The 56674-nt window shown below is 41.3% G+C and carries 56 protein-coding genes and 1 riboswitch; of the genes, 12 read left to right on the top strand and 44 right to left on the bottom strand.

Annotated features, from left to right (window positions below):
- Positions 1 to 387 (top strand): transposase (locus JOC28_RS03500; protein WP_205009262.1); only part of this gene is annotated, 387 nt, incomplete at its 5' end.
- On the opposite strand, the gene JOC28_RS03495 is transcribed toward JOC28_RS03500, so the two are convergent.
- Entirely contained in the window at positions 376 to 2019 is a 1644-nt protein-coding gene (locus tag JOC28_RS03495) for a putative polysaccharide biosynthesis protein (RefSeq protein ID WP_205009261.1), read from the bottom strand. The genes JOC28_RS03500 and JOC28_RS03495 overlap by 12 nt on opposite strands.
- Before the next feature lie 479 nt (positions 2020 to 2498).
- Here JOC28_RS03495 and JOC28_RS03490 point away from each other — a divergent pair, with 479 nt between their 5' ends.
- Positions 2499 to 3944 (top strand): UDP-N-acetylmuramoyl-L-alanyl-D-glutamate--L-lysine ligase, encoded by a 1446-nt coding sequence (locus JOC28_RS03490; protein WP_205009260.1) that lies wholly within the window; start codon positions 2499 to 2501, stop codon positions 3942 to 3944.
- 289 nt (positions 3945 to 4233) lie between these two features.
- On the opposite strand, the gene JOC28_RS03485 is transcribed toward JOC28_RS03490, so the two are convergent.
- The gene (locus JOC28_RS03485) at positions 4234 to 5007 is read right to left on the bottom strand and encodes a formate/nitrite transporter family protein (protein WP_205009259.1); all 774 of its coding nucleotides are present in this window, start codon (positions 5005 to 5007) and stop codon (positions 4234 to 4236) included.
- 337 nt (positions 5008 to 5344) lie between these two features.
- Here JOC28_RS03485 and JOC28_RS03480 point away from each other — a divergent pair, with 337 nt between their 5' ends.
- From JOC28_RS03480 to JOC28_RS03465, 4 genes are read left to right on the top strand one after another with little or no spacing between them, the layout of a single operon-like run.
- Positions 5345 to 6130 (top strand): ABC transporter ATP-binding protein, encoded by a 786-nt coding sequence (locus JOC28_RS03480; protein ID WP_205009258.1) that lies wholly within the window; start codon positions 5345 to 5347, stop codon positions 6128 to 6130.
- Positions 6131 to 6150: 20 nt separating this feature from the next.
- Positions 6151 to 7089 carry an ABC transporter substrate-binding protein gene (locus JOC28_RS03475; RefSeq protein WP_205009257.1) on the top strand — a complete coding sequence of 313 codons (939 nt, stop codon included), beginning with the start codon at positions 6151 to 6153 and terminating at the stop codon, positions 7087 to 7089.
- Positions 7090 to 7106: 17 nt separating this feature from the next.
- Positions 7107 to 8126, top strand: coding sequence for a FecCD family ABC transporter permease (locus tag JOC28_RS03470; protein WP_205009256.1), 1020 nt, complete (start codon positions 7107 to 7109; stop codon positions 8124 to 8126).
- Positions 8123 to 9127 (top strand): FecCD family ABC transporter permease, encoded by a 1005-nt coding sequence (locus JOC28_RS03465; protein ID WP_205009255.1) that lies wholly within the window; start codon positions 8123 to 8125, stop codon positions 9125 to 9127. The genes JOC28_RS03470 and JOC28_RS03465 overlap by 4 nt, the downstream gene beginning before the upstream one ends.
- A 39-nt stretch (positions 9128 to 9166) precedes the next feature.
- On the opposite strand, the gene JOC28_RS03460 is transcribed toward JOC28_RS03465, so the two are convergent.
- The 15 genes from JOC28_RS03460 to proB form a co-directional block, all read right to left on the bottom strand.
- The gene (locus JOC28_RS03460) at positions 9167 to 9817 is read right to left on the bottom strand and encodes a DUF1803 domain-containing protein (protein WP_205009254.1); all 651 of its coding nucleotides are present in this window, start codon (positions 9815 to 9817) and stop codon (positions 9167 to 9169) included.
- Between the two features lie 133 nt (positions 9818 to 9950).
- Positions 9951 to 12233, bottom strand: a complete 2283-nt coding sequence (locus tag JOC28_RS03455) for a collagen binding domain-containing protein (RefSeq protein ID WP_205009253.1) — start codon at positions 12231 to 12233, stop codon at positions 9951 to 9953.
- A gap of 223 nt (positions 12234 to 12456) precedes the next feature.
- The gene (locus JOC28_RS03450) at positions 12457 to 13392 is read right to left on the bottom strand and encodes a manganese-dependent inorganic pyrophosphatase (RefSeq protein WP_205009252.1); all 936 of its coding nucleotides are present in this window, start codon (positions 13390 to 13392) and stop codon (positions 12457 to 12459) included.
- A 124-nt stretch (positions 13393 to 13516) separates the two neighbouring features.
- On the bottom strand, positions 13517 to 14431 hold the full coding sequence (gene trxB, locus JOC28_RS03445; RefSeq protein WP_205009251.1) for a thioredoxin-disulfide reductase: 915 nt from the start codon (positions 14429 to 14431) through the stop codon (positions 13517 to 13519).
- A 76-nt stretch (positions 14432 to 14507) separates the two neighbouring features.
- A complete protein-coding gene (locus tag JOC28_RS03440) occupies positions 14508 to 14735 on the bottom strand; it encodes a DUF4059 family protein (RefSeq protein ID WP_205009250.1) in 228 nt (75 codons plus the stop codon).
- A gap of 240 nt (positions 14736 to 14975) precedes the next feature.
- The gene (locus JOC28_RS03435; RefSeq protein WP_205009249.1) at positions 14976 to 15719 is read right to left on the bottom strand and encodes an amino acid ABC transporter ATP-binding protein; all 744 of its coding nucleotides are present in this window, start codon (positions 15717 to 15719) and stop codon (positions 14976 to 14978) included.
- On the bottom strand, positions 15719 to 16519 hold the full coding sequence (locus JOC28_RS03430) for an amino acid ABC transporter permease (protein ID WP_205009248.1): 801 nt from the start codon (positions 16517 to 16519) through the stop codon (positions 15719 to 15721). The genes JOC28_RS03435 and JOC28_RS03430 overlap by 1 nt, the downstream gene beginning before the upstream one ends.
- Before the next feature lie 133 nt (positions 16520 to 16652).
- Complete coding sequence (locus JOC28_RS03425; RefSeq protein ID WP_205009247.1) at positions 16653 to 17480, bottom strand: transporter substrate-binding domain-containing protein; 828 nt, start codon at positions 17478 to 17480, stop codon at positions 16653 to 16655.
- Between the two features lie 144 nt (positions 17481 to 17624).
- Positions 17625 to 18968 carry a DEAD/DEAH box helicase gene (locus JOC28_RS03420; protein WP_205009246.1) on the bottom strand — a complete coding sequence of 448 codons (1344 nt, stop codon included), beginning with the start codon at positions 18966 to 18968 and terminating at the stop codon, positions 17625 to 17627.
- Positions 18969 to 19098: 130 nt separating this feature from the next.
- Complete coding sequence (gene mraY / locus JOC28_RS03415) at positions 19099 to 20100, bottom strand: phospho-N-acetylmuramoyl-pentapeptide-transferase (protein WP_205009245.1); 1002 nt, start codon at positions 20098 to 20100, stop codon at positions 19099 to 19101.
- Position 20101: 1 nt separating this feature from the next.
- Positions 20102 to 22366 (bottom strand): penicillin-binding protein PBP2X, encoded by a 2265-nt coding sequence (gene pbp2x / locus JOC28_RS03410; RefSeq protein ID WP_239548842.1) that lies wholly within the window; start codon positions 22364 to 22366, stop codon positions 20102 to 20104.
- Entirely contained in the window at positions 22363 to 22692 is a 330-nt protein-coding gene (ftsL, locus tag JOC28_RS03405; protein ID WP_205009244.1) for a cell division protein FtsL, read from the bottom strand. Before ftsL ends, pbp2x begins: the two co-directional genes overlap by 4 nt.
- An 11-nt stretch (positions 22693 to 22703) precedes the next feature.
- Positions 22704 to 23654 carry a 16S rRNA (cytosine(1402)-N(4))-methyltransferase RsmH gene (gene rsmH, locus JOC28_RS03400; protein ID WP_205009243.1) on the bottom strand — a complete coding sequence of 317 codons (951 nt, stop codon included), beginning with the start codon at positions 23652 to 23654 and terminating at the stop codon, positions 22704 to 22706.
- A 90-nt stretch (positions 23655 to 23744) separates the two neighbouring features.
- The gene (locus JOC28_RS03395) at positions 23745 to 24992 is read right to left on the bottom strand and encodes a glutamate-5-semialdehyde dehydrogenase (protein ID WP_205009242.1); all 1248 of its coding nucleotides are present in this window, start codon (positions 24990 to 24992) and stop codon (positions 23745 to 23747) included.
- A gap of 9 nt (positions 24993 to 25001) precedes the next feature.
- Positions 25002 to 25802: a glutamate 5-kinase gene (gene proB, locus JOC28_RS03390; protein WP_205009241.1), complete on the bottom strand. Its 801-nt coding sequence runs from the start codon at positions 25800 to 25802 to the stop codon at positions 25002 to 25004.
- Positions 25803 to 26021: 219 nt separating this feature from the next.
- Between proB and JOC28_RS03385 the strand changes: the two genes are divergently transcribed.
- Complete coding sequence (locus JOC28_RS03385) at positions 26022 to 27716, top strand: Mbeg1-like protein (protein ID WP_205009240.1); 1695 nt, start codon at positions 26022 to 26024, stop codon at positions 27714 to 27716.
- An 89-nt stretch (positions 27717 to 27805) separates the two neighbouring features.
- Here the strand turns inward: JOC28_RS03385 and tkt are convergent, their stop codons facing one another.
- From tkt to JOC28_RS03365, 4 genes are all read right to left on the bottom strand, one after another.
- Positions 27806 to 29791, bottom strand: coding sequence for a transketolase (gene tkt, locus JOC28_RS03380; RefSeq protein ID WP_205009239.1), 1986 nt, complete (start codon positions 29789 to 29791; stop codon positions 27806 to 27808).
- Between the two features lie 170 nt (positions 29792 to 29961).
- Entirely contained in the window at positions 29962 to 30576 is a 615-nt protein-coding gene (locus JOC28_RS03375) for a hypothetical protein (RefSeq protein ID WP_205009238.1), read from the bottom strand.
- Between the two features lie 112 nt (positions 30577 to 30688).
- A complete protein-coding gene (gene pflA / locus JOC28_RS03370) occupies positions 30689 to 31480 on the bottom strand; it encodes a pyruvate formate-lyase-activating protein (RefSeq protein WP_205009237.1) in 792 nt (263 codons plus the stop codon).
- 168 nt (positions 31481 to 31648) lie between these two features.
- Positions 31649 to 32980 (bottom strand): hemolysin family protein, encoded by a 1332-nt coding sequence (locus tag JOC28_RS03365; RefSeq protein ID WP_205009236.1) that lies wholly within the window; start codon positions 32978 to 32980, stop codon positions 31649 to 31651.
- 144 nt (positions 32981 to 33124) lie between these two features.
- On the opposite strand from JOC28_RS03365, the gene JOC28_RS03360 reads away from it, so the two are divergent.
- Positions 33125 to 33910: an ABC transporter ATP-binding protein gene (locus tag JOC28_RS03360; protein WP_205009235.1), complete on the top strand. Its 786-nt coding sequence runs from the start codon at positions 33125 to 33127 to the stop codon at positions 33908 to 33910.
- 45 nt (positions 33911 to 33955) lie between these two features.
- Here the strand turns inward: JOC28_RS03360 and mnmM are convergent, their stop codons facing one another.
- The 8 genes from mnmM to trmL all read right to left on the bottom strand — a co-directional run bounded on the left by mnmM (position 33956) and on the right by trmL (position 40211).
- Positions 33956 to 34504 carry a tRNA 5-(aminomethyl)-2-thiouridylate-methyltransferase MnmM gene (gene mnmM, locus JOC28_RS03355; protein ID WP_205009234.1) on the bottom strand — a complete coding sequence of 183 codons (549 nt, stop codon included), beginning with the start codon at positions 34502 to 34504 and terminating at the stop codon, positions 33956 to 33958.
- Positions 34501 to 35433, bottom strand: a complete 933-nt coding sequence (gene mnmL / locus JOC28_RS03350) for a tRNA modification radical SAM protein MnmL/YtqA (protein WP_205009233.1) — start codon at positions 35431 to 35433, stop codon at positions 34501 to 34503. Before mnmL ends, mnmM begins: the two co-directional genes overlap by 4 nt.
- Positions 35434 to 35486: 53 nt before the next feature.
- Complete coding sequence (locus JOC28_RS03345; protein ID WP_205009232.1) at positions 35487 to 36446, bottom strand: S66 family peptidase; 960 nt, start codon at positions 36444 to 36446, stop codon at positions 35487 to 35489.
- 343 nt (positions 36447 to 36789) lie between these two features.
- On the bottom strand, positions 36790 to 37320 hold the full coding sequence (locus JOC28_RS03335) for a biotin transporter BioY (protein WP_205009230.1): 531 nt from the start codon (positions 37318 to 37320) through the stop codon (positions 36790 to 36792).
- A 95-nt stretch (positions 37321 to 37415) separates the two neighbouring features.
- Positions 37416 to 37961 (bottom strand): phosphatase PAP2 family protein, encoded by a 546-nt coding sequence (locus tag JOC28_RS03330; RefSeq protein ID WP_338058054.1) that lies wholly within the window; start codon positions 37959 to 37961, stop codon positions 37416 to 37418.
- A gap of 94 nt (positions 37962 to 38055) precedes the next feature.
- On the bottom strand, positions 38056 to 38625 hold the full coding sequence (locus JOC28_RS03325) for an ECF transporter S component (RefSeq protein WP_205009228.1): 570 nt from the start codon (positions 38623 to 38625) through the stop codon (positions 38056 to 38058).
- Positions 38626 to 38701: 76 nt separating this feature from the next.
- Positions 38702 to 38922, bottom strand: a riboswitch (FMN riboswitch).
- A 135-nt stretch (positions 38923 to 39057) separates the two neighbouring features.
- On the bottom strand, positions 39058 to 39705 hold the full coding sequence (locus JOC28_RS03320) for an HD domain-containing protein (RefSeq protein WP_205009264.1): 648 nt from the start codon (positions 39703 to 39705) through the stop codon (positions 39058 to 39060).
- The gene (gene trmL / locus JOC28_RS03315; protein WP_205009227.1) at positions 39705 to 40211 is read right to left on the bottom strand and encodes a tRNA (uridine(34)/cytosine(34)/5-carboxymethylaminomethyluridine(34)-2'-O)-methyltransferase TrmL; all 507 of its coding nucleotides are present in this window, start codon (positions 40209 to 40211) and stop codon (positions 39705 to 39707) included. The genes JOC28_RS03320 and trmL overlap by 1 nt, the downstream gene beginning before the upstream one ends.
- Before the next feature lie 361 nt (positions 40212 to 40572).
- Here trmL and trkA point away from each other — a divergent pair, with 361 nt between their 5' ends.
- Together trkA and JOC28_RS03305 are read left to right on the top strand one after the other, a co-directional pair.
- A complete protein-coding gene (gene trkA / locus JOC28_RS03310) occupies positions 40573 to 41922 on the top strand; it encodes a Trk system potassium transporter TrkA (RefSeq protein WP_205009226.1) in 1350 nt (449 codons plus the stop codon).
- Positions 41923 to 41928: 6 nt separating this feature from the next.
- Entirely contained in the window at positions 41929 to 43371 is a 1443-nt protein-coding gene (locus JOC28_RS03305; RefSeq protein ID WP_205009225.1) for a TrkH family potassium uptake protein, read from the top strand.
- 25 nt (positions 43372 to 43396) lie between these two features.
- Here the strand turns inward: JOC28_RS03305 and yidD are convergent, their stop codons facing one another.
- The 15 genes from yidD to JOC28_RS03230 form a co-directional block, all read right to left on the bottom strand.
- Positions 43397 to 43633, bottom strand: coding sequence for a membrane protein insertion efficiency factor YidD (gene yidD, locus JOC28_RS03300; protein ID WP_205009224.1), 237 nt, complete (start codon positions 43631 to 43633; stop codon positions 43397 to 43399).
- The gene (locus JOC28_RS03295) at positions 43630 to 44358 is read right to left on the bottom strand and encodes a pseudouridine synthase (RefSeq protein ID WP_205009223.1); all 729 of its coding nucleotides are present in this window, start codon (positions 44356 to 44358) and stop codon (positions 43630 to 43632) included. The genes yidD and JOC28_RS03295 overlap by 4 nt, the downstream gene beginning before the upstream one ends.
- Before the next feature lie 111 nt (positions 44359 to 44469).
- Positions 44470 to 45030, bottom strand: a complete 561-nt coding sequence (scpB, locus tag JOC28_RS03290) for an SMC-Scp complex subunit ScpB (protein WP_205009222.1) — start codon at positions 45028 to 45030, stop codon at positions 44470 to 44472.
- Positions 45027 to 45734 carry a segregation/condensation protein A gene (locus tag JOC28_RS03285; protein WP_205009221.1) on the bottom strand — a complete coding sequence of 236 codons (708 nt, stop codon included), beginning with the start codon at positions 45732 to 45734 and terminating at the stop codon, positions 45027 to 45029. Before JOC28_RS03285 ends, scpB begins: the two co-directional genes overlap by 4 nt.
- On the bottom strand, positions 45734 to 46495 hold the full coding sequence (gene xerD, locus JOC28_RS03280) for a site-specific tyrosine recombinase XerD (RefSeq protein WP_205009220.1): 762 nt from the start codon (positions 46493 to 46495) through the stop codon (positions 45734 to 45736). The genes JOC28_RS03285 and xerD overlap by 1 nt, the downstream gene beginning before the upstream one ends.
- Entirely contained in the window at positions 46455 to 46937 is a 483-nt protein-coding gene (gene cbpB, locus JOC28_RS03275; protein WP_205009219.1) for a cyclic-di-AMP-binding protein CbpB, read from the bottom strand. Before cbpB ends, xerD begins: the two co-directional genes overlap by 41 nt.
- The gene (locus JOC28_RS03270) at positions 46934 to 47455 is read right to left on the bottom strand and encodes a metallophosphoesterase (RefSeq protein WP_205009218.1); all 522 of its coding nucleotides are present in this window, start codon (positions 47453 to 47455) and stop codon (positions 46934 to 46936) included. Before JOC28_RS03270 ends, cbpB begins: the two co-directional genes overlap by 4 nt.
- Positions 47437 to 48411: a nucleoside-triphosphate diphosphatase gene (locus JOC28_RS03265; protein ID WP_205009217.1), complete on the bottom strand. Its 975-nt coding sequence runs from the start codon at positions 48409 to 48411 to the stop codon at positions 47437 to 47439. The genes JOC28_RS03270 and JOC28_RS03265 overlap by 19 nt, the downstream gene beginning before the upstream one ends.
- Positions 48401 to 49216, bottom strand: coding sequence for a glutamate racemase (racE, locus tag JOC28_RS03260; protein ID WP_205009216.1), 816 nt, complete (start codon positions 49214 to 49216; stop codon positions 48401 to 48403). The genes JOC28_RS03265 and racE overlap by 11 nt, the downstream gene beginning before the upstream one ends.
- Before the next feature lie 228 nt (positions 49217 to 49444).
- Complete coding sequence (locus tag JOC28_RS03255) at positions 49445 to 49687, bottom strand: YneF family protein (protein ID WP_205009263.1); 243 nt, start codon at positions 49685 to 49687, stop codon at positions 49445 to 49447.
- A gap of 76 nt (positions 49688 to 49763) precedes the next feature.
- Positions 49764 to 51095, bottom strand: a complete 1332-nt coding sequence (locus JOC28_RS03250; RefSeq protein ID WP_205009215.1) for an MATE family efflux transporter — start codon at positions 51093 to 51095, stop codon at positions 49764 to 49766.
- 71 nt (positions 51096 to 51166) lie between these two features.
- Entirely contained in the window at positions 51167 to 52420 is a 1254-nt protein-coding gene (locus tag JOC28_RS03245; protein WP_205009214.1) for a diaminopimelate decarboxylase, read from the bottom strand.
- A gap of 109 nt (positions 52421 to 52529) precedes the next feature.
- Positions 52530 to 53222 carry a Bax inhibitor-1/YccA family protein gene (locus JOC28_RS03240; protein WP_205009213.1) on the bottom strand — a complete coding sequence of 231 codons (693 nt, stop codon included), beginning with the start codon at positions 53220 to 53222 and terminating at the stop codon, positions 52530 to 52532.
- 557 nt (positions 53223 to 53779) lie between these two features.
- The gene (locus JOC28_RS03235) at positions 53780 to 54271 is read right to left on the bottom strand and encodes an HD domain-containing protein (RefSeq protein WP_205009212.1); all 492 of its coding nucleotides are present in this window, start codon (positions 54269 to 54271) and stop codon (positions 53780 to 53782) included.
- A gap of 54 nt (positions 54272 to 54325) precedes the next feature.
- The gene (locus JOC28_RS03230) at positions 54326 to 55066 is read right to left on the bottom strand and encodes a TrmH family RNA methyltransferase (RefSeq protein WP_205009211.1); all 741 of its coding nucleotides are present in this window, start codon (positions 55064 to 55066) and stop codon (positions 54326 to 54328) included.
- Between the two features lie 52 nt (positions 55067 to 55118).
- Here JOC28_RS03230 and JOC28_RS03225 point away from each other — a divergent pair, with 52 nt between their 5' ends.
- Together JOC28_RS03225 and yidC are read left to right on the top strand one after the other, a co-directional pair.
- Positions 55119 to 55397, top strand: a complete 279-nt coding sequence (locus JOC28_RS03225; RefSeq protein ID WP_205009210.1) for an acylphosphatase — start codon at positions 55119 to 55121, stop codon at positions 55395 to 55397.
- 165 nt (positions 55398 to 55562) lie between these two features.
- Positions 55563 to 56480 carry a membrane protein insertase YidC gene (yidC, locus tag JOC28_RS03220; RefSeq protein WP_205009209.1) on the top strand — a complete coding sequence of 306 codons (918 nt, stop codon included), beginning with the start codon at positions 55563 to 55565 and terminating at the stop codon, positions 56478 to 56480.
- Positions 56481 to 56674: the final 194 nt, after the last annotated feature.

The following is a 56674-nucleotide window of genomic DNA, read 5'->3' as shown; positions in this document are numbered from 1 at the left end:
TACAATCCCACTTGGAATTATTTTAAGGAACTCGTCAAAGAAGAATTACATAGCCAAGAAGGCTCTCGTATCTACGCCAAACGGAAAATCGATGTTGAACCCGTTTTTGGTAGGTTAAAGAGCGTTTTTGGCGTTCGCAGAGTTCACGTTAGAGGAAATCAAGCAGTCCAAACGGAGCTTGGCTTCCTCTTTATGAGCATGAATCTTACAAAATTGGCTAAGAATCTAGCCTTAAAAACGTCACATACTCAAAAACCACCCAGTGATTCTTTCGTCTTGATTGTTTTCGAGACAGAAATCACTGGGTGGTTTTATGTTGAAGCTCGTTTTTGCCCAGCCTCTTCAAGAACAGATACAAAAGTTAGTGTACCTTATTTATTTGAGTGATTTAATTTTAAAACGTCTTCTGAGACCTTCTGCACGCGCACCCAGCAAATCATCTGCAGTCTTGGTCATCAATGAAAGACTACCATAGACTGCCACACCGATCGCACCAACTAGCACCAGATAAATAACACTTGTCACACGTGTTGTAGGTGACATAAAGAGCGATAAGAGACCTGTTACCACGGCTACAACAATTCCCATAACAAGTGCCATAAGCACATAGAGTAGGGTTGATTTGAAGATCTTTTGACGGTTAAATCGAGTTACCTTCTGAATTTGATTGAACATGAGGACAATCGGTACTGCCAAACCAATAGCCGTTGTGAGGAGCGGACCGTAGGCATGGAAGAAATAGATGAAAGGAACTTGAAGAACAACCTTAATCACCAAACCATAGACAAAGTAGGTAATAGCTTTGCGATTTTCAAAAAGAGCCTGAAGCATTGGTGCCAAAATACTGTAGTAGGCTAGGAAGAGTACCTGAAGGAGGGCACCGACAAAGAGCCAAAGTGCCTGTGAGCTTGGCGCTCCGTAGAAGATGGTATAGAGCGGTGCTGCTAGAATCAATGAGCCAGTCAAGGCTGGGAGCAAGACGAGATTGAGCATATTAAGATTATTGATGACAAGTCGTGCTGCCGCTTTTTGATCCTTATTGACAAAGTTTTCTGTCAGGAGCGGAATACCTGCTCCACCGATAGCTGTCGCCAGAGAAATCAAAATCATGGTTACCTTGTTTGGATTACTTGAGAAATAGGCATAGACAATCTTAAGCTCTTGGTTAGACTGACTTGTAAAGTATTCCATCACATTGATAAATGAAAATTGGTCAACAATTTGGAAGAGCTGAATGGCTGAACCTGTGATAATGAAAGGAATAGCCTCACGGACTGTTTCAATAATGATTGATTTAGTGTCAACAGTAACAGATTCTGGCTTCTTACCAAAGACCTTAAAGAGCATGCCTTCTCTCCATAAAAAGAAGAAAAGAACTGCTAGACTGGCAAGCATCCCAATAAAGGCTGCGAAGGTTGACTGGACAACAGCCTCAGCATAATTTCCTGAACCAAGCTTCATAATCATAAAGGCTGTCATCAGCATCCAAATGACACGGATAACCTGCTCTGCAATTTGACTCATGGCATAAGGTTTAAGATTATTAAAACCTTGGAAAAAGCCGCGCATGACAGACATGGCTGGGAAGATAAAGACAGCCCAAGATAGACTCTTCATAACAGGAACTAGCTCTGCTCCACCACCACTCATGCTAGCTAGCAAAGGAGAGCCCAGATACATGATAAGAGCGAAAATAAAGCCTAGAATCATCATAAAACTGAGAATTTTTCTCAGTAGATAGTAGTTTGTCTCTTCTTGGCCTAAGGTATTATACTTAGAAACTTGCTTGGCAATAGCAACAGGAATACCTGCTGTTGAAATCAATAGGAAGATGGCGTAGATATTATAACCCATCCCGAAGAGGGCATTAGCCTCCTCACCATGAGATCCCATCCAACTATACCAAGGGATAATGTAAAAGGCACCCAGAAGGCGACTGATAAAGTTAGAAGCTGTTAGCCAGGCACTCCCTCTGACCATCTGCTCCTGCTGAGACAGTTTGTTTTCTTTTTCTGACATGTTTATTCTTTCTGTAGTAAGCATCAAAAGACACTTTCATTGCTATGTCACGGAGTTTCTTAGTTCCCTGGCATAGCTTAAGGAAAGTATCAAAAGACTTTTATTTTATACTATTTGTTCAGAAATCATTTTCTTTTTTAATAAAATACTTTTCGCTCTACTATCTTACTTATTTTCGAAAGCAGCTTAGTATCAAAATAGTAATTCCTACTGCAACGAGCTAAGCGAGTTCTAAACGATAACTTTCGCCGTGGTGTTAAGAGCGACGAAGTCGCTCGGGGGAAAGAAAAAGACTTGAGGCTTTTTCTTTAGTAATGAAACCAAAGGTTTGCTTACGACCCCACCACCTAAGAAAGTTATCAAAAGACAAGATAGTTCTGAACGATACTAAAAAACTAATCTGTGATTTCTAAATAAATCCATTATAAACTTTTGCTTGTCACTTGTAAAACACTAGCATAAAGTCTAAAATAGTAAGCATGATAAGTATTGAACAAACATTAAGCATTTTAAAAAATGACCACAATTTTCGTGAGATTATCAAGGATGGAGACTATGTCTATGATATGTCTGGACTGACCTTCCAAAAAATCTCCTATGATAGCCGACAAGTCGATGGAGAGACTCTCTTTTTTGCCAAGGGTGCAGCCTTTAAACGTGATTACCTTCTTTCTGCAATTGAGGCAGGACTGACTTTCTATGTTTCAGAAGTCGATTACGAAGTTGATATTCCTCTTATTTTGGTTTCCAATATTAAACAGGCTATGAGTTTGATTGCTATGGCTTTCTATAAGAATCCTCAGGAAAAGCTCAAACTTCTAGCCTTTACAGGAACTAAGGGAAAAACCACTGCTGCCTACTTTGCTTACAAGATTCTCAGTCAACATCACAAACCCGCTATGCTATCAACCATGAACACAACTCTTGATGGCAAGACTTTCTTCAAGTCTAAGCTCACAACACCTGAGAGTCTGGACCTCTTCGCTATGATGGCGGAGGCTGTTGACAACGGTATGACCCACCTCATCATGGAGGTTTCCAGCCAGGCTTACCTGACCCAGCGTGTCTATGGTTTGACCTTTGATGTCGGCGTTTTCCTCAACATCAGTCCTGACCATATCGGACCGATTGAGCATCCGACCTTCGAGGACTACTTCTACCACAAGCGTCTTTTGATGGAAAATAGCAGAGCAGTCATTGTAAACAGTGATATGGACCATTTCCAAGTTCTCAAAGAGCAGGTGAGAGACCAAGAACATGACTTTTACGGTAGCCAGTCTCAAAATACTATCAGTCAATCCCAAGCCTTCTCATTTGATCTTGAAGGTAAACTAGCTGGTCATTACGATATTCAATTGATTGGTCACTTCAATCAGGAAAATGCTATCGCAGCTGGTCTAGCCTGTCTTCGATTGGGAGCTAGCCTATCTGACATTCAAAAAGGAATTGCAGAAACATCAGTTCCTGGACGTATGGAAGTCCTCACTCAAGCCAATGGTGCCAAAATCTTTGTTGACTACGCCCATAATGGAGACAGTCTTGAAAAACTGCTCGATGTCGTTGCCCAACACCAAAAAGGCCAATTGATTTTGATTCTAGGAGCTCCCGGAAATAAAGGAGAAAGCCGTCGTGCTGACTTTGGTCGTGTTATCAATAGCTACCCAGATCTCGATATTATCCTAACAGCAGATGACCCTAACTTCGAAGATCCAGCAGACATCTGCCAAGAGATTGCCAGTCACATCAAGCGTCCTGTTTCAATTATTGTGGACCGTGAAGAGGCAATCCAAAAGGCCAGTCAATTAACGTCAAGCGAGTTGGATGCCATTATTATCGCAGGAAAAGGTGCCGACGCCTTCCAAATCGTCAAAGGTGAACGCGCAGCCTATCCTGGTGACCTAGAAATCGCTAAAAAATATCTATAATAAAAAGGTTGGACAACACATCCAACCTTTTGAAATAGCTAAAATAGTTAATTTCCTCAAGACTTGTTCCTTGCTAAATCAACTCATCGCTTCAAGCTAGTAAGCATCGTAAATTAGCACTTTTTGCTGACCAGTTAAGAGGCTGGGCAAAAAGTCTTTAAATATAGAAAATAGCTTAGAACTATGTTGTCAGAAACATTGATTCTAAGCTATTTTTTTATATTCAAATTTTAATTGCAATGCTAAAATTTTAGTTTTTGCCCAGCCTCATCTTTTTTGAAGGAATAACTTAGGCTGATTTTTTCCTAAATCCAATTTTATAGGCTGTAAAGTAACCACCTGCCAGAAGCCCAGCTCCTCCCAAAAGATTTCCAAACCAAACAATAACAAGATTATTAAAAATTTGATCCAGACTGATACCACCAGCCAAGTAGCCGGCAAATAGAAAAAACATATTAGCAACCACGTGCTGGTAACCTACAATAATAAAACTCACTGCAATCAACGAGGCAGTGACAACCTTACCTGTTACATCCTTTGCTGCCATGGCCATGTAAATACCAGAGCTCACTAGAAGATTACAAGCTACCGCTGAAAAGAAAGTTGGTAGTGGCTGTCCCAGCCTTCCCTGTGCAATAGCTAGTGTTTTAGGAGCATAATCTCCTGTTAAGGTTGCAGACAAGTATCCAAAAAAGTAAGCTACCAAGACAGCTCCAACTAAATTGGCAAGACTAACTATTAATAGATTAATTCCCCATTGCTTTAGACTAATTTTTCGATCAAAAAGAGCCATTGACAAACAGAACATATTCCCTGTTACTAACTCTCCTCCTAAAATAATTAAGGCCACTAAACCAAATGGAAAGGCCAATCCTCCTATGAAGCTTGATAAACTTCCAAATTCTTTAGGAAGTAGTGCCATAACTCTAATGACAGCAACACCCGCTAACGCTATAAAACCACTAGCAAAAATACCTAATATAAAGGTTGTTAAGTAACTATTATTAGCCTTTGCCTGTCCTGATTGGATTGCTTGTTCAACAAGTTCTTTTGGTGTAAACATGTTTATCTCCTTTGCATTACTAATGATGAGCCTAGATACAATCTCAAAACTCTCTTAGGTTAATAAATTGGGTAACTATACCAACTATTCTAACAAAGCGCCTTCTCTCTGCATAATCACTTTTTCTTATTACTAGCCATAAGAGAAATTTATAGAGATTATTTTAGTTTTTATAACAATTATCATTACTATTTTTAATGATTATCAATAAAAAAACTTTCCTTAAAAGCCTTTATCGAGGCTTTTTTCTATGTTAAAATAAAAAAATATAATGTTTCAATCTGTTTTTAATAAATTGAAACCATTCTTTGTATCATATTCTAGAAAGGAGATTTTTATGTCAGACATTCGTGCCCAAGAGATTGCGGTTGCTTATGACAAACGTTTGATTATCGATGATTTGACAGTGGAGATTCCTAGTCAGAAGGTGACAACCATCATCGGTGCTAATGGTTGTGGAAAATCAACTCTCTTAAAGGCTCTGACACGTATTCAAGCACTTAAAGAAGGGCAGATCTATATTGATGGCGAGGCTATTGCCAAACTACCAACCAAAGAGATTGCTAAACGCATCGCCCTTCTGCCACAGGTTCTTGAAGCTACTGAAGGCATTACCGTCTATGAGCTAGTATCTTATGGACGTTTTCCTCATCAGCGCTACTTGGGTACTCTCAACCAAGAAGATCGTGATAAAATCCACTGGGCAATGGAAGTGACCAAGGTCACTGAATTTGCTAACAGCGAAGTCGATTCCCTGTCAGGTGGCCAGCGCCAGCGTGTTTGGATTGCTATGGCACTTGCTCAGGATACGGACACCATTTTCCTAGATGAGCCAACCACTTATCTGGATATGAACCATCAACTTGAGGTTTTGGAGTTACTCCAAAGACTGAATCGCGAATCTGGAAAAACCATCATCATGGTCCTCCACGATCTTAACCTATCAGCTCGTTTTTCGGATCATCTGATTGCTATGAAATCAGGCAGCATCCGTTATCAGGGTTCTGTAGAAGAGGTCATGACAGCTGAAGTCATCAGAGACATCTTTAAAATTGATGCTCAGATTACCACAGACCCTATCCATAAGAGACCTATTTTGCTGACTTATCAGCTTATATCATAAATTTTTAGGAGATATTGACTATGAAAAAGTTTTTAACAGCACTTCTTGCTATCTTTGCAGTTGTCACTCTTGCTGCATGTAGCAATTCATCTACAAGTTCTTCATCAGAAGAGACAACCCTATCAAGCAAGCCAAAAATCGAAGGCTTCAGCTACTCAGGTGATATTCCTGAAAATCCTAAAAAAGTAGTTAACTTCGCTTATTCTTACACAGGCTACCTCCTCCAACTCGGCATCAACGTTTCAAGCTACTCACTTGACCTTGAAAAAGATAGCCCTGCCTTTGGCGACAAATTAGCTGACGCTAAAAAATTGACTTCAAGCGACACTGAAACTATCGCTGCAGAAGAACCAGACCTTATCATCGCTTTCTCAACTGACGAAAACATTGATAAATTGAAAGAAATCGCTCCAGTCCTTGAAATCACTTACGGAACAAACGACTACCTTGAAATGATGACCAACCTTGGTAAAGTCTTTGGTAAAGAAGACGAAGCTGAAGAATGGCTTTCAAACTGGAAAGATAAAGTTGCTGACGCTAAAGAAGAACTCAGCTCAATCCTCCCTACATCAACTACCTTCACCGTTATGGACCTTTACGACAAGAACATCTACCTCTACGGTAACAACTGGGGTCGTGGTGGTGAGTTGATCTACGATGCACTCGGTTACTCAGCACCTGCTAAGGTTCAAAGCGATGTTTTCCCAACAGGTTACTTCGGCGTTTCTCAAGAAGCAATTGCTGACTACGTTGGTGACTACGCTCTCCTTAATGTCAACGATTCTACTAAAGAAGCTGCCGCTTCACTGACTGAAAGTGATGTTTGGAAAAATATGACTGCTGTTAAAGAAGGACATATCATTGAAAGCGACTACAACCTCTTCTACTTCTCAGATCCAATGTCACTTGACAAACAATTGGATGCCTTCGTCTCAGCTGTCAAAAAAGCAAACAGCTAATCATAGAAAGTAAACACATGAACAAGAATTCTCTTGGTCAGAAGAATAAGCCAAATCATATTTGGCTTGTTTTTTTCATTATTCTGGCTTTATTTATCAGCGGTTGGTATGTCGGTCTTCGATTTGGAGCTATCGCTTATAGCAACGCTCAAGTCTGGCAGGTCATTCAAAATCCACTGACCAACTCTAAAATTCAAGATGTCATCTTCGACCTACGCCTCCCACGTATCATAGCAACCCTCTTAGTTGGTGCCGCCATGGCACAGGCTGGTTCAATCATGCAAGGTGTCACCCGCAACCCTATCGCTGACCCTGGTCTTTTGGGAATCAATGCTGGCGCTGGTCTTGCCTTGATTATCGGCTATGCTATTTTCGGTAGTATGCATTATAGCCTTATTCTCTTTGTCTGTCTCCTAGGGTCGCTATTGGCAGCTCTACTCGTTTTTGGTCTGTCTTATCAGTCTAAAAAGGGATACAATCAGCTGCGCCTCATTCTTGCTGGTGCTATGATTTCTACACTTTTCTCTGCTATCGGTCAGGCAATTACACTTTACTTTGACCTGTCAAAAACCGTTATCGGTTGGCAGGCTGGTGGCTTTGTTGAAATCAATTGGAAAATGATTGGTATCATTGCTCCCTTTATCATTCTTGGTCTTCTCCTAGCTCAGCTATTTGCCCATCAATTAACCATTCTCAGTCTCAACGAGACCGTCGCAAAAGCGCTGGGACAGAAGACTTTTCTCACAACAATCGCTCTGCTTGCCATCGTTTTGGTTCTATCTGCCTCATCTGTTGCCCTGGTCGGGTCTATCTCCTTTATCGGTCTTATTATCCCTCATTTTATCCGCATGTTTGTATCCAAGGACTACCGCATCCTTCTACCTATGACAGCCTTTGCTGGAGCTACTTTCATGCTCTGGGTGGATATTATCTGCCGTACCATCAATCCTCCAAAAGAAACACCAATCAGTGCTGTTATTGCCATTGTTGGACTCCCTTGCTTCCTTTGGTTGGTTAGAAGGGGGAAAAATCTATGATGACCAAAAAGAAACTTCTTATCAGTTTCGGACTCTTGATTGCAGTCCTATTGCTAATCTTCCTGACCTCTCTATCCATCGGCTATGCTAATGCTTCCTTTAGTGATACTTTGTCTGTCTTTTTTGGAAATGGTAGCCAGGCTATGAATCTGATTATCTTTAAAATCAGACTTCCTCGCATCCTAGCAGCTATCTTAGGCGGTGCTTCTCTTGCCTTGTCAGGAATGCTCCTTCAGACCCTAACCAAAAATCCTCTAGCTGACTCGGGAATTCTAGGAATCAATACGGGAGCAGGGCTAGTCATTGCTATCATGGTTGCCTTCTTAGATAGCTCAAGTGTCAATATCATCTCACTTATGCCCTTCATGGCCATGCTGGGTGGTATCTTGACTATCATGATTGTCTATCTTATTTCTCGAAAGAAAAATCATGGTATCAGCCCAACAAGGCTGATCATCACAGGTGTCGGTGTCTCAACCATGCTATCAGGTGTTATGGTCTCTGTTATCAGCAAACTCAATGATAATAAAACCGACTACATCGTCTCTTGGCTGAGTGGTAAGATTACTGGAGACAATTGGACAGTGCTTGCAATCTTCACACCAATTCTCATCATTCTCTGGCTCTTAACTTACACGCGCAGCCAATCTCTCAATATCATGAATCTTAATGAGCAGACTGCTCTCGCTCTTGGACTCAACCTCCAAAAAGAACGATTGATTTCGCTGGTACTCTCGACAGCCCTCGCATCCCTATCAGTTGTTCTGGTCGGAAATATCACCTTTGTCGGGCTAGTTGCAGGTCACGTTAGCCGACGTTTGATGGGAAGCGACCATCGCATCAGCCTACCAGCAAGTATGCTGATGGGAATGATACTCCTCCTCATCGCAGATACCATTGGTCGTGTCCTACTCATTGGAACAGGCATCCCGACAGGACTCATCGTCTCCATCATCGGTGCCCCTTACTTCCTCTACCTCATGACAAAGGTCGAAAGTTAATCTCCAACAATGAAAAAAACTTCCAATCGGAAGTTTTTTCTATGCTCTAAATGTCAATCTGTCTTGGTCAAAGTCCATGCGAAGCTCATACTTGTCATCTGCATTTTTCTCAATATAGCCTAGAATTTCAAGACTCTTGACAAAAATATCTGGTCGCTTCTGCATAAGGGCATCCTTTCGACCATACTTAAGAAGAAAGGTCGTCATATACTTGAGGGCATACTCAGGATTGACATCACCTAGAACGTGATAGAGTTTGTCTTGTTCTTGGGACATAGGCTGCGCAGTTCTCAATTTATAAAAATAATTTGACAGAGTTAATTCATCTCGACTGATATTAGTCGTCTCAAAAATCCTTGCCACATTGGTCTGGTTAAGTGTCTCTGACTCAAATCTCAGCGCCAGCAATTCTTCATAGATAGGCGACTCCGTATCAACGAAAATCATCTCCTCCAAAGAAACTTGACTAAGATCAGTTAAAAGAGGCAAACTCAGATAATAGCGCTTGTCCTTACGCTCGATATAGCCAGCCTGAATGTAAGTTTCCAACTGACGGTCCAAATGCTTCACCTCAGGGAAATCCTTCTTAATCTGGCGCAGAATAATATCATCATGCTCAGTCATGTAGGCTATCAGCTCTTGGAAAAATGGCTGACGCGTTAATTTATCGGGATTAAAAATCTTTATCATAAAACATATTATAACACAAAAGAGACCACTACTGTCAGTTATCCTCAACAAGGATGTGACAGAGTGACCTCTTTTTATATTAGCTCTCTAAGGAGAAATAAACAATTTTTTCGGTAAAAATTAGAAAAAATTACTAGTCTCTTTTACGTTTTACAACAGGGACTGCAAGAAGAAGTAAACCAAGACCTGCTACTGACCAAAGAACATCAGACTTATCTCCTGTGCTTGGAAGTGCTGATTTTGTTTGTGCTTTTGTTCCAGCAGACTGTTCACTTGTTGCTTGACCGACAGATGAACCATTTGGTTTACCTTTATCAGATCCATTTCCAGAAGGAAGAACTGTAGTCGTACTTGTTGTCGTTTTAGTAGTTTCTTCTGTAGTTGGCTCTTCTGTCGTAGAAGTTGTTGTTGACTCCTCTGTCGTAGAAGTTGTTGTTGACTCCTCTGTTGTCGAAGTTGTTGTTGACTCCTCTGTTGTCGAAGTTGTTGTTGACTCCTCTGTCGTAGAAGTTGTTGTTGACTCCTCTGTTGTTGAGGTCGTCGTTGACTCCTCCGTTGTCGAAGTTGTCGTTGGCTCTTCTGTTGTCGAAGTCGTCGTTGACTCCTCTGTTGTCGAGGTAGTCGTTGACTCCTCGGTCATAGAAGTTGTCGTTGACTCTTCTGTTGTTGAGGTCGTCGTTGACTCCTCCGTTGTCGAAGTTGTCGTTGGCTCTTCTGTTGTCGAGGTCGTCGTTGGCTCCTCCGTTGTTGAAGTCGTTGTTGACTCTTCCGTCGTTGAAGTCGTCGTTGACTCCTCTGTTGTTGAGGTTGTCGTTGACTCTTCTGTCGTCGAAGTGGTCGTTGACTCTTCTGTTGTTGAAGTGGTCGTTGGCTCTTCTGTTGTCGAAGTCGTCGTCGGATCCTCCGTCGTTGTAGTCGTTGTTGACTCCTCTGTTGTCGAAGTGGTTGATTCTTCTGTCGTTGTTTGAGGATTGTAAGTATTTGTAATTGTTGTTCCTGATGTTGGTGATCCCACAGATGCAACATACTGATCATCCTCAAGCGTTACATTGACAAAATATTTCAAACTTTGATCAGAGTAAGTGTAGTCCTCATCAGTCCCTGCAATCTCACGAACAATGTAAGAATAAAGCCCTGCTTTTTGGTAAGTAATTGGATCAAATTGGATACTTCCATCTGCAGTATTTCTTGTTGTCGAAACGAGTGTTTCATTTCCTGATGAATCGACTTGATATAGAGCAAATTCAAACTGACCATCTTCAAGGTCGACTGTCTGTCCACTTGTATCCTGAACTTGTTTTTGCGCTTCAATTACAGCAGAAGTTGATTTATTTCCCCAGGCAATTCCCCAAGATGAGAAATCATAAGAAACAGTCTTCGTAATTGAGCGATCAGGAATATTTGAACCAGAAATTGTCAATTGATTTGACAAAGTTCCAGTTACTGCACTTGTATCAGTGATACGAGTACTATATTGAATAATGTAAGCTGGTGAGTACTCTGGTGAGCTTCCTCCTCCGTACACATTGTTGTATGGACTGCTATCGCCACGCATCTGGTCAAAAACAAAACTAAATGACTGTGCACCCTCTCCAGATGATAAAGTCTGTCCAGATGCATCTGTGTAAGTCACATATGAACTTAGATTGTTTGTAACAGATCCAGCACGCGCCTCTGCTTCGCTAGCATAGCCACCTGACTTATAAGCAAGCTGCACTAGGCGTACATTTCCTGTTAGTGTTTGACCACTTCCAAGAGTATCTTGAATAACAAGGTTTCTGATGATATCTTGGCTCGAATCCACCACAACAAACCAGTTAATCAAGGTTGGGTCTGAGCTACTTACAAAACCATATTTAAAGGTATAGTTGTCAATAGCTCCATCTCCTGAACCAGCATAATCATAGCTCAATTCATTTGAAACAGGATATTCAAATGAAATTGTCGCTGCTGTAGGATTTTCATCCTGAACTTGCTTACTAGCAATAACATTCAAACCGATATTGAGCCCCTTATCAAGAGAATTTTCTTTGAAATAAGTTTCGCCCTCGTCAGAGAATGTAATTCTAATTGTTGAATCACTTGCAGAAGTTGTGTAAGAACCAACAGCTTTTCCAGCTACCGTCACCAATTGATTTGTTAACGATGTTGGAAAGGCTAACTCTGCAGGCAATTGTAAATCTATCGTATCACCACTTGAAATAGTCTGTTCATTTGGGAGTGACAGGGTCACATCAAGTGACATAGTCTCTCCACTAGATACTTGACCATTTGAAGTTAGTGTTGCTCCAGTTACCGTAAAAGTTGTAATCTCAGTTGCCTGAGCTGATTTGGTCCCCTTAAACAGGACTCCAAAAACGCCTAGCAAGATTACACCTAAGGTAAGGATTGAAAAAATCTTCTTCCTAAACGTCATCTTTTTCTCTCTTTTTCTTTTTTAACCATCCTTCCTAATTTTTACCACCTTTATTATACAATATTAGCCCATCTGTCCACAATAAGTTGTGCAATAATTTTTGAAATTTAATTTAAATTTTATTTATAAGAAAATAATGATTAAATAAAAACAATTACATTCAATTAATAACAATTAGAAAAAGAGGACAAAACAAACGTTTTGAACCTCTTTTTTATAAATATTAAGCATTGAAGCTTTCTGTCAATTGTGGCACAACTTGTTTTTTACGTGACACAGCACCTTCAAGGAAGGCATGGTTGTTTTCAAGTTTAAAGTTAAAGGCTGCTTCTACTTTATCCATATTGCTTCCGATTGCCAAGATTTCTGAGTTTGAGTTAAGGATATCAGTAATCATAAGAACAAAGTCTGAGTATCCGTTAGCTTGGTTGCTTGCTTGGATAGCTGCTTCGATTTCCTCTTGACGTGCAAGAACATCATTAATATCAACTGTGTTAACTTGAGCGACACGAACATTATTTCCATTGAGTTCAAATGTTTTGGCATCGATATCAATCAATTCTTCTGCTGACTTGCTTGCAAGGTTTGTACCAGCTTTCAAAAGCTCCAAACCATACTCTTCCAAATCAACACCAGCAAGCTCTGCCAATTCTTTAGCTACTTGTGGATCAGTTGCGTGAGTTGTTGGTGATTTAAGAAGCAAAGTATCTGAGATCAAACCTGAAAGCATAAGACCTGCGATTTCTTTAGGAACTTCGACACCATTTTCTTTATACATACGGTAAACGATTGAGCTTGCAGAACCAACTGGCTCAAGACGCATGAAAAGTGGGTTTGCTGTTTCAAAGTTAGCAACACGGTGGTGGTCAACAACACCCATAACTTCAACTTCTTTGATATCTGAAATTGATTGTTGGAATTCGTTGTGGTCTGTCAAGATAACTGTATCAACACCTTCAGCCTTAGCTGATGTAACAACACGTGGTGCTTCAACACCAAAATAGTTAAGCGCAAAAGCAGTTTCTTCGTTTGGCTCACCTAGTGCAACCACCTCTGCATCAAGACCATGTGCTTGACGAGCAAGGTAAGCATAAGCGTATGATGATCCGATAGCATCTGAGTCAGGATTTTGGTGACCAAAAACAAAAACTTTAGACATGTTTTTTATACCTCTGAAATTATATTTTTCTTAATTATAACATAAATTAGGTCAACTTGAAACGATTTCAAAGTCAGATTCATGCAAAAAGACCAGCTAAAATCAGCTAGTCTTTACTTCTTAATTAACCTAGTTCAGTTACGTATTGATAGGCTTGCATGGCAGCGATAGCTCCATCTCCAACTGCTGTGGCTACTTGACGTAGTTTTTTCTGACGAACATCTCCGATAGCAAAGATACCTGGAATGCTTGTTACCATCTGCTCGTCTGTTATAATCCAGCCTGCTTCATCTGTAATACCTAAGTCTTTAACAAAATCTGATACAGGATCAAGTCCTACAAAGATAAAGACACCACCAAATTCATGGTTAGTTACTTGACCAGTCTTAACATTTTCAATGTCAACACTTGTTACCTTAACATCATTACCTTTGATTTCTTTAACGACAGAATCCCAGATAAAGTTAACTTTTTCATTTGCAAAGGCACGGTCTTGTAAGACTTCCTGCGCACGCAATTGGTCACGACGGTGAACGATAGTGACAGAGTTAGCAAATCGTGTCAAGAAAAGACCTTCTTTGACGGCTGAATCGCCTCCACCAACTACAAGTAAATCCTGTCCACGGAAGAAGGCACCATCACAGACAGCACAGTAAGAAACACCTCGTCCAGTGTACTCTTCCTCACCAGCTACACCTACTGGACGGTGCTTAGCACCAGTCGCAATAATAACAGTCTTAGTCTCATAAGACTCGTCGTCAGTCTTAACGACTTTATAGTCTCCCTTGTCTTCGATACCAGTTACGATACCGTAAAGATTTTCAACACCCATTTTTTCAAGCGGCTCATACATCTTCATTGACAATTCTGGACCTGAGATCAATTCATAACCTGGGTAGTTTTCAATATCTGATGTATTGTTCATCTGTCCACCAGGGGCACCCTGCTCAAGCATAGCAACTTTTAGGTTTGAACGTGCGGCATAAAGCGCTGCTGTCATCCCTGCAGGGCCAGCTCCAATAATAATTGTATCGTACATAGCTTATCTCCTTTGTTTCGTTTCTATGTGGTAATTGTACCAATTGGTACAGAAATTTGCAATCAATCTGCTCAAACTAGTTTGAACGAATCATCAAAATAATAGCCATAAAGGCAAAAGACAAGATTGGAATAGAAACCATAGCCATCATCAGTGCATCATAGAGCGCTGCCTGACGTTCTCTGACTGTTTTATCTAACTTACGACTTGCTCTAAAAAAGAGCCAACCAGCTAGAAAAAGGGTCACAACCAAGATGGAAACCATCAATCCTTGAATATAAAATGAAAAAATATCTAATAACATGTTACAAACCTATCGCAAACTATTTTTTGAAAAGCCTAGCTCAATAAGGTAAAAAACTCTTACATATAAATTTAGCCAAGCCTTCTCTTTTGAACATCTTATCTTTCAAAATGACAGACAATAAGAGAAAAGTTGAGCATCTTGCCCAACTCTTTTGTTCTTGTTTTATTTTCCAAGACAAGACTGAGGTAGACTTCAGAAATCTAAGACGGTATCTTGATTTCAATCCCCTTCATTATATCAAATATAGGTCTTGTTGTAACTAGCGAAAAATTCTTTGGTTCTTTCTTCTTTTGGATGTTTAAAGACTTCCTCAGGTGTTCCTTGCTCAAGGATATGTCCTTTTTCAAGGAAGAGAACCTTATCAGCCACCTGATAGACAAAGTTCATATCATGACTAACCAAAATCATAGTTTGTCCTGACTTAGCAGCATCAGCGATTGATTTTTCAACCTCACCAACCAACTCAGGGTCAAGGGCAGATGTTGGCTCATCAAGAAGAAGCACATCAGGTTTCATGGCCAAGGCACGAGCAAGAGCGACACGCTGTTTCTGACCACCTGAAAGATGGCGTGGATAATGGAATTGACGATCTGACAATCCAACCTTAGCTAGCTCTTCTTTAGCAATTTTAGTTGCTTCAGCATCAGGCATTTTCTTAACGATTTTAAGACCTTCTTTAACATTGTCCAAGGCTGTGCGACGTTCAAAAAGATTGAACTGTTGGAAAACCATTGACAGCTTACGGCGAAGAGTCAAAATTTCTTCATTTGAAATATGTGTGAAATCAACCTTGAAATCATCGATTTCAATCGTTCCAGCGTCAGCTTTTTCAAGATAATTCAAGCTGCGCAAGATAGTTGATTTACCAGCACCTGAGGCACCAACAAGGGCAATAACTTCACCTTTGTTGATGTCGATATCAATATCGTTCAGAACCTTCTGTCCTGAAAATTCTTTAGTCAAATGACGAATTTTAATCATTAACGAATACCTCCAGGAACTTCTGTTGTGATACTTTCTGGTGATTTGATTTCCATACGACGTTCCATGAAACGACCGATGTTTTCAATCACAATACTGATAATCCAGTAAACGATAGCAACTGAGATGTAGCGCTCAAAGTAACGGTAGTCTGAACCACCCAAGATTTGAGCCTGAGCATACATTTCCACGATACCAGCATTAAAGGCAAGTGATGTTCCCTTAGTCAAACCAATCAAAGAGTTGATTAGAGTTGGGATAGCGATAACTGCTGCATTTGGAATGATAACACGACGGTAAACCTGTGCTGAAGTCATCCCAAGACTGCGTGCTGCTTCAATTTCACCTGGATCAACTGCTTGAATGGCTGCACGAATGGTCTCACTAGTGTAGGCCGCTTCGTTAAAGGCAAAGGCAGTGATAGCAAAGACAGCTGCTGGAATGGCATTGATATTCCAGTTAAGGCCATATTGAGCATTTAGGTACTTCAAAAAGAGGGGAATACCATAGTAGGTAAGCATCAATTGAACCAAAATCGGTGTCCCACGAAGGAAGCTGACAAAGACAGCTTGAATGGGATAGATGATCTTAACGCGATTGATTTTAACAACGGCAAAGAGTAGGGCCAAAACTAGACCAAAAATAGCACCACCAATTGTTAACCCGAGTGTCTCAGGTAAGCGGCTCAGGATGCTTGGAATAGCATCAAAAACAGCTCTCCAGCTAAACAGTCTTCCATTTGGCACCATATCCACAAAGGACTGATACCATGATGCGACAGCTAATGTTGTAGAAGTCATAAAAGAGTTCCTTTATCTTGTATTTTTATCTATTCATTTTACCATTACTGACCAAAACAGTAAAATAGATTGTTTTTATCATGCCGATAGGTAAAAACTATCACAATAAAAAGTAGCTTTCGCTACTTCTTTCTTAGTCAAGTGATGAAACGAAGTCACCACCAAAGTATTCTTCTGATAGTTTAGCTAAGCTACCATCTTCTTTGAGTTCTTTAATACGTTTATTAACAAAGCTCTGCAATTCTTTTCCATCTTCTGTATCAGCGAAGAGAAGGTATTCCAAGCCATCTTTGTCGCTACCAACTGATGTTTTAAGAGCTGTGACTGTCAGATTGAACCCTTGGTCTTTGACAATATACTGTGATGAGATAGCGTCATAAAGAATGAAGTCGATACTTCCATTCTCAATGTGTTGCACGCGAGTTGTCAATCCTGTTGAACTTGAAGCGTAGTTGATTTGGATAGGATCCTTGTCTGGATTAGCCTTGTTCCACTCTTCCAAAACTTGAGCGTAATTTGATCCTGAGATAACCTCAGTCTTCTTACCTGAAAGTTGATCTAGACTATCGTAAGATGTTCCTTCCTTACTTGTAATAGCATAGTTTGATTTAGAGATTGGATCTGAGAAAAGATACTTCTCAGCACGCTCAGCATTGTAGTTGAAGTCATTAGCCGCAATCTGATAGCGGTCAGCATCGACACCCGTCAAGATAGAATCAAATGCAGTTGTGACAAAACTGAGTTCATACTCATCTGAATCTTCGAAGATTTTCTTCAAGACATCAATGTCATAACCAGCAAACTCGCCATCCTTTTTATAAGTAAAGGGAGCTGTATCAGAATCGGTCGCTACCGTAATCTTTGTCTTAGTTGATGATGAGCTTGATTGTGATGAGCAGGCCACCAAAAAGAGACTTGCTAACCCAATGAGTCCAAGTGTTGCCAATAATTTCTTTTTCATACACATTTCCTTTTTCCTCTATGATAACTTCATTCTAACAAAAACATTAGAGGCTGTATAATAGCAAATTCTTATCAAGTCTATAGAAAAAAGCTATCACAAGAAAAAAGCCTGAAACCTAAGGTTCAGACTTGATTGATTCTCTTAGAAACTTTGTTTTTTAGCCTTACGTTCAGCACGGCCCTTAGCTCTAGCTTCAGCACGACGTTCACGTTTACGCTTTTCATCAACCTTCCACTGAATTTTCTTCTTGTAGCCAGGTTTGATTTTTTTCTTTTTCTTCTTAACCAGACCAATCATCTCAGTGTCCAGTTTTTTGTAAGATTTCTCACGATTAGCACGGCGATCACGGTCATATGTATCTTGAATTTCACCATCTTTGACCACTTTTGGCACAAAGGCTACGCCCAATTTCTCAAGCTCACGAATATCTGAATCGTCACTCGGTTGGTAGAGGGTAATAGCTGTGCCTGACAAGCCGTTACGACCTGTACGACCAACACGGTGCACAAAGAATGACAAATCTTGTGGAATGGCATCGTTGATAACATGACTGACACCTTCGATATCGATACCACGCGCTGCCAAATCGGTTGCCACGATGTATTCAAAATCAAGATTCTTAACCTGATTCATGATGCGCTTACGCTCACGTGGTGGAATTCCACCGTGAATTTTAGCAACCTTGAGACCGTTTGATACTAAGTAGGCATGAAGGTCATCAGCACGTTCCTTAGTATTCACAAAAATCATAGCCAAATAAGGATTGAGGATTTTTGACAATTGAAGAATCTGCGCATTCTTATCACGACCTTTAGTTGAAATCAACCAGTTGTCAATAGTATCTGCAATAACTGTTGATGTCTTGATTTTTTCCATGACAGGATTTGTCAGGTATTTTTTCAAGAATGGTTGTAATTTTTGAGGGATTGTTGCTGAGAAGACAAGGATTTGGACATCCTTCGGAAGACCTGCCGCAATCTTATCGACCGTATCAAGGAATCCCATATCCAAGGTCATATCTGCTTCATCTACAACAAAGGTGTGAGCTCTATGAATTTCAAGGTCACCTGATTGGACCAAGTCATAGATACGACCTGGTGTTCCGATAACGATGTGTGGTTGAGCAACCTTCAATTTCTCGATTTGACGAAGTTTGTCAGTACCACCGACATAGTTAACGACGCGAATTTCTGTCTCAGAATGCTCTGCAATTTGCTTAGTTGCTTGATAAATCTGAGTCGCAAGTTCACGAGATGGTGCAGTGATAACAACTTGAACATCCTGTCTTGACTCATCAATCTTTTCAAAGATTGGTAGCAAGAAAGTGTGCGTTTTACCTGAACCTGTTTTTGATTCACCGACCAAGTCACGACCTGAACGAACAACAGGAATCAGTTTCTTTTGGACATCCGTTGGCTCCTTAAACTTGATTTCGTCAAGCGCCTCTTGGATGTAGCTCTTAAAATTAAAATCTTTAAATGACATATTCATTATGGGCTTAAGATACTAAAGTCTACCAGCCCTTCCTTTTCTTTAAATTCTGTTCTTCTCATTATACCATTAAATAGAGACTTTTAGCAAAATCAAAGAGCCTACTAACGTAGACTCCTGTGTTTTATAGATACATGATCGCTAGTGCAATAGCTGATAGGACAAGTCCAACTGTCCAGAGGAAGGCATCCACTTTCCACTCAGACCATTCTTCAGACTTACCTGTAATACCACCTAGTTCAAGATGGTGGTGGAATGGTGTCATTCTAAAAATACGACGACCTTCACCAAATTTTTTCTTAGTGTATTTGAAGTAAGAAACCTGCAACATAACAGAAGCTGTCTCAAATACATAGACAAAGCCGATAAAGAGTAAGGTCCATTCAACACGAAGGGCAATTGAGATAGCTGCCAAGAGGGCACCGAGTGCAAGGGAACCGACATCACCCATAAAGACCTTGGCAGGTTTATGGTTGAAAACGAAGAAACCTAGAAGGGCACCGATCATTGTCACGATAATCAAGAGGATATCAAACTGTCTTTGCTGAACAGCAATCACAGCATAAGCCAAGAGACTGATAACCACTGAAATTGAAGCAAGTCCGTCAATACCATCAGTCAGATTAACCGCATTGGAGAAACCGACTACCCAGAAAAGAACAAAGAGAACATAAATAATTCCTAGGTGAGCATGGAATCCAAAGATATTGATAGAATCAGTACCACTTGGACGAACATGGACAAAGTAGAAAATCAGACCTGCTAGAATTTGAAGTGCCATCTTCTGCCATGGTTTCAAACCTTCATTGATTTGCTTAAAGATTTTCAAGAAATCATCCAAAAATCCAATAATACCGTAGATAACAAGAACTGACAAAATTCCGATAACAACTCCTTTTTCACCAACGGGTGAGAAAAGAGAGAAGAAGGCTGATACGAGAACTGCAACTACGAGAAATACTGTACCACCCATTGTTGGTGTACCAGCTTTTTCCAAGTGCTGTTTGACATCTTCGTGCATCTGTTGACCACCAATTTTTTTCAATTGGTAGTATCGAATAAAGTATGGCATGGCTACAACTGTCAAGACAAAGGCAACCAGACCTGCTATTATGCTAAAAAACATTTTAGTCTCCTATTGTTATGGTTAATTTGGAAACAGAATCCATTGCAGTTCCTGCTTCAACATTTTGTTTTGTAACGGTACCCGAATCGGATCCCTTGTATTTGATGGTAATTCCTGTCCACTTGGCGAAGGTCTCAACATTTTCCTTAGTCCAGCCATACATATCTGGAAGAGTCTCCAATTTATCTGTTAAAAGAAGAATCTGTTGATTGGCATCGAGATTTGTACCTTCTTTGACAGATACTTTAGTGATTTCATTACCTGTTCCTACAACGACTGGATGTACCAAATTGCGGCGCAATTCTTCTGAAACATCACCAGGTGCTTCTCCGACAAGATTGCCGACTTTGTAAGAACTTGTTTCTGTAATATTGTCTGTTACAGTGCTTGTTGTTGTCAGAGTGTCCTTCATCAACATAGCTTCTTCAAGAACAGGATTAACAACGGTCGCATAGTAAGAGTTTGACCATTTTTCAGGCTGTTGAACAGTCACATACATGATAAAATCAGGTTCATCAGAAGGTACCATAGCAACAACTGAGTAAATATTGTCATATTGACCTGAAAGGTAACCTGTACCATTTTCATTAGCAATCTGGGCTGTACCTGACTTAACGGCAACTGAGTAGTCTCCAACTTGAATAATTGGCGCTGCTTCTGTCTTACTATAAAGTGTACCGTAGGTTGGGTCGGTTCCGACCGTAACCATATAATCACGAGTCTGACTAGCTGCATCTGCCGAAATGGGATTCCCGACAACTTCTGAACTGGCAACACGTTTACTGTTGTTATTAGTATCAACAATTTGTGAAATAAATTGTGGCTCTAGCATAGCACCATTATTTGACACTGAAGTAAAAGCACGCAACATCTGTGTCTGAGTCACACTGATACCTTGTCCAAATGATGACATGGCAGTATTAACAGAGTTATCAGAGATAAAACCTGCTGACTCGGAAGCCAAACCAAAACGTGTTGGGTAACCAAAGCGATAAAGTGAGAGGTAATTTGACCAAGTCGAATCACCCATAGCCTGCTCAAGAAGCGTCATACCCACGTTTGATGAGTAGGCAAAACCTTGAGCATAGGTCATATATTGACCTGTTGAACTTCCGTCATTGATGGACCAGTCATTGATGGTTGTATCAGAGACAGTCACACCGTTGGCATTGGTATAGGTTGCATTAGCATCGAAGGTTCCATTGTCAATAGCTGCCGCTAGGAGCATGACTTTCATGGTTGACCCTGGTTCATAGTTAGACTGATAAAGCATGGTTGTCCAGTCTGACAGTTCTGAAAGACCTTCCTGAGTATCAGAATTATAAGTAGGTCTTTGAGTTGTCGCTAGAATTTCACCTGTCTTAGCATTAACAACTGTCGCAGAGGCATTGACACCATTAGCTTGAGCTTGGAAGGCATCCATCTGCGTTTCTAAATAGGTTTGGAGGGTTGCATCCAAGGTCGTGTAAATATCATTACCATTGACTGCAGCCTTATCTACCTTACCTGTTCCTAGAAGGGTATTCCCGTTTTTATCAATCTCATAGGTCATACTACCATCAGTACCTGACAATAGTGTATTCAAAGAGGCTTCGAGACCAGTTGTACCAACCAGTTTTTTAGTGCCATCTGAATTTTCTTGCGATTGTGCCAAACCGATAAATTGAGAGGCGAAGGTTCCGTTAGGATACATACGACTGGTTGATGTTTCAAAGGCGACACCCTTAATACCAGCATTATCCAAGGCTTCTTTTAGCGCTGACATTGTACTATAACTCAAGCCAGATCCCTGTGTTCCAAAAGAAACCTGAAAGACATCCTTAGTCTTCAATTGAGTGAGAACATAATCTTTTTCCATGCCCAACTGCTCATTAAAAATCTGTGCAACTGTATCATATTGAGATTCTTGAACATAAAGTTTGTCACCAGTTGAATTAACATAGCTGGTATCAATGATGGCATAGATACTGTAAGTTGTCGAATCCTCCGCAATGACATTTCCATTTCGGTCATAGATAGTCCCACGTTTGGCTTGAACAGAGACTGTTCTCGAATAAACAGACTTGGCTCCTTCTGATAGATCGACACCGAATTTGCTGTCTGTTCCGATAATAATGGCAAAATTAATGACAAAGATAAAGAAGATAAATGCCGCTAAAAGCATGAGATTTTGACCAACATGCTTACGGTTTTCCTCAGGTGTCTTTCGATTCTTGATGACAAAATTCATAAAGAAATCACCTAAGCGTTTAAAATACTTGATCATTGGTCATCCACCTTTTGAATATTGTCATTTTGAATGCTCAAACCTGCCTCACCAGCAATCTGCTTAACACGGTCAGCTCTTGAGAGCTCGTTAACCTCTTGTTTAGCATTATTGAGTTCAGTCTCTGCTTCATTTATCTGGGAAGTTAGGTCTGTAATCTGCTGCTTAACCTCCTGATTACGACTTTGGAGGTAAACAAGACTGACAGCCATCGTGATAGCTGTGACAATTATGGCACCATAAAAGGCTTTTTCCAGTCTTGTTAGCAGACGAATCCTCTTAGATAGAGCTGCCGCAACAGCTTGATTTCGTCTATCTCTTGGCATGATAGGTCTCCTTAGATACGAACTTTTTTAGCCACTCGCAATTTAGCCGAGTGGGCACGGTTGTTAGCTTCTAATTCCTCTTGACTTGGTAGAATTGGCTTTCGATTAACCAAGGCAATCTTAGGCTGCATATCATCTGGAATGAATGGTAGTCCTTTGGGAACTTCAACTGTAGATGCCTCTTTGAAAAGCTGCTTAGTCAAGCGATCCTCCAAAGAATGGAAGGTAATCACTGAGATACGTCCATCCAGAACAAGAAGATCAAGTGCCTGCTGAATTGACTCATCTGCTGCACCCAACTCATCATTAACCTCAATACGGATAGCTTGGAAAATCTGCTTAGCAGGATGTCCTTTTTTCTTGAGTTCCTTGGCAGGCTTAGCTGACTTGATCAATTCAGCCAATTCTGTTGTTGTTTCAATCGGTTTTGCCTGACGAGCTTCTTCAATTTTTCTAGCGATTTGTTTGGAGAACTTATCTTCACCGTATTTGAAGAAGATTCTAACTAAATCGTGATAGTCATAAGTATTGACCACATCATAGGCTGTCAGACTACCTTCACGGTTCATTCGCATGTCCAGCGGAGCATCTTTTTTATAAGAAAAACCACGTTCACGCTCATCCAACTGTGGGCTAGAAACACCAAGGTCATAGAGGATACCGTCAATTTCAGTGACTCCAAGCGCTGTCAAATTTGACTGGAGATTTCTAAAGTTGTCCTTGATGAAGGTCACCATACCTCGGTCAATGTAGTCCTTTAATTTGATTTGGGCATTGTCAATCGCTTTCTGATCCTGGTCAAAACAGTAAAGGTGCCCTTTTTCTGATAACTGTGATAATAAATAGGACGAGTGCCCTGCTCCACCGAGCGTAGCATCCACATAGACGCCATCAGGTTTGATATCCAACATATCAACCGTCTCGTGCAAAAGCACCGTCACATGATGAAATTCATTTGTCATAACTTTAATTATACCATAAAGCTAAGCTATCTGTCTTAACTAGTAAGTCTTTATGGGATAAGAAAAGAGATTGAAAAATGTCAATCTCTCCTATCCTCTTGTCTGTCCATTACCGTTGATATAGAACTTGGTTGATGTTAATGCTTCAAGTCCCATTGGGCCACGGGCATGGAGTTTCTGTGTTGAGATACCAATCTCTGCTCCCAATCCAAAGACAAATCCATCTGTAAAACGTGTTGAGGCATTGACATAGACAGCTGCTGCGTCCACTTGATCTTGGAAACTTTCTGCAGCGACAATATCTCGGGTTACAATGGCTTCGCTGTGGTGAGTCGTATAGGTGTTGATCCAGTCGATAGCCTCTTGAGTTGAAGAGACAACTTTTACAGACATGATATAGTCCAAAAATTCAGTCGCAAAATCTTCTTCAGTCGCTAGTTTGGCATCTGGTAGAAGCGCTAGCGCTTTATCATCAGCACGGAATTCAACAGGTTGAACTTTTTTGATTGCCGCATCTAGGACTGGCAAGAAGGCTGCCGCAATTTTTTCATGTACCACAAGGCTCTCTGCTGAATTGCAAACACTTGGGCGCTGCGTTTTAGCATTGATGATAATCTTTGTAGCCGTATCAAGGTCAGCAAATTCATCCACATAGATATGAACATTACCAACACCTGTCTCGATGACAGGCACCTTTGATTTTTCCTTAACTGTGTTAATCAAGCGAGCACTACCACGTGGAATAAGAACATCTACATAGTCAGTTGCCTGCATCAGCTCTTCTGCAACGGCATGAGACGTATCCTCTACCAACTGCACCACATCAGGGTTAATACCTGCATCTGCCAAGACCTGACGAGCTACCCCAACCAGGGCCTTGTTAGAATGGATAGCGTCACTACCGCCACGAAGGATGATGGCATTATTGGTCTTGAAAGCTAGCGAGAAAGCATCAATGGATACATTTGGACGGCTTTCAAAAATCATGGCAATCACACCAAGTGGGACACGTTTTTGAACAATCTTTAAACCGTCAAGATTGGTATAACCACGGACCACCTGACCAATAGGATCTTCCAAATCAGCTACCTGGCGGAGCCCTTCAGCCATAGCTTCGATACGGTCATGAGTCAACATGAGACGATCTAACATAATATCTGAAATCTTGCCCTTAGCAGCTAGCATGTCTTTTTCATTTTCAGAAATAATCTGTGAACTTTCTGCTACTAAACGCTCTGCCACTGCTGACAAGAGCTGATTTTTCTGACTAGTTCCCAGCTTTGCTAGTTCTCGACTAGCAGTGCTAGCTTTTTTTCCTAAACTATCAATAGTTGTCATAAACTTACCTCACTTTTGTGAAAAGAGTGTCCCTATTTTTTCGCCATCAAGGACACGCAGGATGTCACGTGGGTTGGCACCATTCATCAGCACCATCTCCCCCTTGTTATCAAAGACCATTTGGGCTGACTTGATTTTACTCATCATGCCGCCAGTACCGAACTTAGAGCCTGCACCTCCTGCCGACGCCAAGATTTCCTCCGTAATTTCTGGAACATGGCTGCGCAAGACAGCATCATCGTAGATAGTCGGATTTTTATCAAAAAGCCCGTCGATGTCTGATAACATAATCAGAAGGTCTGCCTTGGTAATGCGGGCTACAACTGCTGACAGACGGTCATTATCACCGAACTTGGTCTGGTGGTCCATCTCATCAATACTGGTCGCATCGTTTTCATTAACGATAGGCAAAATTCCCATGCCAATCAGACTTTCAAAGGCATTGGTAACATTTTCCAAGCTTTCAGGAAATTCAACCACATCACGGGTCAAAAGAATCTGAGACACCACAGTCTGGTAGTGGGAGAAAATCTGCGAATAAAGATTCATCATAGCAACCTGACCCACACTTGAGATGGCCTGCTGTTTAGACAAATCAGACGGTCGTTTATCCAATTCCAAGACATTGAGCCCAAATCCCATGGCACCAGAAGAAACCAGAACGACCTCTTTTCCTTTATTCATCAGACTTGAGATGACGAAAGCAAGGTGGTCGATTTTTTCTAGATTGATTTTACCAGAAGGAAGAACAAGGCTGCTGGTACCAACTTTTATAACAATACGTTTTACATCTTCAAAATTTCGTTTCATAGAAAAATTATACACTAAAATAGACTTTGTGGCACGTTTTAATTCAGAGAATTCTTCCCATGAATATCTTTTTTAAGATAGAATTGGACATTCTAAACTGCTAGAAATTTTTATCTGAAAAGCGAAAACATCTGTTTGCAAGACCTTTCGTCATTTCAGTAGGACTGAGACCAGCAGAGATGGTATAATATAATCTAGAAAGAAAGGCAAGTCACCTCTATGAATATCATTGATTATCTTAAGAATCAATCAAACAGAAGTTTCAAGGAAGCCGCTATCAATCAGCTTGATATCGCAGTCTTAAACGAGATAAATTATTTAGTTTTTAAAGATTTTCTTGACTTTAAGGCTAGTGCAAAAGACGGTATTACTTTTAAAGAGTTAGCTCAGAATTATAAGTCTCTCAAGCAAGTCAGACAGGAGAATCCAGAAAAATCAAACGAACTCTTTCTAGCCTATCAATCAAGGGTCCAACTTCTAGAACTCTTAGCAGAGAGCTCTCGTTTTGAAAATTGTCTGCTTTTCGGCTATCAAGATATCTTCGATGATCAAGAAGAAATCCAATTTGCAGCAAGCAGCTTTGCTATTGACCAAAATATTCTCATTGTCTATCGGGGGACTGACAGTAGTTTTACAGGATGGAAAGAGGACTTTAATCTAGCCTATCTCAGCCAGATTCCTTCGCAAAAACTTGCCCTAGACTACCTGGAAACTATCAGTCATGCTAATCAAGGGAACATCATTTTATCTGGTCACTCAAAAGGGGGCAACCTAGCCCTCTATGCTGCCTATCAGAGCAAGCATCAAGAACGTATCCAAGATATTTATCTCTTTGATGCCCCCGGCCTAGCTCAGGAAGATGTGGAAACTCCTTCCTACCAAAGTTTACTTCCTAAAATTCACGCTTTCAGACCTCAATCCTCTCTAGTTGGTATTCTATTTGATAAACAAGTTGAAGAAACCATTATCAAAAGTTCTGGCATCAATCTCATGCAGCACCTCCTGCTACTCTGGCAGGTTGACCTTGCTCACAGTCAGTTTATCCAAGCAGATAAGACAAGCCAAGTCAGTGATAAGGCCGCTCAAATTAGCCAGAACTTTCTGAGCAATAATTCCAAGGCAAATAACAAAAGGCTCATCAACTTAATCTACCGTATCCTAAGAGAACCTAGACAAGAGATGACCCTGCTAGAAAAGCTTAAAAGTATTCTCAGTCTTCTGAAATCTAGCAGTAAGGCAGAGAAAAATGCTCTATTGGCTAGCTTAAAAAATATCATATTATCTGTCAAAGATAGCGATATCCGTCCCCAAAGGCAGGAATCAGAGTACCTAAGAAGCCGCCGCCTCTTTCTATCTGCCCTTATGCTGCCAGAAAAACTAGCTCGACAGTCAAAATACCTAGCCCTCCTAGTCCTTTTGACGCTCATACTAACGCTTTATGTTATTTATCAGGACGCTCAGCTCAACCTCATTATCTTTTCTTGTCTCTTTTTTCTTTGTAGCCTGATTGCTGGAGTTCTATCTTTGAGCTCTTGGATAAAAGCAGAGCAGAAACTAACTTTGGAGTACCTACCTGGTCTCTCTTGTTTCTGTGTTATTATCAACCTTATCTACCAAGCTACAAGGTCACACTTCCACTTTTCATTAATCACAAACTCACTACCAAATGCAATGCTCTTCCTTCTAGCTCTAGCCCTCTGGCAGACCAGCTACCAATACTTGAAAACCAAAGACTATCTTCCAGAAATTGCCCATTGGCTGAAAAGAGCTGCTATTCTATCAGCCATACTCATCGTCACAAGCCTAGTCTTTCCAAGTTTCTTGCTCTTTTTTATGGACTGGATTTTGATTCTCATTATTATCGGTAAAATCATCTCTGTCAGCCTCATCAGCTATTTTCAATGGAGTAAATAAGAAAAACCCACTTTCTAAACCTGATAGAAAGTGGGTTTCATTTTTAGTGTATTAGGTTAGGAAAGAGTCTCCTCTGACTCAATTTCCCCTTACAATGATTTATAAAGTTGGCTAGCATTATCAACTGTGAAGCCGTATTCTTTGAAGATACGGTCACCAGGTGCTGATGCTCCCCAAGTGTCGATTGTAAGTGTCTTACCGTTAAGACCAACGTATTTGCCCCAACCGAAGCTTGAACCTGCTTCGATAGCAAGACGTTTTGTAACAGCAGCCGGCAAGATTGATTCTTTGTAGTCTGCTGATTGTTCATCAAAGATGTTTTGTGCTGGCATTGAAACAACTCGAACGTGGATGCCTTCTTGAGCAAGAGCAGCTTGCGTATCAAGCGCCAATTTCACTTCAGAACCTGTTGCAATCAAGATACCATCAAGGTCGCCTTTTGCTTCAGAAATAATGTAGGCACCCTTGTTAAGACCTTCTTCAGCCAATTCTTGACTTCCTTCAAGGACTGGAAGGTTTTGACGTGTCAAGACAAGCATAGTTGGACGATCTGTTTCAGCAAGGGCACGTTTCCAAGCAGCATTGGTTTCATTACCATCTGCAGGACGGATAACGTTAAGGTTTGGCATTGAGCGAACGCTTGCCAATTGCTCAACTGGTTCGTGAGTTGGACCATCTTCACCAACTGCGATAGAATCGTGAGTCATAACGTAGACTGTTGGCAAACTTTGAAGTGCTGCCATACGAACAGCTGGAAGTAGGTAGTTTGAGAAGACGAAGAATGTTCCGCCGTAAACACGTGTTCCGCCGTGAAGGGCAATACCATTCATAGCTGCAGCCATGGCAAATTCACGAACACCGAACCAGATGTTACGTCCAAGGTAGTTATCTGGTTGGAAGTCAGATTCTTCCTTGACCATAGTGTTGTTAGAAGCTGAAAGGTCAGCTGAACCACCCCAGAATGATGGTACTTGTGCAGAAATTTGTTGGATAGCTGCTTGACTTGATACACGGCTAGCAACTGCTGTTCCGAGTTCATGAGCATCAAGAGTCACATTGATTGGGTTACCTGAGAAGGCTTCCTCATACTCAGCTGCCAATTCTGGATAGGCTGCTTTGTAGGCTGCAAAAAGCTCTGTCCATGCTGCTTCTTCCTGAGCACCACGGTCTTGGATTCCTGCTGCAAAACGCTCTGCTACTTCTTCAGGAACAGTGAAGGCTGGGTAATCGTAACCGTAAACTGATTTAGCATGGTCGATTCCCTCTTGTCCGATTGGCGCACCGTGAACTGCTGATGTTCCTTGACCTTTGGCACCGTAACCGATGATTGTCTTAACTTCGATGATAGATGGTTTTTCTGTCTCAGCTTTAGCGGCTTCGATAGCGGCAGCGATTGCTTCCAAATCATTACCATCTTTAACCAAGATATGTTGCCAACCGTAGGCTTCAAACTTAGCTTTAACATCTTCTGTGAAGGCCATTGATGTTGAACCATCTAGTGAAATGTCGTTTGAATCGTAAAGAAGGACCAATTTCCCAAGTTTCAAGTGACCAGCAAGACTGGCTGCTTCTTGAGAAACACCTTCCATAAGACAGCCATCACCGTTAAGGGCATAAGTGTAGTGGTCAACAATGTCAAAATCTGGTTTGTTAAACTTAGCTGCCAAGTGAGCTTCTGCCATTGCCATACCAACAGCATTTGCGATACCTTGTCCTAGAGGTCCTGAAGTTGCTTCAACACCATCAGTGTGGTTAACTTCTGGGTGGCCTGGTGTTTTTGAACCCCATTGACGGAAGTTCTTCAAATCATCCATTGAGACATCATAACCTGACAAGTGCAAAAGGCTGTATAGAAGTGCTGAACCGTGTCCTGCTGACAAGACAAAACGGTCACGGTTAGTCCATGTGCGACCAGTCTTTGGATTGACCTTCATAAATTGATTCCAAAGCACATAAGCCATCGGTGCTGCACCCATTGGAAGACCAGGGTGACCTGAGTTTGCTGCCTGAATCGCTTCGATTGAAAGCGTACGAACAGTATTAACTGCTAATTGATCAATATTATCAAATGCCATGATATCTCCTTTGAATATCTGTAGAAAAAATTTGAAAATAGTTGTGAAAACACTCCATTTTCAGTGAAACTGATTTCATTATATCACATTTTCAGAAAAAAAGGAAAGGTTTTCAAAATTCAGAAAAAAGGACTAAGTAAAGAAATTCTCTTTGCTTAGTCCTCTTTATTCTATGAAAGGCTTTCACTCTCTGACTTCACTAGTTCACTCTCAGATAAGCTTTGAGATTCGGAACTGGATAGACTTTCTGAAATAACTTCTTCTGCCATTAGGCGGATATCTCTTTTTGTCTGTGCTTCTTCTTTTTGACGTTTAAGCGTAGCTTTTTTCTCACGGCTATCGAACCATAACTTGATACGACTACCTAGTCGAATAGCCATGAACCCTTTGAGAATCAACTGATAAACAAAAACAATCAAGGACTCTAAAAAGAGTAAAACTTCGATGACAATAACACCAAAAAGACTCCAAGCCATAAAGAGTGTAATCAAGAGTTGAGAAAAGATTTTTTTGAGATTTCCCAAGTGGTTGTTGTGAATGGACAAGGTCTCTAGGAATAAATCTAGGATACCTTGTAATAGGCTCGATTTTACAAGTTTGTCACCATCCAAATCAGCTGAGGCAGAAGCCTTAACAACTAAAACCGTCTCCCCATCACTAAAAATATCCACCTGATCTCCAAGTTTAGGAACAAAAGTAAATTGCTCCAAGCTTACTCGCTTCAGACCTCCTTCAGCCTGACCCAAATAAACCACATCTCCATCAATCGTTAAAATTCTGTACATGAAATCACTCGCCTTTTCTTATCTTGCAGTCAGAATACCAAAGATTGGAGACTCTGTCAAGGTCAAAAAAAGCCCTGCAACCTTACAATTACAGAGCTTTTCTAGTATCGATTTACGAATTATGAACACGGTTCATGTATTCTGTATAAGTCTCAGTCTGCATCAAATCTTTTGCATTTTGAACACGGTCCTTGGTTGGTGGCTTAACACCTTCAAGGGGATAAGGGATTCCAAGTTCACGCCACTTGAACTCTCCCATAGTGTGATAAGGTAGAATTTCAAACTTATCCACATTTTTTAGGGTCTTGACGAACTTACCGAGATTAATCAAATCCTCATCAATATCTGTCAATCCAGGTACCAAAACGTGACGAATCCAAACTGGAATTTCCTTATCTGACAAGTATTGGGCAAATTTCAAGATATTTTTATTAGGCTGTTTGGTTACAAAAAGGTGCTGCTTGGGATCAATTTCTTTAATATCCAATAGGACAAGGTCTGTTACCGCCAAAAGCTTATCAAGAATTTCATGATACTCAGGTGTCTCACGATAAGTAAAGCCACAGGTATCAAGCGTACAGTGAATACCCAACTTTTTCGCCTCTGTAAAGAGAGCTGTTACAAAATCAATTTGCAGCATGGCTTCACCACCTGAAACAGTGATTCCACCTTTATTTCCCCAAAAATGTTTGAATTGCAGCGCTTCTTTGAGGACATCTTCAACAGTACGTTCTGTTGATTTATTGGTTTCCATTTCCCAAGTATCAGGATTGTGGCAATACTGACAGCGCAGCTTACAACCTTGCATAAAAACGATGAAACGGATACCAGGCCCATCCACAGAACCGAAACTTTCTGTTGAATGGATTTGACCTGTTACTTTTTTATAGTCAATTTCTGTCATCTTTGCCTCCATGTAACCGTTTTATTTATTTTCATTATACACTTTTCAAACTCAAATCACTAGCTTCTGGCTAGAATTTCACAATTTCTATACTATAACATTCCAAATTCAAGCAGCTTGAACTTAAATATTATAGAACAGAAAAAAAGTAAGTCGCCTAAGGCTGACCTACTCCTCTTCAAGTTCAGGGAGGTCTGTCAAAATAAGCTTGAGCTTAGTCACACGACCATCCTTGACCTTATCATTTATCAGTTCGATAGATTTACCATTATTTTCAAGCTGGTAATGTTCCTTGACTTCCTGCGTTGGAATGGTTCCAACACCTGTCAGATAGAATCCAGCAATGGTATCCACATCGTCACTTTCCAATTCTGTTTGGAAATATTCGTTGAAATCATTTAGCGTCATGGTTCCAAGAACGATATAGGTATTGTCAGCAATCTCTCTGACATCAACACTAGCCTTATCTGTTTCGTCATCGATTTCTCCGACGATTTCTTCCAAGAGGTCCTCAAGAGTGACAATACCTGCCACACCACCGTATTCATCTAGCAAAATCGCCATCTGATTGTGGCTATTTCTAAAGGCCTTCAAAAGATCGTCAACGAAGATAGTTTCTGGAACAAAGAGGGGCTCTTGCATGATACGTCTCAGACGAACATTGTCAAAACCTTGCTCAAAACCTGCTGTCAAAAGACGTTTGGTATGGATAACACCGATAACCTTGTCCTTATCCCCCTCATAGACAGGGATACGTGAGAAGTTCTCCTTGAGAATTTTTTGGATATTTTCCTGAGTATCATCCTCAATGTCAATCATAAAGGCATCTGTACGAGGCACCATAACCTCACGCGCCATGAGTTCATCCAGTGAGAACACCCCTTGCAGCATCTCAATCTCTTCAGCTGCCAGAGTCTCTTCGCTGTTGGTCAACATGTACTCAATCTCGTCACGCGTCATCTGTTCATCTGCGTCATCAAAAGTCATTGGGGTAATGCGGCTGAGCAGATTTGTCGATGCTGATAGCAACCATACAAAAGGACTGACCAGTTTTCCTAAAAAGATGATGATAGGTGCAGAGACAACCGCTAGATTTTCCTTAAGATTCATAGCGATACGCTTTGGATAAAGCTCGCCAAGAACGATAGAAATATAGGTCAAAAAGACCAAAGAAATAACACTAGCTGCTGTTTGCGCTGCCGCTGAATTTCCCAACCAACCTGCAATAACTTCTCCCAGAGAAGCTGACAAACTAGCCCCCTGCAAGAGGCTGATAAAGGTAATCCCAACCTGAATGGTTGAGAGGAAATTATTGGGATTTTCCAGAACGCTCAAGAGGCGACTGTATTTTTTATCTCCTTCTTCTGCTTTCTGCTCAACACGAGCTCGGTTGAGAGAAACCATAGCCATCTCAGATGCTGAGAAAAAGGCATTTAGAAGGGTCAAGATAAGTAAAAGGACAAATTGTAACACTAAGGACTGACTGCCAGGGTCTTCCATTGCTATTCTCCATTCAAAAATTTAATATAGTGTTCTTATTATAGCATATTTTTCAAGGATAGCCTAAGAAAGATAGACTTTTTGCTCTGCCATTCCCAAAACGTGCTATAATAAGGGCAAACTAAGAAGACACGGAGAGTGCTTATGACACTAATTTCAATGACAAATGTGAGTTTAACGAGACAAGGCAAAACTCTTCTTAAAGACCTCAACTGGCAGGTTGAAAAGGGGCAAACCTGGGCCATTCTTGGACTAAATGGAGCTGGAAAATCAACTCTTTTGAAGCTGATTATGGCTGAATTTTTCCCAAGTCAAGGTCAAGCTAGCATTCTGGGACATACCTTCGGACAGGGGGATATCACTGACCTCAGAAATCAGATTGGGGTTGTGTCATCCTTTATTACTGAGCGCCTGCCTCAGCACATGAAGGCTGAAAAAATCGTTCTAACTGGTAAATATAAGTCTTCCATTCTCTACAAGGCTTACGGTGACGCAGAACTCCAAGAAGCCAAAGACATGCTGCTTTCACTTGGAGCTGGTGACTTGATTGGTCGCAACTACCACAGCCTCTCTCAAGGTGAGAAGCAGATTGTCCTCATCGCTCGTAGCCTCATGGAAGACCCTGCCATCATCATTTTGGACGAAGCTACCGTTGGACTGGATCTTTTTGCTCGTGAAAAATTGCTGCGCCAGATTGATAAAATTACAGAGCTAGCGCATGCACCACTTGTACTCTATGTGACCCATCACGCCGAAGAAATCACTGAGAAAATGACTCATATCATGCTCCTTAGACAAGGACAAATCGTGGCACAAGGTCCTAAAAATGACATTATTAAACCAGAAGTCCTAGCAGACTTCTATCAAAATCCTGTCACTATCATCCCAATTGACGACCACCGTTTCTACATCAATCCCATCATTGATTAAAAAAGACAGCTATCTCAAATCAAAAAGAGATAGGCTGTCTTTTTCTTAAGATAATTTTTCCACCATGACAAGAAAAGGTGGTGTATTAATTTGATTGAGTGGCTGATAGATCATGGCTGTGAAGCTCTTTTGATCAAGCTTACTGACATAGTCCAGCACCGCATCTTTTTCCATATCGCCACCCTCATGACCATAATAAATCATGACAGCAAGACGACCACCAACTTCTAAGCGCTCCAGAATTTTCTCGATGGCAAGAAGAGTCGTATCTGGCTTGGTGATAATGGATTTATCAGCAGTCGGCAGATAGCCTAGATTAAAAATCGCTGCGCGAATAGGCTCAGTAACATATTGGTCTACATTTTCATGCCCATCTAAAATTAACTGAGCATTACTGATGTCAAGTCCTTCCAAACGCTCCCCTGTCTTTTCAAGAGCTTCTTTTTGCACATCAAAAGCATAGACTTTCTTAGCCAGTCCAGCGAGAAAGGCAGTATCATTCCCCTTTCCCATAGTGGCATCAACAGCTATACTATTGTCATCTAAAACCTCTGCTAGAAAATCATGTGAGAGGTGAATTGGTCGTTTGATCATGCTGTCTCCTCCACCTTACATCCTTGCCAAGAGCCACGTCTTTCCATTTCAACATCGATGGCATTGAGGACTTCCCACTTGTTGAGGCTCCACATTGGTCCAATCAGCATGTCACGAGGAGCATCACCTGTAATACGGTGAATAACGATATTTTTAGGAATAATCTCCAGTTGGTCGCAGATGATAGAGACGTACTCTTCCTGACTGAGCAGTTGCAAACGACCTTCATGGTAGTCACGCTGCATGCGAGTATTGGTCATAAGGTGCAAAAGGTGCAACTTGATACCATCAATCTCGTTATCCGTCACGCAACGACGCACATTTTCCAGCATCATCTCGTGAGTCTCACCGGGCAGACCGTTAATCAAGTGGCTGACAATCTCCACCTTAGGCGCCAGCTCGCGCACGCGCTTAACCGTATCCACATAAAGCTGATAGCTATGGGCTCTATTGATTAATACTGACGTGTCCTCATAGGTCGTCTGAAGACCTAGTTCCAAGGTGACAAGCATGCGTTCACTTAGCTCTGCTAGGTAAAGAATAGTCTCATCAGGCAGACAGTCTGGTCTTGTCCCAATATTAATACCAACCACCCCAGGCTCATTGATAGCTTGTTCATAACGTTCCTTAATCACTTCCAATTTTTCATGCGTATTGGTGAAATTTTGGAAGTAAACCAGATATTTTTGAACATCAGGCCACTTGCGGTGCATGAAATCAATTTCCTTATAAAACTGATCACGGATAGGAGCATCAGGAGCTACGATAGCATCTCCAGAACCTGAAACAGTACAGAAAGTACAACCGCCATGAGCCACTGTTCCATCACGATTGGGACAGTCAAAACCAGCATCAATAGGTACCTTGAAAGTCTTCTCTCCAAAGAGTTCTCGGTAATAATCATTTAAAGTATTGTAACGTTTTTTCATAGGACTATTATAGCATAAAAAAGGGAGGCTAAGCCTCCACATTGGTAACGACACTAATCATCAACCCTAAACTCGATAGATAGATCACTTGTATCCAGCTTAACCTGTCCACCGATAGTAAAGGTAAAGAGAGGTTGTGTATGCGCCAAGTCAACATCGTAGATAACTGGAATCTGTTTGAGAATTGGGTGCTTTGCTAGCATAAAATCAAAAATCTCTGGCGTCATCTGACATTCTTTTGGAAAACGCCCAAAAACAACCGCTTGTGGATTAGGATAGGCTTGTAAAATAGCCGTCAAGTGACGTGAAATAATCTGATAAACATCATCTTCTGCTTCTTCCAAAAAGAGAATATATTTTTCAGGTTTCGGTGCATAATCCGTTCCTGTAAGGAGATTAAAAGTTGAAATATTCCCCCCGATAGCAATTCCTTCTGCCCGACCTTCATTATAGACCTTCCACTCAGTCGGAATGAAATGTCTAGCTTGACTAGGATCATACCAGGCATCGCTAGACCATTCCTGACTAGGCTCCAAGCCATAAGCAGACTGGGTCACTGCCCTTAGCCAAGCAGCTGATTGATAATCCTGCCCCTCTTCCATCTTAAAACTTGAATAAGAAGGCCCCATATAGGTTGGCATGCCAGTCTTGGCATAGATAGCATTCAAAATAGCTGTTGTGTCTGAATAACCACAGATAAGCTTAGGATTTTGAGCAATCAAATCATAATCCAGATAAGGTAGTAGCTCGTTGGAATTAAAGCCACCAATAGTTGCTAGAATACCGTCGACTGTATCGTCCGCAAAGGCCGCATGCAAATCCGCCACACGACTCTCAATACTGGCTGAATCAAACAAGTCCGTCTCAAAATAATGCTCTGAGAAAGACAGATGAAAACCAAGTTTTTCCAATCTTTCCTTGGCAGCAAGATTGGCATCAAAACCACCCAAACGCTCAATCGAGGACGATGGACTTAAAATACGTAAATGACTTCCTTCTTTCACTAGTGGCATAGGAATTCCTCCTTGTTTTTCCAGTATTATAGCACAAAAGGCTATTCAAAATAAATAGCCTTGTGCAAACGACATTTGGGATTAAAGGTTCCTAGACAGGAGGGACATTGCTTGCAGGACTCGTATTCAGCAATAGTCATTTCATAATGGCAAAGCCCACAGATAGCCACCTTATCCTGATCCAAATCCCTCGGATAGGCTTTAAAACTGTGATTTTCACAAGCATCGTGACAAAGATAGCAGGCATAATAGCTGGCGCAGCTAAAGCATTTTAAACCTAAGATATCACGTTCAGTATGATAGTGAGGACAGCGTGACGCACTGTCTAAATCAAGTCCCTTGATCATTTAGCTAGGAGGGAAAATAACTTGAGACGTTCAAAGATGAGAACTGCCAGGGCTGCTTTAACAATATCACCAGGCAAATAGATAAGGCAAGACACCAAAATTGGGACAAGATTGCCTAGATGGAGGTAATAAACCATGAAGAGCGCACCGCAGAGATTGATAAAGATAACACCAAAGAGTAAAATCCAAGCAAAAGCCTTGATCCAAGTCATTTGAGACCAGTAACGCTTGAAAAAATAGCCAATCAAAAGCACTGCGAAAGGATATGAGAACAAGTAACCACCACTAGCTGAGAAAAAGACAGCCAGACCGCCACGCCCTAAAAGACCAGTCGCATAAATAAAGAGATAAAGGAGTGCTGTTAAAAAACCACGTTTGGCTCCTAGAAAGGCTCCCATCATCATGAAAACCATATTCTGAATAACAATAGGTACAGGTAAAAAGGGGATGGGAATCGACGGCACATAAGCTAAAACAATGGTAATAGCAAGCCAAAGTGTCATTTGAGTCATATCTTTTATTTTCATAGTTAACCTCTTTTATTTATTAAGTTAACTATAGTGTAACCTAAAAGATAAAAAAAGTAAACCTTGTTTTAAAATAAGGTTTACACTTCTTTATTTTACTTTGTTAGATACTTATGACTCGTAATCATTAGGCAACCAAAGCCTAAGATAAATCCAGCTAAAACATCACTTGGATAGTGAACACCTAGATAGATTCGTGACAGACCGACCAAGAAAATAGTCAAACCTAGTAGAATAGCAATCAAACTAGCCAAGCCCTTCTTCTGACAAAGTTTGTAAGCAATGACAATGAGATTACCCAAGATAAGCATAGTCCCCATAGAGTGCCCACTCGGAAATGAATAGCCAGCTGCCTCCACCAAGTGACTGATACTTGGTCTAGGACGCTGAAAAATATGCTTTAGGCTAATGATAAATAGCCCTGCTAGAATCCCATTTCCAGCGATAAAATATGCCTCACGTCGCATTTTTTTCCAGTAGAATAGCCCTGCTATCAGAACTACTATGATAACCTGAGTTGAGGTATTTCCAACAACAGTTATTGTTTTAAAAAAGCTGGTTAAACCTGCTGGCAAGTCTCCTCGAAGAGCTGATTGAATACTTGTATCAAATCCACTCAAGGCATCGGGTGCGAATTTCACCAAAAAACCTAATATAAGAAAGAGGGTAATTGCAATTTCTGCTATAATTTTGTGTCTTTGTTCTTTCATACTTGATAAGTCTAAGTAATTGAGCTTAAATTTTCTTTAAGATTGGCTTCAAGGCTGCAAAGAGTGCGATAAAGGCGATAGCAAAGATAATACCTTCTAAAATATTAAATGGAATAACCATGGCAAACAGATAGTTACCCAACCCTAGAATAGCATTGATATCAAAGTTTGCAAACTTGGCATAAAGTGGCACTGCATAGACATAGTTGAGGGCAAACATGGCAAAAGTTAGTGCCAAAGTTCCTACAATAGATGCCACAATATAAGATTTTGTGCTACGTTTTTTGTTCCAAATCAAACCGATAGCAAGTAGGAAACAGCCCAAGGCAATAAAGTTCATAGGCATCCCAATCAAACTAGAAGCTCCGCCATTATTCAAAAGAAGCTTCAAAAGGGTACGAATGGTCAAAACTGCAAATGCTGATTTCATATCCATAAGTACAAGAGCTAGAAGCACAGGTAAGATTGAGAAATCAACCTGCAAGAAGCTTGCTGCTGGAATCAATGGAAATTGAAAATACATTAGCAAGAATGAGATGGCTGACAAAATAGCAATGTAAGCCAGTTTACGTGTTTGTTTTGTCGCAGTTGACATAAAAAAATTCCTCCAATTTTTACAAATTGAAAGAAGGTTCCGTCAATAAAAGTAGCACAAAAAAGCCTACTTAAAATCCGGTCTTCTTCCATCCAGACTTTACTGTCGGTCCTAGAATCTCACTAGGTCAGCTTTCGCTCGCGGACTTCTCTTTCTAGAGTTATTTTTTCTTAATCTAGGCGTCGCCGTCGATGATAATACTTGAGGTATATCGAGACAAGACAACGACGAGTAAGGAAAAATAACTCAGAAAGAGTCACCGCCGGTCGGGAATCCCACCCTGCCCTGAAGACAAACTTAGCATAACAAAAAATGAAAGAGATTTCAAGACTTTTGAATTCTTTTATGCAAAAGGATTTGTATTTTTTGACACAAGAAAAAAGCAGGATAGAAAAATCAAACATTTTCCACATTTGACTTCCCTATCCTAGCTTATTTGTCGCCTTCCCATTCAGCGTAAAATTGCTCAAGGAAGCCTAGCATGTAGTCATGCCTGTCCTGAGCTAGCTTTTGAGCATAACTTGTATTCATCAGATCTTTTAACTTCAAGAGTTTTTCATAAAAGTGCATGATGGCTGTATCTTGACCTGAACGGTATTCTTCCAAGGTTAGATGATCACGCGCCTGCATCTCTGGATCATGAATGAGTCGTCCTTTATTACCAGAATAAGCCATGGTTCTAGCAATGCCAATAGCACCAATAGCATCGAGACGGTCTGCATCTTGGACAATCTGACCTTCTAGTGTCTCTGGAACACCACCCTGACCTGCCTTAAAGGAGATGCTATCAATAATAGCCAAAATCCAGTCGCTATCGTCTTTAGAGACTTCAATCTCCTCTAAAAAAGCTTGCAGTTTGATTTTTTCTGCCTCGGGATTGTCAAAGAGTTTATCGTCAATCATATCATGCAAAAGAGCTGCTGATTGACAGATAAAGCTGTTAGCACCTTCTGCTGCTGCAATCTTGAGCGCTGCATTCCGAACACGGTGGATATGCCACCAGTCATGTCCAGAAGATTCTGACAACAGAGCTTTCTTAACATGATGTTCAATAGCCTCTAGCTGCTGATTTTCTGTCATCATTTGAGCTTGTCCTTTTCATAGGTATGACTGCGTTCCAAACCTTGGAAATTCTGCTGACGCAAGGCTTCATAGACAATCATACAGACCGTATTTGAAACATTGAGACTGCGAACATGTTCATCATTCATAGGAATACGCAGAGCTTTTTCAGGATTTTCTCGCATAAAATCCTCTGGAAGTCCTGTATCTTCACGACCAAACATAAAATAATGGTCCACATCATCAGTATAGTCAGCATCAGAGTATGTCTGGTCTGCAAATTTGGTAATCAGGTGCAACTTACCTTGGTAGCTGTCTAAAAACTCTTCCAGTGAATCGTAAAAATAGATGTCAAGCTTGTCCCAGTAATCAAGGCCAGCACGCTTCATCTTCTTATCATCAATGGGAAAACCCATAGGACGGATAATATGTAGCGGAGCATTGGTTGCTGCACAGGTTCTAGCAATATTTCCAGTATTCTGAGGAATTTGAGGTTGGTAGAGAACGATATGATTTTTTGCCATGATCTTACACTTTCTAAAGAATTCTTATCAGATAATCTTGCTTTATTATAGCATATCTTCTTAAAACTAAAAAAACCATGCCGCCCGGAGTCAAGCTCAGCAGACAGCATGGTTGGATGGCGATTCATTAACTTAAATCATAACAGGTTTGATTTAAACCAACGAATTCTTAATTAGTAGTATAACCATTCTGACATCAAATGTCAAGAGAAATAGTCTGAATTTTAATAAATTTGTGATGTTTACCTAATCGCTTATAGCACTGCAATTCTTCCGAAAAAGCAGTTGATTTTTTTAGAAAAAGAGTGCAATTTTAGGGAAAAAGGAGTATGATAGAACGTATCTATGTAGGAGGAAAATCATGAGAATTATTGTCGTCGGCGGAGGTAAGGTCGGTACTGCCCTCTGTCGTTCTCTGGTTGAAGAAAAACACGACGTTGTCGTAATTGAAGAAAAAGAATCTGTTCTAAAGCACCTAACTAAAAAGTACGATATCATGGGTATTGTCGGCAATGGTGCCAATTATAAAATTTTAGAGCAGGCAGATATCGCTGAGTGTGATATCTTTATCGCTATGACTGATAAGGACGAGCTCAACATGGTAGCTGCTGTGCTTGCTAAACGTATGGGGGCAAAAGACACCGTTGTCCGTGTCCGCAATCCTGAGTATTCAAATCCTTACTTTAGAGATAAAAACTTCCTTGGAATGTCTCTTGTGGTCAATCCTGAACTCTTGACTGCCCGCTATATTGCCAATATGGTCGAATTTCCAAATGCCCAGTCTGTTGAGCACTTTGCCAACGGTCGTGTCATGCTTATGGAATTCAAGATTTCTGAAGACAATCGTCTTTGTCACCTCAATCTTAAAGACTTCCGTAATAAATTTGGTAATATTGTGGTCTGTGCCATTGAACGCCAAGGTAAGGTCATTATTCCAGACGGCGATGCTTCAATCGAGCCTGGTGACCGTATCTTTGTTACCGGAAATCGTGTGGAAATGATTCTTTTCCACAACTATGTCAAGAGCAAAACTGTCAAAAACATGATGGTCATCGGTGCTGGTAAAATCGCCTACTACTTGCTCAACACACTAAAAAATACCAAGATTAACGTCAAAGTTATTGAGGTCAATCAAAAACGTGCTGAATTCTTCAGTCAGGAATTCCCAAGTCGCCAAATTATTCTCGGTGATGGTACAGCAAAGGATATTCTGCTTGAAGAAGGTGCTCAGAACTACGATGCCGTTGCGACACTAACAGGTGTCGATGAGGAAAATATTGTTGCCTCAATGTTCTTGGAAAAAATCGGTGTTCAAAAGAATATCACCAAGGTCAACCGTACTAGTCTGCTCGAAATCATCGACAGCAAGGAATTTTCAAGTATCGTTACACCTAAACGTATTGCAGTTGACTCTATCATGCACTTCGTTCGTGGGCGTGTGAATGCTCAGCATTCTAACTTGGAAGCTATGCACCACGTTGCCAACGGTCGTGTGGAGACTCTTCAATTCCTTATCCGTGATCAAAACAAGATGGCTGGTAAAAAGGTTCATGACATCAAACTCAAGCCTGATGTTTTGATCGCCGCCATCATTCGAAATGGGAAAACGATCTTCCCAACAGGTGAGGATACCTTTGAAGTGAGCGATAAGATTATCGTTATCAGCCTTCGTCAAAATGTCACTCACATCTATGATTTGTTGAAGAGGTAAGGTCTTATGAATAGAAGTATGGTACGTTACCAGGTTTCTAAGCTGCTGCTTATCGAAGCTTGCCTTCTCCTTGTTCCACTGATTGTAGCCTTTATCTACCAAGAGCCTGCCAAGGTGATCTGGAGTATTTTGGGGACTATCTTGCTCCTCTGTGCTATCGGTGGTTTAGGGGTGCTCTTCAAACCTAAAAATCAACACATCTATACCAAAGAAGGTATGATGACGGTTGCCCTCTGTTGGGTACTCTGGTCTTTCTTTGGCGGTCTTCCCTTCGTCTTTGCTGGACAGATTCCTAGCGTCATCGATAGTTTCTTTGAGATGAGCTCTGGTTTCACCACAACTGGTGCGACGATTTTGCCTGATGTTGGTGTCCTTTCTCACTCTCTCCTTTTTTGGCGAAGCTTCGCCCACTTGATTGGGGGGATGGGGGTGCTGGTTTTTGCGCTAGCTATTATGAGCAATAGTAAAAACAGCAATCATGAGCTCATGCGAGCTGAAGTTCCCGGTCCTGTCTTTGGTAAGGTCGTTTCTAAGCTAAAAAATACCGCTCAGATTCTCTATATTATCTATTTGATGATGTTTGTCCTTCTGGTCATTATCTTGGTCATCTGTGGCATGCCACTCTTTGATAGTCTTGTCATTTCTATGGGGAGTGCTGGTACAGGGGGATTTGCAGTCTATAATGACTCGATTGCCCATTATCACAGCAGCCTGATTGCTTATGTGGTATCTATTGCAACCTTGCTCTTTGGGGTCAATTTCAACCTTTATTTCTTGATTTTGCTTGGTAAGGTCAAAGCCTTCTTCAAGGATCAGGAATTGAGAACTTATTTTGGTATTGTCGCTCTGACAACCATTATGATTACGCTCAACATCATGCACCTCTATAATGATGTCAGCAAGAGTTTTGAATATGCCTTCTTTGAAGTGTCAACGGTTATTACTACGACTGGTTTTGGAATTACAGACACGACCGTTTGGCCACTCTTTACGCAGGTGCTTCTGGTTTTCCTTATGATTATCGGGGGATCAGCTGGGTCAACTGCTGGGGGACTTAAGGTTATTCGTGGCTTGATTCTGACAAAGATTGCCAAAAATCAATTTCTCTCAACCCTCTATCCAAATCGTGTGCTTTCGCTACACATCAATGGTGAGGTTTTGGATAAACAAACGCAACACAACGTCCTTAAATATCTGGCAATTTATACCATGATGTTCCTAGGACTGATTCTTATCCTCAGTTGGGATAATGAAAACTTCTTGATTGTTGTCAGTGCAGCTGCCTCAACTTTCAATAATATCGGACCAATTCTTGGAACCAGCGAGACATTTGCTATCTTTGGCCCCTTTGCCAAACTGGCTATGAGCTTCGCTATGATTGCAGGGCGACTAGAAATCTATCCTGTCCTCCTACTCTTCCTTCCAAAAACCTGGTCATCTAAACAATAAAAAAGTAATCTGCTAAATTGGCAGATTACTTTTTGTTTCGTCTTAATGAGAAATGGTCTGGGACGGGGTCTTTACCGACTTTTGAGAGTGGATGACAGCGTAGGATACGTGCTATTCCCATCAAGACTCCTTTGAGGCCATGTTTTTGTATGGCTACAATCATATAGTTTGAACAGGTTGGTTCAAATCGACAAGAAGGCGGAAAAAGGGGAGAAATCCCCTTTTGATATGCTCTAACTAACTTAATCAGTAACCATTTCATCGGTTGACCTTGTTGATAGCTGCATTGTGCAACTGACTGATTTCTTTCTTGTTGAGGCGTCTCGCTTCACCTGGACGAAGACCTGTTAGGTCCAAAGTACCAAAGCGTGTACGTGACAATTTATCAACGAGGAGACCTACTGATTCAAACATTTTCTTAACCTGGTGGTTACGCCCTTCGTGGATAGTCAATTCGACAACAGAACGGTTTTTATCAGCTTCTACCTTGATAATATTGTAACGAGCTGGCTTGGTCTTTTTACCATCGATAACAACACCTCTTGTCAATGGACGAAGATTTTCCTTAGTCGCAATGCCTTTAACACGTGCCAAGTAAACCTTATCAATCTCATTACGTGGGTGAATCATCTTGTCAGTAAAATCACCATCATTTGTCAAAATGATAAGACCAGATGTATCCCAGTCCAAACGACCAACAGGATAGATACGCTCTTTAACTTCTGGCAAGAGGTCAACGACCGTTTTACGTCCCTTGTCATCAGAGACACTTGAAATAACACCTTTTGGCTTATTGAGAAGATAGTAGACTTTCTCCTCGTTATAGATTGGGCTACCTTCAACCTCAACCTTGTCACCTGACTTAACCGTTGTAGCAAGTTCCCTAACAACTTGACCATTGATCGTTACCAAGCCCTGCTTAATCAGTTCTTCAGCTTTTCGGCGGCTGGCAATCCCAGCATGTGCAATATACTTATTGATTCTCATGATATTTCCTTACGATTGTGATTGGGCTAGATCTCTTTGGAGACAGCCTTAGACTTTCTACTATTCTACCATAAAATAAGGATTTGACCAGTTAGCTCTGCAATTTTTCAACTAATCGTTCGTATCTGTCTCGTCAAAAAGAGAAATTTCCTCCTCCTTGACGGTGATGCTAGACACGTCAATCAGCTCCGCTAGGTCATTAATCCCCAGATAATCCAAGAAAAAGTCAGTCGTCGCATAGAGATTTGGTCGCCCAATAGTCTCCAGCTTTCCAGCCTCAGTCACAAGTCCCAACGCCTGAAGCTTGGCAATAGCTCCGCTGGAATTGACACCACGAATGGTATCCACTTCAAGACGGGTAATGGGCTGCTTGTAGGCGATGATAGACAGAACCTCAAGACTGGCACGTGATAGACTCTGGTTGACAGGTGTCTTAGCGTAGTTTTTCAAGAGCTCTGCAAAGGCTTCCTTGGTCACCAACTTGTAGCTGTTTGAGGACTGCAAGAGGGCTAAGGCTGATGACGCATCCTCTTCATATTTGTTGGCTAGTTTTTCCAAGGACTGCTGAATACCTGTTGGTGGCAACTCTAGGAGCTCCGCCAACTGTCTTAGCGTCAGCCCATCTTCTCCTGCTAGAAATAGCAGAGCTTCTAATTTGGCTAGGGTTGTCATGCAACCTCCTTCATAAGCGTAATTTCTCCAAAGTTTTCTTCCTGATGAACAGTCAGATACTGTCTCTTAATCAATTCCAGACTGGCAAGAAAGATTGTCAGCATCTCAGCCGTATTTTGACTGGCTTCAAAGAGCTCTGACAGGGTCAGACGTTTTTTCTGACTAAAGCGTTCTTCAACATAAGCCATCATGTCCTCAATACGATACTGGTCTGCCGCAACAGTTGTATGACTGTCATTGAAACTATCCTGCTTGTCTGCCATGACCTTTGAAAAGGCCAAAAAGAGATCAACGACAGTCTTGTCGTACTTAAGTTCCATCTCATCCGAAATCAATTCGGTCTTTGGTTTTGAATAGAACTTGGCTCTCTGATCATGCTGGGCAGCTAATTCTTGTCCCAATGCCTTGAAGCGTTTGTATTCCTCAATCTGACTCAAAAGATCAGCTTCCAAATCATCTTCATAGGAGATTTCTTCAACCATCTTGGGTAAGAGTTTACGACTCTTAATAAGCATAAGCTGACTGGCCATGACCATGTATTCCCCTGCAATTTCAAGCTTCATAGCCTGCAAGGTGGCAATATAGGCCAAATACTGCTCGATGACCTCTACCAAAGGAACATCATAGATATCCACCTCATACTTGGACACCAAGTGCAGCAAGAGATCCAGCGGTCCTTCAAAATCTTTAAATTTTATATCCATTAGTTTTTAAAATAATTTTCTAAGCTCAAACTGGTTTTTAATCCCAAAGCCTTTGCTAACTCAAAAATAGTCATCCCTTCAGCGACTTTCCTGATGATAAATTGCTCGCGCAGTTTTTGAGCAGTTAGATCTGACAGATTTTTTTCAGCTAAAAAGGCTGACAAGCGTCTAAAGTACCACTGTCTTGAATAGGTCTCTTGACCATTTTGAAAGAGGAAAGTCTCTCCAAATGCTAGGTCAAAATAAGGCAGGAGACTATCTGAAATTGAAAGGACACGCCTGCTCTTTTTGGTCTGACAGGTCACTACCTTGAAATCCAGATTGATATCCTGACTTTGTAGCTGAGCGATTTCACTTGGCGTCAAACCTAGCTCTAAAATCAGAAGAGCAATCAACTGCCCCTCTTTTTGCTCAGTCTCCTCATAGAGACTTGTCAAATCCAACAAATCATAGTTTTTCTCTAGCTTATCTAGTTTAATATCTAAAAAGAGTCGGTGAAAGCTATCTAAACTACCTGACTGATAAAGATAGAGCAAAAATTGATTGACTGCCGACAATTTACGTTTACTGGCACTAGGTTTAAGGCTTTTGAGAAATTCCTGATAGAGTTGCAAGCGTGTCTGAGTAATCTCTCCTTGCACCTGGTCCAAAAATTGCTGCAAATCATAACCATAGGATTTTTCAGAATTATGGCTGAGCTCCTTACTGGCTAAAAAGGCCTCAATCTGCGGACTCAGTTTGTCCTTTTTCGATGATGTCATAGGTCTCCGTAAAATCGTGTAATAAGCTGTTAACAGCCTTTAAAATAGACTTGCGTGTGATAATGCCTAAAAACTGCTTGTCTTGACCAAGAACTGGTAGAAAAGGATTATCTACTAGCTTATGCATGACCTCAGTCAGCTCTGCCCCATCTGCCACAGTCTCAATCTTATGGTTGACCATTTTAGAAATGGGTAGCTGGCTCATTTCCCAGTCAGTAAGCTGATTCTTAGCCTTGTAGGCCATAATGTCAGAGATAGCAATGGTTCCGACATAAATCTTGTCCTTGGTAATAACAGGCACACGCGAATAGCCGTCGCTAGCCAACAAAAGACTAGCATGGTCTGTATTGTGACTATCAATGATAATCGCCAAATCACTGGCTGCTATCAAGTAGTGTTCCATGTGCTTGAGTAAGAACTGCTCAAATTCTCTTGCAATCATCTTGAAAATTCCTGACTTAGGGCTGGGTAAAGTTGGTGATTGCGATTATAAAAACTAACAGCAATCTTATCATCAGTCACATCGAGCTTGGCATAGAGTTTCTCAGTAATTTCCCCACGGGGTTGTAAGACTGAACCTGGATTGACAAAGAGAGTCTTACCATTTTTCCAAGCAGCCGCACGGTGGAGGTGACCGTAAAGGCAGATATCTGCGTCAGCTTCTTGAGCAAAGAGATCAAGCTTATCCCACATAAAATTGATGCCGTACAAGTGTCCGTGAGTTTGCGCTACTGTCAATCCTGGGAATTTGGTAATCAAGCTATCTGGATAGCCAGAATCAAAGTCACAGTTTCCTGCAACCACCCTGATTCCCTCCCAAACAGGATCTGAGCTTGGCAATTCTGAATCGCCATTGTGGAAGATAGCGTCAACCTTGCCCAAATAGTGCTCTTTGATATCAGCAACAATCTCACGATCTCCGTGAGAATCACTCATAACGATTAGTGTGTAGTTTGCCATGCTGGAAATACCTCCATCAATTTCTTAAGCGCAAGTCCTCGGTGGGAAATCTCATTTTTCTCATCGGCAGAAAGCTCTGCTGCTGTCTTACTTCCTTCTCCTACGATAAAGAGTGGGTCATAGCCAAAGCCATTTTCCCCTTTAAGCTCAGTACCGATATAGCCATCCCAGTCTGCTTCAACCACCAAGCTATCCTTGCCTGGGGCTGCCACGACCAAGGTCGTGTGAAATTGGGCAGAGCGGTTTTCCTTATCAAAAACCATAGCCAACTCGTGAAGGAGCTTAGCATTATTCATCTCATCAGTCGCATCAGGCCCTGAAAAACGAGCTGACCAGACTCCTGGAAGTCCACCAAGTACATCAACCTTAAGCCCAGAATCATCTGATAGAACCATTTTACCAGTCAATTCTGAAATAGTTTCAGCTTTAAGACGGGCATTTTCTTCAAAGGTCATACCTGTCTCAGCAACCTCTGGCAAGTCAGGATAATCATTGAGATTTTCTACCTTGATGCCTAACTTGTCAAACATCTTACGGAATTCTTTGGTCTTGCCTTCATTACGAGTGGCGATAAGAATACTATCTCCAAAACCTACTCCGCTATTGCTTCCGAAAAAGTCCTGACTAGAGACACCGCCTTTTGGCAGGTGAACAGCAAGCAAATTACCAGTCTCTGTCAACAAGATAGCCCCTTGATGCTGAGTCACTTCAATCTGACGATTTTTCTCTTGATTGATAGTATCAACAAGGAAGGTCACCAGCTGAAGGTCAGAAGACATGCTGACCACATGAACCTGAAGCCCAGTCACATCAAGGCTCTTTAAGATACTGTGAAAGACATCCTGACTCTGCTCATAGGTACTATCATCACCAAAACAAGTCAGGTAGTTAAAGCCTTCCCACTTACCGATAAACCAGTTTTCTTCCGATTTGACTTCATAAATCTTAGACATCATTTTCCTCACTTTTTTCTAAGTCCACGTGGCTGACGGTGATGGTCGAACCAAGCCATTCCTGAGCAATTTCTTTAAAGCTTGCCACACCAGCTGTTGTGAAAAACTGATGCTTGCTTTCTAGTTCACGACTGCGATTGATTTGGAAATAATTGAGTAGAACAGAGACATCACGCACGGTCTCAGCTCCGCTATCAATCAGCTTGACCTCTGGTCCCATGACATTCTGGATGATAGGACTGAGTAGAGGATAATGGGTACAACCCAGAACCAGGGTGTCCACCTTCCCTTTTAGAGGCGCTAGCGTTTCATAGACGATTTTCTTAGCAACGCTTGAGGTAATTTCATTAGACTCCACGATAGGAGCAAACTTAGGACAGGATAGGCTGGTCACTGTCATATCAGGCGACAGCATTTCAATCTTCTGGCGGTAAATATCTGACTTTATCGTCATGGGTGTGCCGATGACACCGATTTTACCATTTCGGGTAGATTTAATGGCTGCGCTGGAACCAGGTAGGATGACTCCCAAAACTGGGATTGACAGTTTTTCCTTTATTTCTTCCCAGACCACAGCTGTCGCGGTATTGCAGGCGATAACGATCATCTTGACATCCTTGGTCAAGAGAAAATTAACCAATTCCCAAGTGTAGCTGGCAATCTGCTCAGCAGGTCTTGGACCATAGGGAGCACGAGCCGAATCACCAATATAAATGACCTCTTCATGAGGAAGCTGGCGCATCAATTCACGCACAACTGTTAAACCGCCAACACCTGAATCCAAAAATCCAATCGGACGATTATCCATAAGACCTACTTTCTAAGAATGAGACAAAACTCAGCTGGCAGTGCCAGCTGAGTTTGACTTCTACTCTAGCACGTCACACTCCAAGTCATCTTGAAAGGTAACATTTGCCTCTACTTACGCTATTATTTTCTTAGCTTATGATAGTGAGTTGAGTAAGGAGGGGATATTATTCTATCCTAGTTACCTACTTAATCTCTATCTATATTTTGGCTAAAAGCCAAGCTGCGCTTATTTTTTAGATTTTTTAGCAGCTGCTTTTGATTGTTTAATGATGTTACGGTAAGTTTGTTGAATCTTAGCTTCGCTTGGTTTTTGACCCATTTGGCTCATCATTTCACGGATAGCATCTGGTGTCAAACGTGGGTGTTCACTTACTTCTTTTTCAAATTGTTTACGAGCGATATAGACACCACCAAAAAGTCCAGCTACAAGCGCTACGATAATCAACAAAATCCATACAAAAGTCATAATGTATCAGTTCTCCTAAGTTTTATTACGTCCCTTATTATAGCAAAATCCCAAGGACTTATCAAATTTTGAGAAACCCTTACAGGGCTTTTGATTGCTTAGCATATACCCAATAAAGCTGAAGCGTCATAGGAATCCAAATCAAAGGTTCACAGAGGATAACACCCCAGTAGCCCAGATGCGGAATGACAAAGATAACAAATAGAATTTTCCCAAGCAGCTCGATAATACTTGAGACCAGAGGAGTTATCTTTTGCCCTAATCCTTGCAAACAATTTCTCAGGATAAATAGAACACCCAAAAGTGGATAAAAGAGAGTGGTAAAGTGAAGATAGTTCTCACTCGCAGTCAGAAGCTCTGCCTTATTGGACCCCGAAATCAAAGCAATCAAAAAGGGACCAAAAGTATAGAGCGAGACAATGGAAATCAAGCCCCAGACCAGAGCCACAAGACTAGCCTTCTTGACTCCCTGACGGATACGATCTGTCAGACCGGCACCAAGATTTTGCGAGGTAAAGGTAGCAATCGCTGTCGCTGTCGCCGTCAAAGGCATGATAAAGAAAGACATGAGCCTACGAGCCGTTACCTGAGCTGCAATGATGCTGACGCCCAGCGAATTGATAGCCGACTGGAGAATAACCGTTCCAATACTAACGATAGAAGACATAAATCCCATGGACAAGCCCTGCCCAATCAAGTCACGATAAAGTGCCTTATCTAGGGAAAAATGCTGGCGCTTGGGAACCAGAATATGTGCCTTCTTGTAAATATAGGCAAAACAGAGCAGGGCTGATAAAAGCTGGGAGGTCACTGTCGCCACAGCAGCCCCTCTCACTCCCATCCCAGCCTGAGTAATCAAAATCAAATCCAGACTGATATTGACCAGAGAAGCAAACATCAGAATATAGAGAGCCATCAGACTATCACCAATAGCTCTCAAAAGACCAGCACCAAGATTATAGGCAAAAGTCACCAAGACACTCATCATAATCAGAGAGATGTAGTCATAGGATTGGTCGATGATGTTGGCTGGCGTTCCTAAAAATTCCAAAAGCGGATAAAGCCCAAAGATACCAATCAAGAGCACCATAAAACTCAAAACCAAGCCAATCACAAGACTAGATGCTACTGACTTTTTTATCATATCCTTCTGCCCAGCACCGTAGTATCTAGCAATAACAATTCCCAGACCATTTCCAATTCCAAGAGCAAAGCCGACAATCAAGTCAAAAATAGACGAGGTAGCTCCAACCGCAGCCAGCGACTCCTCTCCTAAAAAATGTCCAACAATCATGGTATCAGCTGTATTGTATAACTGTTGAAATAAATTGGATACCATAATTGGCCAAGCAAACAAGAGCAAGACCTTGAGCACAGGACCCTTGGTCAAATCAATAGCTCTACTTTTCATCTCATAAACCTCTATTTTATCTAGCACAAAGAGGCTGGACAAGATGTCCAAAGCCTCTTTAAATCTTTTCTTTAGTCTTTATCGAAATCAAATCCGTAAAGCGTTGCAAAATAGTCTTCGACTGTTTCCGCACGACGAATCAAACGAGCTGATCCATCCTCTTGGTAGAGGATTTCAGCTGAACGCAAACGACCATTGTATTGGTAGCCCATTGAGAAACCGTGGGCACCTGTATCATGAATAACCAAGGTATCTCCGACACGAGCCTCAGGCAATTCACGATTTTTCGCAAATTTATCATTGTTTTCACAAAGTGAACCGACAACATCGACCACTTGAATCTCACCGTCAGGATTTGATACATTGCTAATGTGGTGGTAAGCATCATACATAGCAGGACGAAGCAAGTTAACAGCGCTAGCATCCACCCCAACATAATGACGGTAAGTGTCTTTCAAGTGCAAAACCTTAGTCACCAAGTGACCGTGGGATGCTAACATATAACGACCAAGTTCTGTATAGATATTGATGTGACCCAGTCCATTTGGCACCAAAATGGCATCAAATTGTTCATGGACACCTTGTCCGATAGCCGCAATATCATTCTGACGATTTTCTGGGCTGTAATCAACACCGATACCACCTGAAAGGTTGATAAAATCAAGGCTGATACCAAGTTCATTCTTGATTTCTACGGCTAGTTCAAATAGCTGAGCTGCCAAGGTTGGATAGTAGGCATTGGTTACGGTATTTGATGCCAAGAAAGCATGCAGACCAAAAGATTTCACACCTTTTTCTTTCAAATCTTGATAACCTTGGAAAAGCTGAGCCTTGGTCATACCAAATTTTGATTCTTCTGGGTGATCCATGATATCAGTACCCAATGAGAAGACACCGCCAGGGTTGTAACGAAGAGAAACCGTATCAGGCAGCCCTGCTACTTGTTCCAAAAAGGTGATATGCTCATAGGCATCAAGGTTGATTGTAGCACCAATTTCACGCGCATAGACAAATTCTTGAGCCTTAGTATCATTTGAGGTAAAGCTAATAGCTGACGCTTCAAAGCCAACTTTTTTACTCATGATGAGCTCAGTATCAGTCGCACAGTCAACCCCACAGTTTTCCTCTTGAAGAATTTTCAAGATAGCTGGGTTTGGCGTTGCCTTAACGGCAAAGAATTCCTTAAAACCAGGATTCCAAGAGAAAGCCTTATTAACCGCACGAGCTGTCTCACGAATCCCTTTTTCATCGTAAAGGTGGAAAGGTGTCGGGTATTGAGCAGTGATTTTATCAAGCTCTGCAGCTGAAATAAATGGTGTCTTCATATCGTTTCCTCAACATTCAAAATATTTAGTCTATTATACCATATCAGATTATATTTTTATAGACCAAAAAAGGACTGCATACTCTTGCAATCCGTTTTACAGCTATTGATTAGTCATTTCTTGCAAAGATGCGAAGCAAACTAATGAAAAGGTTGATAAAGTCAAGATAGAGGCTAAGTGCCATTGAGATAGCCCAGCCATCTCCAACACGACCACCTGTCTGGTCATAGACATTCTTGATTTGTTGGTTATCATAGGCAATCAATCCAGAAAAGATGAGAACTGAGATAACACTAACTACATAAGAAATCATGCCTGAACCCATGAAGGTATTAACCACACTAGCGATAATAATACCAATCAAGGCTGCCATCATTGCCTTGCGCATGCCAGACAAGTCCTTCTTAGTTACAGCTCCCAGCACCGCCATTACCAAAAAGAGAAGGGCTGATGATAGGAAGGCTTGAAGCACAGTTCCTTGTGTATATTGGGCAATGATAAAGCTGAGCGTGAAACCATTAAGGGCTGAGTAGGTCAAGAAGAGGGGCAGAGCTGCTGGCGTATTCTTAGCCGCTGCGCTTGATGCCATAACAACCAAGGCCAACTCTAAAATAACAGCTCCATAGTAAATCCAAGAGCTACCTGACGAGATAGCAATTAGATTTTGCGGGAAAACATAGAGCATAAGAAGAGAAACAAAGGCTGACAAGCCAATCCCCATCCCAACTAATCCGTAAATCTTAGAGTAGAAACGGTTAAGCCCCGCCTGATCTCTCTGAGTGTAAATAACATTATCTTGCATGTATAAATCTCCTTTTTCTTTTTGTTCGATATATTTTTTTGCTTTTTTTAAGTAGTGAGGGGCGGAAGGTAAAATAGTCCAGTGGACTATTTTAGGAAACCAAGTGATGAAAAGCTGCGCTTTCACTATTTCCCACCTGAAACAGTCTATTCACAGACTGTTTCAGCATTCCTTCTTAGCGAGCCTCAGGTCTCGCTAACCCCAAGTGCTAGAACTCTTCGTTTCTAGCACTATCACTACAGCAAAAAGCAACTGGGTTACCTCAAACAGTCTCCCAGACTGTTTGAGCACTTCGCTCGTCCGTAGCTGACACAAATAACAACATTCCCCGTATAGTCGTTAATTTATCGTGGCAATTTTATTTTTTATGATTCCTTATCAGAATTGAGATAAAGAACAAAGGGAATAATTCTAAGTTGTGTAGGCGGAAGACTGAAATAGCCCACTGGGCTGTTTCCTCGCGGCTTCATTTCTAGGCTCGGACCTAAAACAGTCCACAGGACTTTCGGCAAGTCTTAATTTTCAGTTGCCGACCTAAAACAGTCCACAGGACTGTTTTAGTCCAATATCTTTCGATGGAAGCGTCTTACCTTGCGCAAGCTTTTTCGTAGCGGTGTTGCGGCTTCTTTGACTGCCCAATACTTATCAACCATGGTTACAATGTAACCTTCTTTATAACGTGGTGGAGCGATAGTCGCTCCCCACATGTGTTTGAGGATGATATCCTCTTCTTTTTTGTTCAAAGTGGTGATCTTATTGGCATTTCTAACGGCGATACGTGGATGTGTCCAAGCATGTCCCTTGGTAAACTTGGTATCGCGCCAATCATAGTAGAACATATCGTGCAAAAGCCCACCTCGAGCCGTTGATTTTGCATCCCAGCCGAACTTTTTAGCGATTTTATAGCTGGTATAAGCTACATTGATAGAATGCTCCATACGAGTCGAATGGTGATGCTGCACAATACCGTCAAGCTTTTGAAAACGTGGGTGACGAATCAAATGCCCAACATGGTTCATAAATTCTTTATCTTCTTTATAGTCTTTCACTTTAGCCACCTCCAACGGTGTTTTTCTATGACCACTAATATTATATCACTTTCCTTAAAGCAAGCTAAACATGAGAATTCCCGCAGCGACAGCCACATTGAGACTCTCAGCCTGACCCGGCATACTGATGTGAACCAGCTGGTCGGCCTGACTTGCCATTTCTGCTGAGATTCCCTGACCTTCATTTCCCATGACAAGAGCAAAGCTATCATAGTTAGCTAGAGACTTATAGTCTACTGAGGTCTTTGATAGGGTTGTTGCTAGCACAGGGTGCCCTGCCGCTTGGAACCGCCCAAGAAGCTCCAGGACATCAACTCGCCAAATCGGCAAGTGGAAATGGCTGCCCTGCATAGAACGAAGGGTCTTATCATTGTAGATATCAGCTGATTTCTTAGAGAGAAAGACCCCATCAAAACCAGCAGCGTCAGCCGTTCTGATCATGGTTCCGACATTCCCAGGATCTTGAACATCTTCCAAAATCAGGTATTTTCCATCAAACTTCTCAGGTAGGACTTCTTCTGACAGAGCTACTTCTGCTACGATTCCTTGCGGTGTTTTGGCGTCAGTAAGTTCCTTTAAGACTTCTGCTGAAACCAAGACGACACAGTCCAAGTCACCAACTCGCTCTGCCATTTCTTCCAGAACAAAGACATGTCGAAAAACTGCTCCAGCCTGTCTAGCCTCCTCAAAAAGATGCCAGCCCTCAATCAGATAGGAAGCCTTGCGATGCTTTTTCTGCAAGAGTTTTTTGGTATTTTTAATGAGATTATTTGCTTTTGAGGTTATAATAGTCATGTAAACCATTATACACCATGCCAATGGCTATGCAAAGAAAGAAGGTCAATTCATGAAAAAAATGCGTCTCCTCGTTTCAGGTCGTGTCCAAGGTGTCGGCTTTCGCTACTCAACCTATCTCTTAGCCCAGGAAATCGGTGACCTCTACGGTCGCGTCTGGAATAACGATGATGGAACAGTTGAAATCTTAGTCCAATCTGATGACTCAGCCAAGCTGGCAAAATTTATCCAAGAAGTCAGAAAAGGTCCCTCACCCTATGCCAAGGTCACATACGTTGATGTCAATATGGTGACCTTCTCAGATTACAGCGATTTTCAAATGGCTAACTAAGAAGAATTTCCCAAACTGCTTAGAAGTTTATAAATGCGTCAGACCTAGTCCAGCTCCGACAGACAAGAAAGACAGAATGCTTAAATTAAGACTTGAGAAGTATTGAGAAATTAAGAAAAAAACAGTAAAATAGATAGGTATTATAAAATAAAGGACTGTAATAATTTGAAAAAGAATACTAAAAAATTACTTTTCACAGGACTTGCCTTGTCAATGCTCCTTGTTTTAAGTGGTTGTGTCTCTCGTGATTCAAGTGGTAATCCAACAGGGACAATCTGGAACCTTCTCGGAAAACCAATGAGTTATGTTATTACCTACTTTGGTGACAACCTTGGTCTTGGTTTTGGTGTTGGTATCATCGTTACAACACTTATCGTGCGTTTGATCATCCTCCCTCTAGGTCTTAACCAATCTTGGAAGGCTGCCTACCAAGCAGAGAAGATGAACTACCTCAAACCAATCTTGGATCCAATTAACGAGCGCATGAAAAATGCGACGACTCAAGAGGAAAAAATGGCTGCGCAGGCTGACCTCATGGCTGCTCAACGTGAAAACGGTGTTAGCATGTTCGGTGGTATCGGCTGTCTTCCACTTTTGATTCAAATGCCTTTCTTCTCAGCCCTCTACTTTGCGGCTCAATACACTAAAGGTGTTTCTGATAGTCACTTCCTTTGGATGGACCTAGGTCAACGTGACCTTGTCCTAGTAGTTATCATCGCTGGGCTCTACTTTATCCAATCATATCTTTCATACATCGCAGTGCCTGAAGCACAACGTCAACAAATGAAAGTCATGATGTACTACATGCCAATTATGATGGCCTTCATGTCATTCAGTCTTCCAGCTGCAGTTGGACTCTACTGGTTCGTCGGTGGTATCTTCTCTATCATTCAACAATTGATTACGCAATACATTCTCAAACCAAAACTTCGTAAACGTGTTGAGGAAGAGTACAAGAACAATCCTCCAAAACCATTCAAGTCATCTAACACAGCTCGTCGTGACGTGACACCAAAACAAGCACAATCTATTCCAACACAAAAAACAAATCGTAATGCTGGGAAACAGCGTAACCGTAAATAAACTAAAACTAGCTTGAAAAATTCAAGCTAGTTTTTTTGATAGAGTCTTAAAGGTAATTCCTCAAATATTTAAAGTCTACTGTTGAGCCCTTTTGATATCGGCTCTATAATTTCTGTAGTGGGTAAATCCACCAAGGAGATTGTAGGGCTTTTTGAATGTAGAAAAAAAGTCCCACATGACTTATAATGAAAAGC

The organism is Streptococcus loxodontisalivarius, assembly GCF_016908645.1.
GTDB classification, from domain to species: domain Bacteria; phylum Bacillota; class Bacilli; order Lactobacillales; family Streptococcaceae; genus Streptococcus; species Streptococcus loxodontisalivarius.
Note: the sequence above shows the minus strand (reverse complement) of the source record. Positions and strands in the feature narration are given on the sequence as shown.

Excerpts from the sequence above, each read along its gene's own strand:
- ftsL (WP_205009244.1), bottom strand. The coding sequence starts at position 22,692 with ATGCCAAGAGATAGACGAAATCAAGCTGTTGCGGCAGCTCTATCTAAG.
- JOC28_RS03395 (WP_205009242.1), bottom strand. The coding sequence starts at position 24,992 with ATGACAACTATTGATAGTTTAGGAAAAAAAGCTAGCACTGCTAGTCGA.
- mnmL (WP_205009233.1), bottom strand. The coding sequence starts at position 35,433 with ATGAAAAAACGTTACAATACTTTAAATGATTATTACCGAGAACTCTTT.
- tkt (WP_205009239.1), bottom strand. The coding sequence starts at position 29,791 with ATGGCATTTGATAATATTGATCAATTAGCAGTTAATACTGTTCGTACG.
- JOC28_RS03480 (WP_205009258.1), top strand. The coding sequence starts at position 5,345 with ATGTCAGACATTCGTGCCCAAGAGATTGCGGTTGCTTATGACAAACGT.
- rsmH (WP_205009243.1), bottom strand. The coding sequence starts at position 23,654 with ATGACAAATGAATTTCATCATGTGACGGTGCTTTTGCACGAGACGGTT.
- JOC28_RS03465 (WP_205009255.1), top strand. The coding sequence starts at position 8,123 with ATGATGACCAAAAAGAAACTTCTTATCAGTTTCGGACTCTTGATTGCA.
- JOC28_RS03425 (WP_205009247.1), bottom strand. The coding sequence starts at position 17,480 with ATGAAAAAGAAATTATTGGCAACACTTGGACTCATTGGGTTAGCAAGT.
- JOC28_RS03325 (WP_205009228.1), bottom strand. The coding sequence starts at position 38,625 with ATGTCAACTGCGACAAAACAAACACGTAAACTGGCTTACATTGCTATT.
- yidD (WP_205009224.1), bottom strand. The coding sequence starts at position 43,633 with ATGAAATGGTTACTGATTAAGTTAGTTAGAGCATATCAAAAGGGGATT.
- JOC28_RS03435 (WP_205009249.1), bottom strand. The coding sequence starts at position 15,719 with ATGATTAAAATTCGTCATTTGACTAAAGAATTTTCAGGACAGAAGGTT.
- JOC28_RS03285 (WP_205009221.1), bottom strand. The coding sequence starts at position 45,734 with ATGGATATAAAATTTAAAGATTTTGAAGGACCGCTGGATCTCTTGCTG.
- JOC28_RS03455 (WP_205009253.1), bottom strand. The coding sequence starts at position 12,233 with ATGACGTTTAGGAAGAAGATTTTTTCAATCCTTACCTTAGGTGTAATC.
- JOC28_RS03460 (WP_205009254.1), bottom strand. The coding sequence starts at position 9,817 with ATGATAAAGATTTTTAATCCCGATAAATTAACGCGTCAGCCATTTTTC.
- JOC28_RS03470 (WP_205009256.1), top strand. The coding sequence starts at position 7,107 with ATGAACAAGAATTCTCTTGGTCAGAAGAATAAGCCAAATCATATTTGG.
- JOC28_RS03365 (WP_205009236.1), bottom strand. The coding sequence starts at position 32,980 with ATGGAAGACCCTGGCAGTCAGTCCTTAGTGTTACAATTTGTCCTTTTA.
- JOC28_RS03250 (WP_205009215.1), bottom strand. The coding sequence starts at position 51,095 with ATGAAAAGTAGAGCTATTGATTTGACCAAGGGTCCTGTGCTCAAGGTC.
- pflA (WP_205009237.1), bottom strand. The coding sequence starts at position 31,480 with ATGACAGAAATTGACTATAAAAAAGTAACAGGTCAAATCCATTCAACA.
- JOC28_RS03295 (WP_205009223.1), bottom strand. The coding sequence starts at position 44,358 with ATGAGAATCAATAAGTATATTGCACATGCTGGGATTGCCAGCCGCCGA.
- JOC28_RS03345 (WP_205009232.1), bottom strand. The coding sequence starts at position 36,446 with ATGCCACTAGTGAAAGAAGGAAGTCATTTACGTATTTTAAGTCCATCG.
- racE (WP_205009216.1), bottom strand. The coding sequence starts at position 49,216 with ATGGATAATCGTCCGATTGGATTTTTGGATTCAGGTGTTGGCGGTTTA.
- JOC28_RS03375 (WP_205009238.1), bottom strand. The coding sequence starts at position 30,576 with ATGTACAGAATTTTAACGATTGATGGAGATGTGGTTTATTTGGGTCAG.
- JOC28_RS03450 (WP_205009252.1), bottom strand. The coding sequence starts at position 13,392 with ATGTCTAAAGTTTTTGTTTTTGGTCACCAAAATCCTGACTCAGATGCT.
- JOC28_RS03270 (WP_205009218.1), bottom strand. The coding sequence starts at position 47,455 with ATGGCAAACTACACACTAATCGTTATGAGTGATTCTCACGGAGATCGT.
- JOC28_RS03265 (WP_205009217.1), bottom strand. The coding sequence starts at position 48,411 with ATGATGTCTAAGATTTATGAAGTCAAATCGGAAGAAAACTGGTTTATC.
- JOC28_RS03320 (WP_205009264.1), bottom strand. The coding sequence starts at position 39,705 with ATGACAGAAAATCAGCAGCTAGAGGCTATTGAACATCATGTTAAGAAA.
- JOC28_RS03230 (WP_205009211.1), bottom strand. The coding sequence starts at position 55,066 with ATGACTATTATAACCTCAAAAGCAAATAATCTCATTAAAAATACCAAA.
- JOC28_RS03490 (WP_205009260.1), top strand. The coding sequence starts at position 2,499 with ATGATAAGTATTGAACAAACATTAAGCATTTTAAAAAATGACCACAAT.
- proB (WP_205009241.1), bottom strand. The coding sequence starts at position 25,802 with ATGAAACGAAATTTTGAAGATGTAAAACGTATTGTTATAAAAGTTGGT.
- cbpB (WP_205009219.1), bottom strand. The coding sequence starts at position 46,937 with ATGATTGCAAGAGAATTTGAGCAGTTCTTACTCAAGCACATGGAACAC.
- mnmM (WP_205009234.1), bottom strand. The coding sequence starts at position 34,504 with ATGATCAAACGACCAATTCACCTCTCACATGATTTTCTAGCAGAGGTT.
- JOC28_RS03225 (WP_205009210.1), top strand. The coding sequence starts at position 55,119 with ATGAAAAAAATGCGTCTCCTCGTTTCAGGTCGTGTCCAAGGTGTCGGC.
- JOC28_RS03430 (WP_205009248.1), bottom strand. The coding sequence starts at position 16,519 with ATGACTTCTACAACATTAGCTGTCGCATCATGGTATCAGTCCTTTGTG.
- trxB (WP_205009251.1), bottom strand. The coding sequence starts at position 14,431 with ATGTACGATACAATTATTATTGGAGCTGGCCCTGCAGGGATGACAGCA.
- JOC28_RS03335 (WP_205009230.1), bottom strand. The coding sequence starts at position 37,320 with ATGAAAATAAAAGATATGACTCAAATGACACTTTGGCTTGCTATTACC.
- xerD (WP_205009220.1), bottom strand. The coding sequence starts at position 46,495 with ATGACATCATCGAAAAAGGACAAACTGAGTCCGCAGATTGAGGCCTTT.
- scpB (WP_205009222.1), bottom strand. The coding sequence starts at position 45,030 with ATGACAACCCTAGCCAAATTAGAAGCTCTGCTATTTCTAGCAGGAGAA.
- JOC28_RS03495 (WP_205009261.1), bottom strand. The coding sequence starts at position 2,019 with ATGTCAGAAAAAGAAAACAAACTGTCTCAGCAGGAGCAGATGGTCAGA.
- JOC28_RS03475 (WP_205009257.1), top strand. The coding sequence starts at position 6,151 with ATGAAAAAGTTTTTAACAGCACTTCTTGCTATCTTTGCAGTTGTCACT.
- pbp2x (WP_239548842.1), bottom strand. The coding sequence starts at position 22,366 with ATGATCAAGTATTTTAAACGCTTAGGTGATTTCTTTATGAATTTTGTC.
- JOC28_RS03485 (WP_205009259.1), bottom strand. The coding sequence starts at position 5,007 with ATGTTTACACCAAAAGAACTTGTTGAACAAGCAATCCAATCAGGACAG.
- JOC28_RS03385 (WP_205009240.1), top strand. The coding sequence starts at position 26,022 with ATGAATATCATTGATTATCTTAAGAATCAATCAAACAGAAGTTTCAAG.
- JOC28_RS03240 (WP_205009213.1), bottom strand. The coding sequence starts at position 53,222 with ATGCAAGATAATGTTATTTACACTCAGAGAGATCAGGCGGGGCTTAAC.
- JOC28_RS03245 (WP_205009214.1), bottom strand. The coding sequence starts at position 52,420 with ATGAAGACACCATTTATTTCAGCTGCAGAGCTTGATAAAATCACTGCT.
- mraY (WP_205009245.1), bottom strand. The coding sequence starts at position 20,100 with ATGTTTTTTAGCATAATAGCAGGTCTGGTTGCCTTTGTCTTGACAGTT.
- trkA (WP_205009226.1), top strand. The coding sequence starts at position 40,573 with ATGAGAATTATTGTCGTCGGCGGAGGTAAGGTCGGTACTGCCCTCTGT.
- trmL (WP_205009227.1), bottom strand. The coding sequence starts at position 40,211 with ATGGCAAAAAATCATATCGTTCTCTACCAACCTCAAATTCCTCAGAAT.
- JOC28_RS03305 (WP_205009225.1), top strand. The coding sequence starts at position 41,929 with ATGAATAGAAGTATGGTACGTTACCAGGTTTCTAAGCTGCTGCTTATC.
- JOC28_RS03420 (WP_205009246.1), bottom strand. The coding sequence starts at position 18,968 with ATGTCATTTAAAGATTTTAATTTTAAGAGCTACATCCAAGAGGCGCTT.
- JOC28_RS03440 (WP_205009250.1), bottom strand. The coding sequence starts at position 14,735 with ATGTTATTAGATATTTTTTCATTTTATATTCAAGGATTGATGGTTTCC.
- JOC28_RS03360 (WP_205009235.1), top strand. The coding sequence starts at position 33,125 with ATGACACTAATTTCAATGACAAATGTGAGTTTAACGAGACAAGGCAAA.